Source organism: Acinetobacter sp. ANC 5600, from assembly GCF_002018395.1.
Classification (GTDB): domain Bacteria; phylum Pseudomonadota; class Gammaproteobacteria; order Pseudomonadales; family Moraxellaceae; genus Acinetobacter; species Acinetobacter amyesii.
The window spans coordinates 57672-115342 of record NZ_MVKW01000008.1; the positions used below are offsets into that span (position 1 = coordinate 57672).

Sequence of the window (57671 nt, forward strand, 5' to 3'; positions counted from 1 at the left end):
TGATTGTTTTTTCTGTCGTACAATGGTTGTTCATGCGCTACATTTTAGCCAATGAATTATTCAACTTAACCACTTATAACCGAATTGTTTTATTCTGTGTCAGCAGCCTTGCGGGTGCTTTATTAATCTTTGTCGGTTTGATTTATATGGTGTTGAAAGGTAATGCGGATCGCACTGAAGATTAATTCAGTGCTCTCTCGGTTGTTTCCAAACTGATCACATGCTGTGCTGTATTCCAAATTTCATTGCATTCTTGCCATTTCGCATGATTTACAAAGTGCGACTCATCTAAACGTATAAATGCCCCTGCTGCACCATAAAGCTGTGTCAGGGTGTCGATAGCAGTCGAACGTATCGAATAATAACGCTCAAAACACCAGCCCTGCTCATACTGAAAAAGCTCTAAAATCGTATCATATTTCAAAATTTCATAGCCCATGCTTTCAATCGCTTGAACGGTACTTTCACTCAGATATCGATGTGGTGCATAGTATAAATGTCGATCCGCCATTTGCTGTTTAAGCGATTTTAAAATACTTAAATATTCAGCTTCTGACTTAAGATACGTTCCCACAAGATTCGAACCAATGACTAAATCGCAACCATTTTTTGTCTCTAGCGTACGTGCGTTTTGTTTAAAGATCCGATAATCATTGATCGTCACCGGATGTGTAGTTTCTAAATCGTCATATAAGGTAAATAATTGGATTTTTTTTAAAACTTCAGGGTTTTGTCTAATCCCGAACAACCCTTGTGATCGATCTTTTGTGTAGTAAGTGCCCTGATTTAGATGTTCCACAATCATCCGAGTTTCATTACCATCATCGATTAACCAATAATTTTTTGCATTTAAACTATTCATGAGATGCAGTGGAATATGCTGAATCATCCCTGTAAAAATATCGTCATATTGACTATGATCTGGAAAATGCTTTTTCAACTGAAATGCATAAAACTTCTTTTTCCACCCCATAAAAGGTTGATATACAATACGATTCCAGCCCTGAAGTGTCTGTAACATCTGTTGCATCATGCGATGGTCTCGCAGTGAACCATAAACTACTAACAGTTCATTTTGCGTATCGGCTTGATGAAACCGTTGCATTGCCTCAAAGGCATTAAATAACTGTAATGGGGTCCGCACAATAAACAATCGTTTTATCATCACTATTACACTATATTAAGGGTTGAGGCAGAATGATTTGCCCACCAAAATTAAACGTTATGATTTCCAATGCCATTTTGATCTTGAACAATAGGTAACCTTTTTGAAACACTTTTTTATTCTCAATGATACCCGTACCAACCTACACCATGGTTGCGAAGTCGTAATGAATAATCTGTACAGTCTAATACAGAAAAATCATCCTGATGCGAAGTTTTCTCAACTTTGTACGGGGCAAACGATTTCTGAAGAAAAATGGCTTGAGTTATTAAAAGATATCGATATTGTCCTGATCAATGGAGAAGGTACACTGCATGATGCAGCGCCTTTTGGTGAGTTTCTCCTCAAACTTGGATCTATCGCCAAACAACAAGGCATACCTGTATTTCTGTTGAACAGTACTTGGGAAAATAACCCAACGTCATGGAATGAACTGATTCAAGATTTTGATGGGCTCTATGTACGCGATAAAAAAAGTTTAGCAACGTTGCAGCCACAGCATCCACATTGTGAATATGCCGCCGATTTAACCTTTTATTCGAGTCATAAGTTTAATCCAGCTCATACAACAGAATCAGCAACAACACGTCCTGCTCAAGTCATTGTGAATGATTCGGTGTATAGCCATGTCAGTGATGCCCTATTTTCCTATGCGGAAAAGCAACGCTTTGACTATCATCCGATCACCAAAAACTTGCCCTTAGATGCGCATACGATTGGCTACAATCCAAAAAAAATGAAGAAGTTAAAACAATATAATCTTCTTTCTAAACTCACCTTTGGGCTGTATAAACCGCGTCGTTATTATCAAGACTTTAATTATTGTATTGACGACACACAGGCGTTTAAGCAAAAAATGCTAGCAAGTGATTTGGTGATCACTGGTCGTTATCACTGCTTATGTTTTTGTTTACAGATGCAAATCCCAGTGCTGATCGTGGCATCAAATACCTCTAAAACGCATAACCTGCTCAGTGATGCACAGGTGACAGATCGCCATATTCGTTTGGAAGACTTAAAACAACTGAGTCTTGAACAACTTTATGCAAAGGCTAAATTTAGCGATGAAGAAAAGCTCAAACTTCAGTCCTTTGATCAGCAAACCAAGTTAAAACATGAACAGATTTTTAGCCAAATTTGTGCCTAAAAAAAGCCGCTCATTGAGCGGCTTTTTTTATTGCGCTTCAGCTTGTCGAATCGCAGCTAATGCAGCATCCGTCACAACTTGCTGACCTTGAGATGATAAATGGGTTGAATCATCATAGTTGTTAACTAAGTCTTGATTCAATATTTCATAATTAGGGACATACAGTACACGTTTACCATCACTCAAATCTTTCAGTGCTTGGTTGTATTTAAGAATACGTGGTTCACGTGATTTATCTTTGTTCGGATAAGTTTCTACTAAAAGAATATATTGAGCTTTGCTATGATCAATCATATAACGAATATTATCGATATACTCTTGATATGGCACAACATTGGTTTCGCCTACAACATTATGCCAATGAATTTTTCGTGCATATTTCTTGATTTTTTTGACGATTTTTCTCAGGAATTTACGCCATGGTGAATCTGGATAATACAGGACAAAAGGTGAACCTTTGAATGTCAACCAACTGTCTACCCCACCAAATTGAATGCTAATCACATCAGCTTCAGCGACATTTTTCAGATTAAAAAATTGAATGCCTTCACGTGTACTCGACATGGTATAACCATAGTTTTCAAGTGCCCAGCCTTGTGCCTGTGCAATACGTTCAGGATATGCATTACCGATGTTGTGTACTTCGCCAGCGGTATTACAACCACCTAAAGCAACATAACGAAGTGGATTGCCCATTCTTTTTTCCAATCTCAGCGAATACGACATTATACGCTACAAAATCAGCCATGTTACACTATCGTGAATCGTTCAAATTTATTTCATTTGATGTGAGTCCACATGCAAACAAATTTCGGCCTATCTTCAGAAACTTATCATGTTCATCCAGAAAGCTTAATCACTTTATCGCAGCGTGATTTTTCTTTTCAAGGTGATCATTTAGGTTGTGATGCGGTTGTTCTTTTAGCGTGTGAAGCAAACCAGCATCAAGATTGTATTATCTATTTAAAGTCAGTGACTTCATTGGAGCAAGATCGTGTACGTACTCGATTTGCATTCCAAACCGAAGGTTTTTTATTTAACTTTTTTGGTTCTTTTATTAAAAAAATTCGCTCTCGTCGCCAAAATTTTGGTTCTCATAGCTATCGTATTTTACTCAGTGACATTACACAAAATGCGTTAGAACGGAATATTAAAACGCCTGAAACGGCATACAACTGGACGAGCCGTCGTTGGAAGCTGGATGAAGATAAACGTCAGGAACGCTTCAGTAAACTGGAAAACTCTTTTAAAGATTCTGGTTATGACTTCAACTTTCCAATGCATATCATGTTATGCCGTTCTATGGGCGTAAAAGATAAGCTGAATCAAGGACATCATCGTATTATGTTCTGTAAAATTTACGGCATTACAGAAGTAAGCACCAAATTTATTAGTTCAGCCTACATGCCACCAGTATTTCAGCCTTTCTTTAAAAAGTTCATCGAAGTCACTAACTATAAACAAGTTTAAGCAGCCTGACTCGCAATCGCCTGCCTATATACTTGTTCTGTATTCAATAGCATATGCTCGATGGTTAAATGCTGTTGTGCCAAGTTAAATGCATCTTGAAAAACAGACTCAGGATGCTCCAAGGCGCAATAGCGTTTGATCAGTTGTTGTAAAGCATCGACATCATTCGTTTCACATAACCATGTTTCGGAAATAAACTCAGGCATCATCCCAACACAGGTTCCAAAAACAGGTCGATTTAATAATAAAGCTTCACCCAAAGTGTAAGGACCACCTTCACGTAAAGACGAGACGATAAGTGCTTCATGCTCACTGATCTGCTGTTGTATCTCTTCACAAAATCCGATGAGCTGAACCCGATCGGATAAATTTAAATCTTGAATAAGCTGCTCTAATAACGGACGCTGTTCCCCTTCGCCTGCAATCGTCAACCGATGAGGAATATCTTGCCAAGCTTGAAGTAAAACGTCGAAACCTTTCACCTCATTTAAGCGACCAACTGCAATGAACTTACGATTCTTTTGAAATTTTTGACGAACGATCTTCAGTTCAACGCCGTTATATACCACTGAAGTTTTGGATGGATTTTCCAATTGATGTTTTAACTGTTCACTCACTACAACAATATGATCAAATGATTGATTCATCTGATTCTTTTTCTTTTGACCATGAACCGTTACGACACAGGGGAAAGCAAATGATTTAACCATTCCATGCACAAATTGGGCTGTTTTTGCTGCATGTACATGTAATACATCTGGCTGAGTTTCAATAATTTTCTTTTTTAACTGATACTTTGTCCAAGGATTATGCCGACTTCCGCTCAAATCCATTTTTACAACATTCACTTTTGCATCGAGTAAATGAGCAAAACGCTCATGCGCAATCAAGCTGACCTGATTGTTTTGGCTTAACCCATTCGCCAATTCAATCACATGCTTTTCTAGACCACCATCTTCAGCACTGGCCATGACTAATGTAATACGCATGCTCAACCCTCTCGCTTACCTAATTTGAGTCTTAACTTCACTGCAAACATCGAGTCTTTACCACTAATTTTAATACGACGTAATTGCATAAAATCAGGACTGAAGTCATCAATGCCTTCTATGGTGGTCACAGCATTGGTATAGCCAGCTTGTTTTGCGAGTACGACATCACGTTCCGAATATATTCCAAATGGATAAGCAAAACTATGTACTGGTTTTCCTGTCATTTCTTCTAATTGCTGCTTCGATTGAGTTAACTCAGAAAGACACGCTTCATCACTCAATTTATCTAAATTTGCATGCGTCATGGTATGTGAGCCAATTTCGACTAAACCACTGGCTGCCAACTGTTTGACTTGCTCATCATTCAACTTAGGCTCACGTGCTAACTCACCACTGTTATGATGGGCTTTCTTATAGGTTGACCAATCCCGGTCATGTCGATCTACCACCACGTAAATCGTGGCTTTCGCTTGATATTTTTCTAAAATCGGAAAGGCATGTTCTAAATTATCTAGATATCCATCATCAAAGGTAATCGCAACGGTTTTTTCTGGGTGTTTTCCCCAGTCGTCTTGTAGTTCTTGCATGGTCACAAAATGAAAACCTTCGGACTTCATCCACGCCACTTGCTTTTCAAACTCTTCAGGATTCACTCGCAGCTTATTAAATTTTGCACCATCAATATGCTGACGAACCATGTGATACATCAATACACGCGGTTTCTTCCAATCGACTGCAGGTTTCCACCAAGCATATTTGTAGCTGAACGCAATCACCAATAACAGAAGAATAAGAACAATATAAATCACAGGGATAAGCCTTTAAGCACACTCAGGCTATGTTGCCACACGCTCTGAAGCTTTAAAAGTACACGCCTATAATTTCCTTGATTGTGAAAGATTTCGTTAGCAGTATTTAACCCCATATAAATAAGCTTGAGTCGATTACTACAGACCTTTTAAAGACTGATATGGCACATAATCATCCCAATCAAAAACGGTGACATTTTGATTGTCTTCGATATTCGCCAACGATTTTTTAGGATCTAATAATGGTGTTTTCACCCCCAATAAATCTGCATAAATATGCATATAATCATAGGCACTCACAGTCTTGTTATAGTAGTTTTTGGCCTGCGCATCGCTACGTAATACAAAAAATGGAACCTGATAATTATCTTTAAAATCATTATCTACATGATATGAATCTTCATCCACGGTCATACCATGATCAGAAAAATAGGTCACACTGAAATTACGCTGATCAGCCTTCAAAGTGGTATATATCTGTTCTATAAAGTGATCCAACTTATTGATCGAAGATAAATAACAATTAATCGTTTCAGGTTTATTCGCATACATACGTGGTGCATTAAACAGACGTTCACAGGCATCCGGATGTGAACCCATCATATGAATAAAAATCACATTTTTTTGATTGGCATATTTTTTTAACTGGGCCTGTAATATTTCGACCATTTTGTCGTCATCAATATTACTCGACATATAGTTACCACTTTTCAGGAAGAACTGATGATCGGCATGAATGGCAATTTTAGAAATCGCCGTATCATTTTTCCCCATAAATCCCTGATTTGAAATCCATATGGTGTTATAGCCCGCTTGTTTTGCTAGCGTCACAACATTTTTTGCAATCTGCGGTTCACGATTTTGATCAACAAAAGTCAGCGTTCGAGTCAGACTAGTTACCGTATTCGGTGCAGTTGCGATGTAATGATCTACAACATCCAGTGGCATCTCATTTAAAAAAGGTGTGGTATCGTCTTTCGAACCGTAGAGTGATAAATGATCTCGCTGAACACTCTCACCAATGATAATCACTTGATTGTCATAGCTAGCATTCACCTGCTGAATTTGCCAATCGATATCTTGCACATTATCCTCAAGGAGTTTGGCCTCTTCTTGTTTATATTTAACCGTCGCCATTGCAGTTTGAATACCAAACACACTAACGCCGTTAGCTATAAAGATAAGTGTCAAAATCAACTTGGGATAATTTCCTTGATTAGCTTGATTAAAAAATAAAATATAAAAACAAAGGCTTAAGAAAATAACAAAGGCAAAAACAATATATTTAGGATCGACTACAGATAAAAACTCAAAGGCTTCATTGGTATTACTTTGAAACATCGATGCCACGATTCCCAAAGACATATGCCCTTGTAAGAACCCTGTCCCACTTGCAATATACAGGCTAATGACAAAAAATAGCGCAAGGAAAATGTACTTAAAAATAGAACTATGTAGTTGTTTTACTGCAATGAAAAAAAAAGTACTCGAAAGAACCAAAACAAAGAATAAAGGAGCATCTTTGATTTCAGATAAATAGTCCCAAAAACCTAAGCCAACGCAAAACCCAATTGAAAGCAAAAATGGAAACAAATAGGTTTTTAGCATTGACCGGACAACCCTGTAATATTATTCAAACATTTCCAAGATAGACTGAAATGTTGGTAGAAATTTTTCGTCGGGTATTATCTATACTTTAGGGACCGAGTACAATCTTTTTGGCGATACGGTCAGTTTCTTTAAATTCGCTAGCGAGATTCAAGTCAGTTAAAGTCGTCTGTAATGACACCAAACCTTGTCTTAAAATTTCATCTACAGACTTTGTAATCCGATCTTCCTTCAACCGATCCACTTCAATCACCCCGACTTTACAACCCGCGGTGAGAGCCTCGTAAATCATTGAAACACTATCTTCAGTTACCCAAACCGCTTCAGCTTTTTGCATTTCTTCGAAAATCCAACCTTGCGGAGTGTCTTCAACTGGGAAAATCTGTACTTTTTCAATATTCTTTAACTGTTTTAATTCTGCTAAAAACGCTTTTGGTGTGCGCCGTGAAGTGGTCAAAATGATTTCTGAATTTGGATTCTGCTCGACTATCTGTTCAATTGCATGAAGTACTTTAGCTGCATTCCACTGATGGCGTTTTGAAGAGCCACCCAAAGCGATCAGGATTCGACCATGCTGATGCCGCTCCTCATTCACAATAGGATTTAACGCACCCTGTGTGGTCAGTACATTATTTGATGCCTGAATACCATCGTGCTGTGGAATTACTGCATAATCAAACCATGCAAACGGCAAGCTTGGCTTCATTAAAATAATGGTTTTGGCGTTGTTATACACTTTGCCCAACAGCCATACTCGAAAATGTGTATGGCTGCCGACGCCCAAAATATAGGTTGGCTCGTGTTCTACGGCATGAAGCCGATGGCTAAACAGTGCAGAAATAAGTGTCACTATAGGCAAATCATCAATTGAAATTTCTTGAAATGTGACTGCTTCCTGAGATTGGCGCTGCATGGCTTTAAATAAACCCAAAGCTTGTGAGCGATGTCCTGCTTTACCATCACTGACATAAACAATATGCATAGTCACGTTCCCAAAAATTAATATCTTCAAGCCAATAAAAAAGGCGAAACTTAGTTTCGCCTTTTCATCTTAACCGATCAGCTTATTTTACGTAAGTTAACCAGTGCGCATATTTAGGGTCTTTACCCTGAACCGCATTAAAGAATGCAGTTTGGATTTGCTCAGTGATTGGACCACGACAACCTTCACCAATTTGACGGTCATCATATTCACGGATTGGCGTCACTTCAGCAGCAGTACCTGTGAAGAATGCTTCATCAGCGATATAGAATTCGTCACGTGTAATACGACGTTCAACCACTTCAAAACCAAGGTCTTTCGCAATCGTAATAATGGTTTGACGGGTAATACCATCAAGTGCACCACCCGCGATGTCAGGAGTATGAATCACGCCATCACGAACTAAGAATACGTTTTCGCCTGAACCTTGACATACATAACCTTGTGGGTCGAGTAACATTGCTTCGTCATAACCAGCATGTGCCACTTCTTGGTGGGCAAGAATTGACAAAGTATAGTTACCAGATGCTTTTGCTTTACACATGGTCACGTTTGGATGATGGTGCGTAAATGAAGACGTTTTAACACGAATACCCTTCGCCATCGCTTCATCACCAAGGTAAGCACCCCAGCTCCATGCAGCAACAACGGCATGAATTGTATTGTCAGTTGCTGCAATACCTAATTTTTCTGAACCAATAAAAATAATTGGGCGTAAATAGCAAGAAGCCAATTTATTTTCACGAACCACATCAATTTGAGCTTGTTCTAATGCTGCATGATCAAATGGGACTTTCATTTGATAAATTTTTGCAGAATTTAATAAACGCTTAGTGTGTTCTTTTAAACGGAAAATAGCCGTTCCATTCGGAGTTTCATAAGCACGGACGCCTTCAAACACACCCATGCTGTAATGCAATGTATGTGTTAATACGTGAGTTTTCGCCTCACGCCAGTCAACTAATTGTCCATCTTGCCAAATAAAACCATCACGATCAGCCAAGTTCATGGCACACACTCCAAATTTTTATACACAGTCATTTTTATCCAATGCAAACGTTGCAGTTGGATCAATTAATCTTTGCCATAGCTTGCAAACGACCACTCGGGTATCGTGCCAATCGTCAGCTGAAACTTGCATGGATTGATTCGCAAGTGCTAAACGGTGGCTCTCGGCTCGTTCACGGAGATAAGCTTGAATCAATGCTGTCGCGTCGGCGCTGGATAAGCAATCCGTTCTTGCGGCATCCTCAAGGATTCGTACGTTGTCAGAGTAATGGGCGAGATCGGGATTCGACCCACTCCATGCTAATACTGCATACTGTGCCATAAATTCGATGTCAACGATACCACCTGCATCTTGTTTTAAATGAAAAATTCCATCTTTTTGCTGCTCTTTAGAAGAACCTAGATGGTCTTTCATTTTTTGGCGCATTTTTAGCACTTCTGCACGAACATTGTTCTCATCGCGTGGCTGTGTCAAAATATTGCAGCGCAAGTTTTCAATTTCAATCCGTAAACTGTGCTCACCTGCAATCGTTCTGGCACGTACTAAAGCTTGATGCTCCCAGACCCAAGCATTTTTATGTTGATATTGCTCAAAGGCTTTTAAGCTGGTCACCAATAACCCCGCTTCTCCCGAAGGTCGTAAACGTGTATCCACCTCATACACTCGACCATCTAGGGTTTGCGTGGTCATTAAGGACATAAATTTTTGTGCAACCCGCATGGCAAATTCAAAGCCACTAATTGGTTTCTGTCCATCGGTATCGGCTTGTTCGTCCATATAGTGAATAAACACCAAATCCAAGTCCGAACCATAACCTAGCTCAATGCCACCCACCTTGCCATAACCAATCACCGCAAAAGCCGTGTGATCAATCGAACAACGCTGCCCTTCTGCATCAATTGGATAGCCATGTTTTTTGGCAACAATTTGATATGCCAAATGCAAGGTTGCATTCACCGACACTTCAGCAATATCGGTCAATGCATCCGATACTTTCATCAATGGGCTTTCGGCCAAAACATCACTAGCAGCTACTGCTAAGACATTGGATTTTTTAAATAATCGAAGAACACGCATCTGATCTTCAACTTGATCAATTTCAATTCGAAGCAGTTGTTGACGTAGAGAGTCTTCTAAATCTTTACGCTTTGGCAGCTCAAAATCCATCGACAAAAACTCGTCCAACAGCACGGGATAATGCGTCAATTCTTCGCAGATCCACGGACTCACTGTTGCCATTTTCACTAATCGTTGTAATGCCCCTTTGCTCTCAATCAGCATCACCAAATAGACCGTACGGCGCAGCACCGACTCCACCAAAGGCATGAGACGTAGTAAGGCCACCTGAGGTTTATCTGACTGTAATATCGCCTCAATGAGATGTGGCCAAAAGGTTTTTAAGCGCTGTACAGCTTTGGCAGGTAATTTTTTCAGCGCATGTCCATACCAAAATTCGTGAATTAAATTTTTGGCATCATCATCTAGAACATCGTTCAACTGGGCTTCTAAATGACTAAAACTTTCCAATAACGGATCGGGTTCTTTTTCTTTAATAAGATGTTCAAACTGGTAAATGACTTTGGCACGTTTCTGATTGAGCACATTCAAAAAGTCATCCCAAGATGCAAAACCTAAAGTATCTAAAATACGTTGGCGTGGTTCAGGCTCATGTGGCAACGATTGGGTTTGCTGATCATTGAGCGCTTGTATCGCATGTTCAATACGACGTAAAAATAAATACGCATCTTCTAAATCAGCAACCGCGGTATTTTCTAATAATCCAACTTCACCTAAATGATGCAGACTCACTAAACATTGACGGTCTTGCAACTCGAGTTTTGAACCGCCATAGATGAGCTGAAAGACTTGAACAATAAACTCAACTTCACGAATTCCGCCTGCACCGAGTTTAATATCATCTTCGATATTACGACGTAGCACTTCACGTTCGATCATGGCTTTCATGTCACGCATAGCTTCGAAAGCGGTGTAATCGACATATTTGCGGAAGACGAAAGGTCGGGTCATTTCCAATAACTCGGCGCCTTCTTTACCGCCCGTGACGATACGTGCCTTAATCCAGGCATAGCGTTCCCATTCGCGTCCATGCTGGCTTAAATATTTTTCTAATGCCGCATGACTGATTGCCAAGGCAGAACCATCACCCCATGGGCGAAGGCGCATATCTACACGGAAGACAAAACCATCTGCGGTAATATGGTCAAGCAGGTAAATTAATTTTTGTCCCCACAAAATACAGAACTGCTGTACATCGATACATTTTCGACCATTGGTTTCGCCCTGTTCATCAAAGGCAAAAATAAGATCAATATCACTTGAAAGATTAAGTTCCTGTGCACCAAGTTTTCCCATGGCAACCACAATTAGGTCTTGAACTTTCCCCTTATAGCCTAGCGGTTCGCCATATTTCGCAATCAACGGATTCAGCGCAAAATCTTTTGCCGCACAGATGGACGCATCGGCAAAGTCTGAAAGCTCTCGCGTTAAGGTGACGACATCGGTGAGTTGATTGGCATCTTGCCAAATCCAACGAAACATGAGACGTGCGCGCAGCACACGAATTGCACGCATCCAACTATTTTCATCTTGGATATCGGCAAGGCTGCTTACGACAAAATGTTGAATTTGTGCTGTACTGAGCGAGGTTTGAAACTGATCAATTGCATAGTCTTGTTCTAAACTGGCCTGATGGATTCCGAGCACCTGTTCAGCATATTGACTGGCACGTAATGTTTTCTGCAATTGCTCCGTATTCATTTCACAAACCCTAGCGTGATTTTTTTCTAGTTATAACAGTTGATAACGCTTAGGGAAAAGTATTTTTAGGCTTTTATACCAATAGATGCGCATTAAAGTTCACTTAAGGTCGCATCTTTCTATGCACTGCTGCTCTCGGTACTTAGGGTTTGATGCAGGCTCGTCGCCTGTGGCAACCAGACTTTAAATTGTGTGCCTTCACCTTCTTTCGAATTCACCACAATTTCACCCTGATTTAAGTCCACAAAACGTTTACAAAGGACTAAACCCAACCCCGTACCACGTTCTCCTGCCGTACCTTTAATACTAACCGTCAGTTTTTGCTGAAATAAATCATCAATCTGAGCTTGGGTCATCCCCAATCCAGTATCTTGAATAGTGAATACAACCCGTTCTCCATCTCGATCGGCTGAAATCGTCACCACACCTCTACCATCGGTATGGGTAAATTTCAATGCGTTTGACACCAAGTTTTGCATCACTGATGTGATCATATTGATATCTGCATTGACTTTAATGCCTTCAGGCACGGCATTGATCAGTCGAATATTTTTCTTCACAGCCAAGCTATTTAAGACATCACTTACGATTTTTGCAGACTGATGTAAATCAAAATTAATCGGGTGATAAACAAAGCGACCACCTTCTGCCATGGCCCAGTTCAACAGGCTTTCTAAGAGGTTATACGTCGATTGTGTGGTGTCATATAAATAGTCTGCAATATTTTGCACACTCGAATCATCTAAGGTATGACGCTCCTGTGCCAAAACTTCAGAAAATCCAAGTAGACCATGAAAAGGTGCTCTTAAATCATGCGCAATAATTTGGAAAAATTTAGTCTTACTAAAATTCAGTGCCGACTGCTGTTCATAGGCTTCTTTTAATTCGGCATTTTCAACACGAAGTTGAATAATATTGACTAGACTTTGTACAAATTCTTCAACGATCTTTAATTGTTTGGCTTCAAATGCAGTGACTTGATCATCAAACAAAATCACTTTACCGATAGATTCTTGATCATATTTTAAATCGAAAGCGACTAAACGCTGATGCCCTAATCCAAGTTCTTGCATATAGTCGGAATAAGCTTGGTAATTTTCAGCGTCTCGGTCTATACGAGAATGTTTAGCAAAAAACTGATCTAGACGATCATCATCAGCTTCGGCCATAAAGGCCTTAAATATGTGCTCTGACGCATACCATATATAAGGTTCATTTTTAAATGCGAGGACAGCATTATCGACTTGCACAATACCACGCGCGAACTTTAAAAATTCTGCAATGCGGTTGTCGTCGGTATAAACCCCCATCAATAAAGACAAACGACAGGAAGTTAATAGTTCGGTTTGTGTACCAATATCCAGTAAACGTAAAGCCATCCCGTTGCTCTCCTCAGGGTTTATCTTAAAGATAAAAACCAACTGTTATGTTTAAGATTAATAGCAAAAATAGCCCAAACACTCAATAACAAAACCCAACAAAAAGACAAACATCATTTACGAATACGCTATTTAATCGAACTTTCATCCAATTAGAAAATAAAAATATCTATAAAGAACATAACATTAAAGGTAAAACAAAAATTAAAACAATAAAATTAGAAACTTAAATTAATTTAAATTTTATTGACTGTTTATTTTAAATCGTACTTTTCGCGTTTTATTCAAACTAAAAACATGACCAAAAGAAATATTCATTTACATAAGACCTAAAAAACTGGGTTTAATTTTCTTTAAATACATCACAAAAAATAGTGAGTTTTATGACTATTCTATGACCAGATTACTCATCAGGATGCTCGTTTCAGTCAGCTACACTAAATGAATCTATTTTTAAGTTTTTCTATTAGACTAATTTATTAGTTTTTATCAGTTGTGTGTGTCATTTGAGCATTAAACCATACTTGCTCGCTTTTACTTTATTAAACTGAGCTAAAGATTCGTTTCATGCTTCTAATGCACATGAACTCATTCACCCAAATGACTGAAGCTGAAAAAGTGCCATGCCTTATTCATCAGATATATAAGTTATCGCATAAACATTCCGCGACCATTCAAAGTCAAACGGGGCATCAAACTCACGTCGTTCTTTAATAAAGTCCCCAATCCTGACTAATTTTCGAACTTTCGCACCAAATCTACACCTAAAAGTTAAGGCATTCAGTTTGACCTATCAAACGCTTTGCTTTACAACTAAAACTCGAACGAGCCATAAAGAACAGATCAGCCCCAAAAAAATGATATAAATTTAATTGTTCAATAGCTTTAAGCTATGAATAACAAGCTTTCAATATTTCCCTTCTCGGTTTTGCGCTAAAATTGGGCGTCAAACTGCACTTCTTTTGTATCATTTTTCTACGAAATGACCACATCACAGGATCTTGCGTTGACTGAAAAGCAATGAACCCCGATACTTTCATAGTTTTATTTAAGCAAATCGGTTCATAGAGGCGAGCCACAAGCTCGGACCTCAAAGACACAATCTAAAGCAAGGGGCTATATATGGCTGGTGGAAAGTCAACTATCATCTACACACTGACCGACGAGGCGCCATTATTGGCGACTTACTCTCTGCTGCCGATCATTGAAACCTTTACTAAACCTGCTGGCGTTGAAATCGTTAAACGCGATATCTCAGTTGCAGCACGTGTACTCGCTGAATTTTCAGACTACCTAAGCGAAGAACAAAAGGTGCCAAATAACTTGGCAGAGCTTGGACAATTAACCCAAGATCCAAGCACAAACATTATCAAACTTCCGAACATCAGTGCTTCAGTTGGCCAATTAACTGCTTGCATTAAAGAATTACAGTCTAAAGGTTTTGCAGTTCCGAACTACCCAGAAAACCCAGCGACTGAGGAAGAAAAAGAAATCAAGGCGCGTTATAGCAAATGCCTAGGTTCTGCTGTAAACCCTGTACTTCGTGAAGGTAACTCTGACCGTCGTGCGCCTACTGCAGTAAAAAATTACGCGAAGAAACATCCGCACTCTATGAGCGAATGGAAACAGTGGTCACAAACTCACGTTTCTCACATGGACGAAGGTGACTTCTACCACGGCGAAAAGTCTATGACTTTAGACCGCGCTCGCAATGTAAAAATGGAATTGATCACTAAGTCTGGTGAAACTGTTGTTCTTAAGCCAAAAGTTGCGCTTCAAGAAGGCGAAATCATCGACTCAATGTTCATGAGCAAAAAAGCACTTTGCGACTTCTATGAAAAAGAATTAGATGATTGTAAAGAAGCAGGCATTTTGTTCTCTCTACACGTAAAAGCGACCATGATGAAGGTGTCTCACCCAATCGTTTTCGGTCACTGTGTGAAGATTTACTACAAAGATGCATTCGAAAAACACGGCAAATTGTTTGATGAGTTAGGTATTAACATCAACAACGGTATGTCTGGTCTTTACGAAAAAATTGAAACTCTTCCGACTTCTCTTCGTGAAGAAATCATTGCTGACTTACATGCTTGCCAAGAACACCGTCCTGCACTTGCAATGGTTGATTCTGCAAAAGGCATCACTAACTTCCACTCACCTAATGACGTAATTGTAGATGCATCTATGCCTGCAATGATCCGTGGTGGCGGTAAAATGTGGGGTGCTGACGGCAAACAGTACGACTGTAAAGCTGTAATGCCTGAATCTACTTTCGCGCGTATCTACCAAGAAATGATCAATTTCTGTAAATGGAATGGTAACTTTGACCCACGCACTATGGGTACAGTTCCTAACGTTGGTTTGATGGCGCAAAAAGCTGAAGAATACGGTTCACACGACAAGACTTTCGAAATTCCTGAAGCAGGTATTGCAAACATCACTGACCTTGAAACAGGTGAAGTGTTGATGTCTCAAAACGTGGAAGAAGGCGACATCTGGCGTATGTGTCAGGTGAAAGACGCTCCGATCCGCGACTGGGTGAAACTTGCAGTAACTCGTGCACGTAACTCAGGCATGCCTGCGATCTTCTGGCTTGACCCGTACCGTCCACACGAAAACGAACTCATCAAGAAAGTTCAAACTTACTTGAAAGAGCACGACACTACTGGTTTAGACATTCAAATCATGTCTCAAGTACGTGCTATGCGTTATACACTTGAACGTGTTGCTCGCGGCCTAGATACAATTTCTGTAACTGGTAACATCCTACGTGACTACCTCACAGACTTGTTCCCGATTATGGAATTGGGTACTTCTGCGAAAATGCTTTCTATCGTGCCTCTAATGGCTGGTGGCGGCATGTACGAAACTGGTGCGGGTGGTTCTGCGCCTAAACACGTACAACAACTTGTAGAAGAAAACCACTTACGTTGGGATTCTTTAGGTGAGTTCTTGGCACTTGCTGTTTCTCTTGAAGAAATGGGCATCAAAGAAGACAACGCGAAAGCGAAACTTCTGGCGAAGACTTTAGATGCTGCAACAGGCAAACTGCTGGATAACGACAAATCTCCATCACGTCGTACTGGCGAACTTGACAACCGTGGCAGCCACTTCTACCTTGCTAAATACTGGGCTGAAGAACTTGCTGCGCAAGACGAAGATGCAGAGCTTAAAGCGAAATTCGCTCCTCTTGCTCACGCTCTTGCTGACAACGAAGAAAAAATCGTTGCAGAACTTGCTGAAGTTCAAGGTAAAGCTGCGGACATCGGTGGTTACTACGCTGTAGATACAGCAAAAGTAAATGCTGTAATGCGTCCAAGCGCAACTTTGAATGCTGCTCTTGATGCTGCTCAATAAGTTGATGCAAAACTAACGTAAGTTAGTGATGTAAAAAAACCAGCGCGAAAGCGCTGGTTTTTTTTGACAAACTAATAATTTCAAAATTTCTTATCATTCCGACTCAATAGAATTATAGTTCTAGGTTTTTCCATTGCTTTATATTTTTCATCAGCTTCTTTTAATTCTTTAACAAAATCAGATGCACTTTGCAGTTTATCCTCCAATACCAAGCATAAAAGCGCCAATGCAATCAAAATAAAAGAAACAAAAATAAATACGATATTAACAATAAATTGAACACCTATAGAATTAATTACCACCCATAAAAGCATCCCTCCTATAAAGGCAAAAATAAAATATCCAGCTATAAACAAATAGCGCCTAGGAGTTGAACCAAGATTCAGGAAAGGTTTTATTAATAAATCTTTCGACAAATCCAAGGTTTGTCTTTTCTTATAAATAATGTATTGAACGCCATCGTCAAATAACAAAATCATACGATCAAAATTAATTAAATAATTCTGATGAAGCTCTATTAGCCTATTGACTAAGTTATGATCCACATTTGGGCTTTTAGTAAGATCCTGCGCCGCCCTATCCAAAACAAGCTGATTTGTTTGTCCACGCTCATAATACTTTTCAAAATATTGGACACTAGAAGCAAGCCTATCTGAAATTTTCTTATGTTTTAAACTTGTAATTTCATGTCTTTTTAAAAATAACGTAATAATAGTTATAAAAATACCTGCGATAGGAGCTATAAGCTTCCAATCAATTTCCATTTATGCATCTCAACATAATAAATTTAGATAGATACATGATTTAACATTAGTTTTAAACGATGAAAAGCCTTTCTCATTTATAATTTTTTAATTAACAGGCAATAAAAAACCCCAAGTCTTAATAAGCTTGGGGTCTTTTAGAATTTTTGGTCCCGAGGGTCGGACTCGAACCGACACATCATCTCTGATAGTGGATTTTGAATCCACCGCGTCTACCAATTTCACCACCTCGGGAAGGTGTTGAAACGTATAATAAACTGTTTCAAAAACTTGTCAACGCATGATGTTCTCATTTGATTAAAAATAAACCGTATAAGAATTTTTAGATGGATAATCCATCAATTTCAGCGTTAAAACCCAAAAAAGCTTATACTAAGCCAAATTTCATTATCCCCTTTTCAGATTTCTTAACATGCAACTTTCTGACTTTAACTTCAATCTCCCTGACGAACTCATTGCCCGTTATCCGCTTGAAACACGTAGTGCATCACGCCTACTCCATCTCGACCTCAATGGTGAATATCACGACCATCATTTCACTGACATTCTAGACTTGCTCAATGAAGGTGACTTGTTGGTACTGAACGATACCAAAGTGATGAAAGCCCGCTTGAAAGGCAAACGTGCAACTGGTGGTGCAGTTGAAGTCTTGGTTGAACGTATTCTTGACCCAAAAACCGCACATTGCCACATTAAAGCTAGCAATACGCCTAAAGAAGGTGCGGAATTATTTATTGGTCCAGACGAAGTTAAAGTGACCGTTCAAGGCCGTCATGAAAACTTATTTGTTGTGGAATTTTCACAGCCTATTTTACAAGTTTTAGATTTATACGGTGCTTTACCGATTCCGCCTTACTTTAACCGTGAAGCAGAAGCGATTGATACCGAACGTTATCAAACCGTGTTTAACGACCCAACCAAATTGGCGTCTGTCGCAGCACCAACAGCAAGCTTACATTTTGATGAAGCGCTACTCAAAAAATTGGCGGACAAAGGCGTAAATAAAACCTTTGTTACCTTGCATGTGGGTGCAGGTACATTCTTACCCGTACGTACCAATGACATTGAAAATCACATCATGCACAGTGAGTGGTGTGACGTGTCAGAAGAATCTATGGCTTTAATCCGTGAGACAAAAGCACGTGGCAATAAAGTTATTGCTGTCGGTACTACAGCGACTCGTGCGACTGAAAGTGCCGCTCAAGCCAATGGCGGCGAACTCAAGGGTTGGACTGGTGATACACAAATCTTTATCTACCCAGGTTATGAGTTCAAAGTAGTCGATCGTTTAATTACCAACTTCCATTTACCTGAATCTACCTTACTCATGTTAGTGTCAGCGTTGTCCAGTCGAGATAATATTTTGAATGCCTATCACCATGCCGTCGACAGCCAATATCGCTTCTTTAGTTATGGTGATGCGATGTTAATTGATAATATTAACCACAAATAAAATTACGCCGAAATCATCCCTATGCCGATAGATTCTGTAAAGCACTCCATCCATATTCGTCGAAAAAAGAATGCTGTGGTTTTTCAGAATATCGCTCGGCTCTGGGATATAGGCCGAAACGCCAAAACACACCAAGAGCTCCTCGATGGACTGCATCCATGGAATGCTCCCATTACACTCAAATTTGAAAATTTACTCCCCCTAGCTTTAGCTGCGTTGGGTATCGGCTTCATGCTGTTCATCGTGATTCAGCCCGATCATGGCTGGGCACAGCTTTGCTTTGCTGCGGGGTTGGCCATGGTGTTCTGGGCTTATATTAGCTATGAAAAAGATGACCCGCTCGAAGATGTTATTGCGTTTTTGGAAACCGAATGCATCGCAAAAAAATACCAATTGGCTTTTAACCGACAGCCTCAATACATTTCAATGCCACTGAATAATCTGCAATTTATTGGCAATCTTAAACGCATGTTCCCCGTATTTAAGCAAGGCAGCCTTTCGAATGATATTCAGACCTTCGCGAGCACCGTTTGGGAAGATGAAAATCAGCAACAGCATCAAGTCATGGTCTTTCATTATCACTATGTGAATGAACTGAAGGTACGTGACAAAGACGGTGATGAAGTCACGGTTAAAGAAATTCATAAAGACCTGTGGGGCGTATTTGTTTTTGATATTGGCATCCATGGACTAGCCGTATCTGCAACAGGCAAAAACTTTGGCTATCCCTATAGTTTTCCTTGGCACAGCAGCGACATTCAAACCAATCAAAAATTAAAGTTTTATGGCGAGAACCAAATGGAAATCGCTAAATTGCTCAGCCCGGGCTTTGTCCTGCGACTAGCGGATTTTTTTCAAAACCGTGAAGGTGATCTGCTATTTCATCCGAGCCACCGAATAATGTGCTATCTTGGCTCTACAGATTTATTTAAAGTCAGTAGTAAAGCAAAACGAATTCAAGATGTTTCGGCATTGCGTGGACATCTCAGAACCTTTAAATTAAATGCTTTAGAAAATTTGAAAAACGATTTAACGCAGTTTTTAAAATAGATTTCATACAATAATGTTTTAACTTACGACCTTTTATCTTGAGGATAAAATTTTATGGGGCTTTTGATCTTTGTTTTAATCATCATTGCATTGGTGATTGGTGCAATCATGATTCGCAACAACATTGTCCGACATCACAATGCAACCATTCGTGCATGGTCAGATGTAGCCAGCTATGAACGTCAAAAAATCAAAATTTTAGATGGATTACAGCCTTTGGTTGAGCAATATTCCAATTTTGAACAAGGGACTTTGGCAAAAGTCACTGAACTCCGTCAAAACATTATGAATTTGAACGTCAAAAGTACCGATGTCAGCCAATTACAGCGTATTGAAGCCTTAAATCAAGATCTAATGCGCAGCCTGAATGTTGTGGTTGAAAACTACCCAGAGCTCAAAGCCAATGATATTTATCTGAAAATGATGAATGAAATTGAAGAACAAAACGAAAATGTCGGTGCGGCAATTACTATTTTTAACCGCAACGTCGAGTTGTTCAACAACCACATTCAAGTGTTTCCTAACAATATTATTAATACGCTATTGCTGAGTAAAAAAGCGGTTCGCCCTTTCCGCGATCAAGCTGCCAGCCAAAATTTTGATTATCGTCCGAACTTTTAAGTTCGGGCTTTAATGCACAAAAGTAAAAAAAATAATGATGAGGTGCTCAAGTACCTCCAAAACTAGAAAGAAAAATAAAATATGCAAAATCAAATTAATGCACTGAAAAATGTGCTGATTCAGGAGTTTTTCAAACTCTATGAGCAGCACCAAGACGACCATATTTACGCATGTACGTTGGTGTTCAATCCCTATTTTTCCATGGACTATATCGCAGTCTCTACGCAGCGTAGTATTTTTGCAGAAGATGAAGATTCTGCTCAATATCTTGCAGCGCATGATCGATGGAATGTGTCGAAATGGCGCTCTCGTAGTGCCCTTTCCCTCGACCAAGACTTGGCGCAGTTTAAACTGACATCTGTAAATGAAGTGGGCCATTTAAACCTTGATCCATCTTCTATAAAAAGTACGATAAAGTCTGAGTCAACTAACCATCTTTCAATCTTGCTCAATGCCCTACAACAAACAAAAATCGACTTGGTTCAGTCCTACGGCATAGAACTGGACAATATTCTGTTTTTTATCACGGTGCCAACACAGCCCGAAATAGAGATTTATTCAGCTCAGCTTTTAAATCCTCCAAGTACACAACTTGACGATTTTCTCAAATCCAAACAACCCCTCAAGCTCGACAGTTTACCCAAGCGTATGAAGCTGTCTCAGTATGATAAAGACCTGCTGATTGATTTAGCACAAATCGTTGAAATACAACCTTATAACTATTTACATGTAGCTAATGAAGTCTATCTTTTAAGCTTAGAAAAAAGCTATGCAACCACGAATCCTTATATTCAAAAGCTTATTGACAGTATCGTGGCCATGACATCGGACCCGAAAGGCACATTTGCGATGGAAAAAGAAGAAATTTTGCAGCGAATTAACCAGTTTTATTTTAATGCCAAGAGTTCAGATGAAACCTTGGCACAAGATGCAATCTATAAATTTACAGACTTAACACCCGACAAAGCTAGCGTTTAACCGCAGAATCAAGGAAAATAGAGCACTTTTAGCACTCTTACCATCAGCGAACTGTTTTTTCGCCTTGATCTGGACCTTGTATGAAGTTTGAAAAATTGGCGCAATCGGGCCGTGCTCGTCGCGGCCGTTTAACCCTTGAACATGGTGTTGTTGAAACACCTATGTTCATGCCTGTCGGTACTTACGGTACTGTAAAAGGCATGCTCCCACGTGACATTAAAGAAATTAAATCCCAAGTTATTTTGGGCAATACCTTCCATTTATATCTTCGCCCAGGCCTAGATGTCATTCGTGAACATGGTGGTTTACACCAATTCATGAAATGGAATAACCCGATTTTGACAGATTCAGGCGGTTTCCAAGTCTTCAGTCTTGGCGCTATGCGCAAAATTAAAGAAGAGGGCGTGACTTTCCGCTCTCCGATTGATGGCTCTAAAGTCTTTTTATCTCCTGAAATTTCGATGGATATTCAGCACACACTGAATTCAGACATCGTGATGATTTTTGATGAATGTACGCCTTATCCTGCGACACATGAAGAAGCGCAAAAATCATTGCAGCTTTCATTGCGTTGGGCGAAACGTTGTAAGACTCAACATCATGACGTGCTGAAAAACCGTAATGCACTATTTGGTATTATCCAAGGCGGCATGTATGAAGATTTACGTGATGAATCTTTAAATGGTCTCAAAGAAATTGATTTTGATGGTTATGCCATTGGCGGCTTGTCTGTTGGCGAACCTAAAGAAGAAATGATCAAAGTATTGGATTATCTTCCAGAGAAAATGCCTGCGGATAAACCACGTTACTTGATGGGTGTCGGTAAACCAGAAGATATCGTAGAAGCTGTTCGTCGCGGTGTCGATATGTTTGACTGTGTGATGCCAACTCGAAATGCACGTAATGGTCATTATTTTGTGACCGACGGTTTAGTGCGTATTCGTAATGCCAAATATCGTCATGATCAAAGTCCGCTTGACCCACATTGCGACTGTTATACCTGTACAAACTTCACCAAATCTTATCTCTTCCATCTTGAGAAATGCGGCGAAATGCTCGGTTCGATGCTCGGTACTATTCATAACTTACGTTATTACCTACGTCTAACTGAAGCGATGCGTGATGCTCTCGATCATGGCACTTTTGATGAGTTTGTTGAAGACTTTTATCGTCGTCGCGGCATGGAAGTGCCACCTTGTCCTCAAGATTAATTCTTTCAGCATTTGCGCTGAAGAAAAAGACAAGGTAAATTGCTGAACAAGTCCAATTTATTTATCAAAGTATTGATAACCAGTTTTTTTAGTTTAGGAAAATGAAATGAGCCTTTTTATTTCTACTGCTCACGCGGCAGGTGAAGCTGCACAGCAACCAAGCATGATGGCAAACCTGTTGATGATTGCGGTATTTGTCGCAATCTTCTACTTCTTGATCTGGCGCCCTCAATCAAAACGTGCAAAAGAACATCGTGCACTAATTGAAAGCCTAGGTGTTGGTAGTGAAGTTGTTTTTGCGGGCGGTTTAATGGGTAAAATCACAAAAATCGAAGGTGATTTTGCAGTTGTTGAACTGAACCGTGGCGTAGAAGTAAAAGTACAACGCGCAAGTGTGATTTCAGTTCTGCCTGAAGGCACTCTAAATAACCTTTAATCAAAAAATAAGTCGTGCACCCGCACGGCTTTTTTCATTTTAAGAAGAAAACGAATGCGTTACCCAGCATGGAAATATCTACTGATTCTAGTGGTACTAGTCATCAGTACATTATATGCCCTGCCAAGTTTGTATCCTGATGAACCTGCTGTTCAAATTTCAGGTGCCAAAGCCGGTACCCAGATTGACCAAAGCATCGTACAAAAAGCAGAGCAGATTTTAAAATCTGAAAATATTGCCAGCCATGACAATAGCTTCACCAATAATGCCGCTTTATTACGTGTTGATTCGAGCGAACAACAATTAAAAGCGAAAGAAGCACTACGTCGTGGGCTCGGTGAAAATTATGTCGTCGCACTGAACCTTGCGCCTACTACCCCAGAATGGCTACAAAAAATTGGTGCTAAACCAATGAAGCTAGGTCTGGATTTACGTGGTGGTGTACATTTCCTACTTGAAGTGGATATGGATAAAGCCATTTCACAACGTATGGAAACGTCTGCGGCTGACTTACGTCGCCAACTTCGTGACAATAAATTAAAATTCAATAGCTTATCTTTGAACAACAACACCATTACGATGCAATTTGCAAATAATGATGACCGTTCTGCAGCTATGGATTTCCTTCGTCGTAACGGCAATGAATATACTCAACAAGCGGTTGCAACAACTGAAGGTTCGACTCTTCGTCTAAGCTACACAGATACACGTAAACAAGAAATTCAGTCTTATGCTGTCAACCAAAACTTAACAACTTTACGTAACCGTATTAACGAGTTAGGTGTAGCGGAAGCATTAGTACAAACTCAAGGTAGCAATCGTATTGTGGTTGAATTACCGGGTGTGCAAGATACTGCTGAAGCAAAACGTGTACTTGGTCGTACTGCGAACCTTGAGTTCCGCTTAGTTTCTGATTTAAACGATCAATATATCGATCCTTACACAGGTCAAGCAAAAGGCTCATTACCGCCAGGTACAGAAGCATTTGCTTATGAATCTTTGGACAGCGGTCGTCAATTATTGCTTAACCGTAACCGTATCTTAACAGGTGAACGTGTACAAAATGCGTCATCAGGCTTTAGCCAAGATACAGGTGGTGCTGAAGTAAATATTACTTTGGACACTGCGGGCGGTAAGTTGATGTCTGAAGCTACTCGTAATGCTGTAGGCAAACGAATGGCAGTTTTGTTCATCGAGAACAAACAAAAAATTAGTTATGTTGCAGACCCTACAACAGGCACACAAACTGAAGTTCGTACACCTTATACCGAATCTGTGGTCATCAATGCGGCAACGATTCAAGCCGTATTGGGTTCCCAGTTCCGTATTACTGGTCTAGATTCACCTCAAGAAGCGTCTGAACTTGCATTGATGTTACGTGCAGGTGCATTAGCAGCGCCAATGTACTTCGTTGAAGAACGTGTGATTGGTCCGAGTCTCGGTCAAGAAAACATCGACAAAGGCGTATTATCAACTCAAATCGGTTTCTTATTGGTTGCGATTTGGATGGTGGTCTTCTTCCGTGTGTTCGGCTTGATTGCCAACTTTGCACTCGTGGTTAACCTTGCCATGATTTTAACCATCATGTCTTGGATTGGCGCGTCCCTCACCCTTCCGGGTATTGCAGGTATCGTAATTACCATTGGTATGGCGGTCGACGCCAACGTACTGATCTGTGAGCGGATACGAGAAGAAATTAAATGGGGTGCCTCGCCGAAACAGGCGATTGTTGCAGGTTATGATCGTGCGTATAACACCATCTTTGACTCCAACTTAACCACATTCTTAGTGGCTTTCATTCTGTTCGCAATTGGTACTGGCCCAATTAAAGGCTTCGCGGTTACCCTAATGATTGGTATTGTCTGCTCAATGTTCACAGCAATTACTGTGACACGTGCAATCGTACAAATCATTTATGGTAAAAAACGTAACCTGAAGAAGTTGAGCATTTAGGAGATCGAAGATGACTGAAAATACTCAACCGAAACAATACGGCCGTCCGGACAACGAGCGCATTATTCCATTTATGAAGATTGCCAAACCGGCAGCCTTTATATCGATTATTTTAACGCTCGCAAGTATCTTTTTTATTTGCACCAAAGGTCTAAACCTCGGTTTGGACTTTACTGGCGGTGTGGCAGCAGAGTTGAACTATAGTCAACCAGTAAAATCTACCGATGTGAGCTCAGCGCTGACAAAAGCTGGTTTTAAAGATCCTGTAGTACAAACCTTAGGATCTGACCGCGACCTGATGGTTCGTATGCCAGTTCAAAAAGACATTGAAGCTGAAGACTTAACCAAAGCCATTACGACTGCCGCTCAATTGCCGAGCAATAAAGCAGAAGTGCATAAAGTCGATGTGGTGGGTGGTCAAGTCGGTAATGAACTTTACGTGCGTTCTGCGGGTGCTGTAGGTCTTGCCCTACTGCTCATGCTGGTTTATGTCACTATTCGCTTTGAGTTCAAACTTGCGATGGGTGCTGTACTGTCTTTATTCCACGATATCGTGGTGACCATTGGTATCTTTGCCATGATGCAGTGGCCGTTTGACTTAACAGTTTTGGCTGCGCTACTCGCGATTATTGGTTTCTCGCTCAACGATAACATCGTTGTATCTGACCGTATTCGTGAAAACTTCCGTAAGATTCGCGGTGCTGAACCTCTTGAAGTTGTGAACAGTGCTTTGACTGAAACACTTCGCCGTACCATTCATACCTCAATGACACTATTACTGGTTGTTGTAGCGATGATGGTACTGGGCGGTGATGGTCTGAAATGGTTCTCTGTTGCAATGTTTGTTGGTGTATTTGTGGGTACATATTCATCAATCTACATTGGTACAGCCTTCGCGTTATGGCGTGGCCTGAACCGTCAAGACTTCATTGTACAAGTGAAGCCTGAATTTGAAGAAGAAGAGATTCCTTAAGCTTTTCGACTTATAGTTCAGATCAAAACCCATCTTCGGATGGGTTTTTTTATGCGACTACCTTAAATAAATGAGCTAGGCAAAATCGCAATAATAGAATCTAATTTTTCAATATCGGATTGCAGGAATTCCACCTGTCGTTTTTGGTCTAGACTTGCAAATTGCCACGTATCATCTGTTTGCTGTATCACGTTTAAAATTAAATTTAAGCCATTTCGCAAATATACACAGGCTAGATCCGATCTCTCTACCCCTCGCCGTTCATCACAGACCACAAGCCAACCCTCTTGTAATACAGGGGCATAATACGATGCTGTGATGCGAATCAAATACAGGTCTTGAGTGTTTTTAAATAATGCTGAATATTGAGATGAATCATTTGAAATCGGTTTTAAAGAAAATGCCTGTGTCTCAACCACCTGCATTTCAAAAAGGACCAAGCTTGCTTGCTCCTCAGTGCACTTGTCTTGTTCTATAAACTGAACTTCATGATCTAAACTTCCCTTAATGAGTCCCAATTGTGACTCTAATTCACGTGCAAATTTCTCTCCAATCTGCCGATGACTATTTAATAATTGGGAAATTAAAGGAACTGATAAGCCAAAATGTTCACATACGGCTTTACCATTTTTAAAAGGGCCAATTGACACCCAATGATCGATAGCTCGTGTTAAATTCTGTCGACGCTTTTCAAAAAGCTCTGAAGGCAGCATAAGCACTCAATTTTATAATTTCTCTCTCCCAATATAATAAAAAAACCCGCGCGCAGCGGGTTTTTTATACAACTTTATTTTTAGCTACCTTGCACCAATCGACGGGCGCTGATAATGCCAGGTTGTTGCTCTAGACGTGCCAACAGTTTCGACAACTGCGCCAAGCCCTTCACTTCAATCAACAGCTTCATATTGGCAATACCATCACTCTCGGAAATGGTATTCACCTGACGAATATTGATTTGGTCTGAGAAAATCACTTGAGTCAGATCTTTAAGCAAACCACGACGGTCATAAGCTTCCACCACGATTTGCACACTTTGACCACGAGTTGGCTGCATTTCCCAATCCGCTTCAACCGCACGTTCAGGCTCTTGCCCAATCATACGGATATAATCCGGACATGCGACCTTATGGATACTTACGCCACGATTCAGGGTGATATAACCAGCAATCGATTCACCATGCACAGGCTGACAACACTGAGCAATGTGTAGTTCTACATTGTCCAAACCATCAATCAAAATACCATGCGCCGAAAGCGTATGACTTGCACGTGGGTTCAAGGTTGGTTTTAACACCAGTTCAGGCTCATCCTGATCGAGGTGCATATGACGGTTAACCTGATTGATTAAAGCATGCAAGCTAATGTCACCACTCACCAAGCCAATCAATATATCTTCACCCAATTTCACATTAAAATGATTGCAGTAATCATTCAAATCGATACTTTTCGGGTGAATCGCCAAACGTGACAATTCTTTATTAAGAATCTCACGTCCCACTTCCAAGTTTTTACTACGGTCTTGCTGACGGAACCAATGACGCAACTTATCACGTGCACGAGCCGTCTTGATATAACCCAGCGAGTTTACCAACCAATCTCGGTTAGGCTCACGATCTTTCTTGGTTAAAATCTCGACCTGTTCCCCAGTTTTTAGGGTATAGGTTAAAGGTACATAACGTTGGTTCACCCGTGCTGCATAGCACTTGTTGCCCACTTCAGTATGCACATGATAGGCAAAGTCAAGCACGGTCGAACCGCGTGGTAATTCTTTGATATCACCATCACGACTGAACACATAGATTTTCTCAAAATCTTCAAACTCTTGGATTTGTTCGAAGTTTTCAGAAGCCTCATCTTCTTTATGGGCGCTAGCATCATTTCGTTCTTGATAATGTTCAAGCACTGCACGTAAAGAATGTAAGCGATGATTAAATGAATAATCTGTGGTTTTAGAACCTTCTTTATAGTTAAAGTGCGAACACACCCCGAGCTCAGCTTCTTCGTGCATATTATGCGTACGAATTTGCACTTCTAAAGATTTGTTCTCTGCAATCACGGCCGTGTGCAGTGAGCGATAACCATTGGCTTTCGGGTTAGTAATATAATCATCGAACTGATGCGGAATATGACGCCAAATCTGATGAACGATCCCCAGTGTGTGATAACACTCAGGTACATTATCCACCAAAACGCGAACTGCTCGAATGTCATAAAGCTGATCAAAGCTCAGGTTCTTACTCTTCATTTTTCGATAAATCGAATAAATGTGTTTCACCCGACCATTAATCTCGGCCTCAATGCCATGATCTAATAGTTCTTTACGCAACTTTTCTGTCACGAACTGAATATATTGCTCACGCTCTAAACGTTTTTCATTCAGTAAAGAGGCAATTTCTTTATAGCGTTCAGGTGCAAGATAACGGAAAGCAAGATCTTCAAGCTCCCACTTAAGCTGTGCAATCCCTAAACGGTGCGCGAGCGGCGAGTAAATGGTTAAAATTTCTCGTGCGACACGCTCTTGACGTTCTTTGGTTGAATGCGCTAGCTCACGTAATGCATAGGTACGTTCAGAAAGTTTGATTAATACAACACGAACATCTTCGGTCACCGAAATCAGCATTTTATAAATGCCGGTCAAATGTTCACGCTGGTTATTATTAAAATGATCTTCTAGACGTTTATTTTGCTCAATCAGATCAGACAACTTACCCATAGCAAGCGTGCCTTTGACCAAAGCATGCACTTGATCGCCAAATTTGCTTTGGACTTCTTCTAAACTGGTTACGCCTTCACGAACACTTCGATACAGCATGGCTGCTGATAACGTATCTTCATCCGCATACAGATGAGCAAGAATATCCGCCATTTCAATACCCGTATAGAAGGTATTTGAGCGATGGTTGACCGTTGTTTCAAGTTCATTCTGTAAGGTCAGATGTGCAACTTCTTCGAGTTGCTTTAGAGGAGCCCCGTCAAACATGCCACTCACACGCTCTAGCCATTCAGCTAAATCATGCTGTGCTTGCTCGGCATGTTCTACAGTCGTTTCCTGAGACAGCTCATTGAGACGTCCAGGTAATTGTTCACGTACTGTGACCATACCCTACTCCTAGTTTTCTACGCTTCATAACTTTTAATCGTTTATCTGATTTTCTTTTTCGAACAAAGCAATCGATTCGACATGCCCTGTATGGGTAAACATGTCCATGACACCCGCTTTTTTCAAACGGTAGCCTTGTTGTACCAGCATTCCAGCATCGCGTGCTAGTGTTGCAGGATTACATGACACATAAACGATTCTTTTTGCACCAAATTTGGGCACATAACGCATTATTTCTTCTGCACCAGATCGTGGTGGGTCTATCAATAATGCATCAAATCCTTGTTTTGCCCAAGAATGATGCGAAAAATCTTTTGTTAAATCTTGTGAATAAAATTTCAGTTGCGAAAGGCCATTGTTTTGTGCATTTTCTGCACCACGCAGAACCATTTCTTCACTCCCTTCAACTGCAACGACTTGACCCGTTGAACCCACACATTGAGCAAGTGGTAAAGAAAAGTTTCCTAAGCCACAAAACAGATCTAGAACTCGCTCACCCTGTTGTAACTGAAGCAATTCACATGCCAGTTTCACCATTTGCGGATTAATCGTGGAATTCACTTGCGTGAAGTCTTGAGGATTAAAGCCAAATTCCACAGCAAAGTCACTTAGACCATAGTGCAGACGCATCGGTGCATCGGGATGATCCACACGATGTAAGCTGTCCGGTCCCTCAGGTTGTAAGTACAGTTGCCACTCTTTATGTAACGCAAATTTTACTAATTGGTTGACATCTTCCGCGCAAAGTTCCGCCGTATGACGAATCAGGAGAGCAATTTCTTGATCTCCCATGGCCAGTTCTATATGCCCAATATCTGCTTTACCTTGCAAACCTTGTAACAGTTGTTTGAGTGTGGTGATTGAGCCAAACTCACGATCCAACACCATACAACGGTCAATCGAAGTCAGTTTATTTGACTGGCTCTCACGAAAGCCGACCACGAGCTTATCTTTTGCAGGTAGGTAACGCACACCAATACGCGCTTTACGACGGTAATCTTCACGCAATGAACGTAAAGGAGCTAACCATTGATCAGGCTGAATGCCGGCAAAATGTTGCAAATGTGATTGTAAAACATCTTGTTTTAAACGAATTTGCTCGTCGGGATGGATATGTTGCATGCTACACCCACCACAGACCCCATAATGTGGGCAGGCCGGTTTAACCCGTAGAGCAGACTCTTCACTCAGCAATTCCAGACTGTCTGCTTCTTCAAGACGCTTAACGACATTGGTAATACGCGCACGCACTGTTTCACCCGGCAAGGCATAACGGATAAAGACTTTCTTACCGTGTTTTTCTGCAGGATGATCTGGATGCGTGCCAAAGTGCGCTATGCCTCGCCCCTCATGTGAAAGCGATTCAACCTGAAATGTATAAATGGGTTGTTGGGCTTTTTGGGGTTTGGCTTTGTGTTTCATGCGTACCTAATGTGTGGAAGATGGGAAATCAGATTGGGTGAATTCGGTACGTTGCGAGGTTTGCTGCCATACCAATAAAAAGTCAGCGTGTTGCGGCTGAGTTTGTAAATATTGAATCGTACTTTGAATCAAGTGCTGATGATCATTCAATAATAACTGTCCTTTCAGCAACAGCCAGCGTAAATAAATCAACCATGTATTGAGCACATCGCCTTCACAGTAGCTGGTCAGTTCTGTCCACTGTTGTTCACGTACATATTCAGGCACATGGTAGCCACCATCACCACGTTTACCGGGGAAACCGAGTAAATGTGCTGCATCGTCAAGTTTTTGAAAATGACGACCATGGAACATGGCCATGACATCCATCAAATCTACATGACGATGATGATAACGATTCTGGTAGTTATTATAGCGCTTTTGCGTATCAATCTCGCCCTGATCGAACAAACTTGGTGCAGATAGTCCGTGATACATGGCACGGAACAAAATCACAGGCAAATCAAACTGTGAACCGTTCCAACTGACCAAGGTCGGATGACGCTTTTCAAAAATAGAAACGAATTTTTTTAAAATTTCAGCTTCGCTATTGTCTTCACGGCTAAATGAAAACAACTTCATGCCCTTTTCATCAATCCATAGTCCAGAGATACAGACAATTTCATGCAAGGCCAAACGCTGAAAATCCGTGCCCGCCTCTTGGCGACGCAGTTTAGTCAGCGCAGCATCTAGATCCACCTCAGGCAGATCCAGTCCATACAAATGCGCACCTGACTTCAAATCTGTCAGTGTTTCGATATCAAAAATTAAAACAGGTAAACGCATAAGTACTCACCAGTGCCGATCGGCCACTGTAATTATTCAGGATCAACAACAGAGAATAGACCAGTCGACAAGTAACGGTCACCACGGTCACATACGATGCAAACAATCACGGCATCCGGATTTTCTTCAGCCAATTTAACTGAAGCCCATACCGCACCACCCGATGAGGTACCTGCACTGATACCTTCTGTACGTGCTAAACGACGAGCCGTTTTTTCCGCTTCAATTTGCGGAATATCCATAATGCGATCAACACGTGAAGGGTCAAAAATCGTAGGAAGATATTCTTGTGGCCAACGGCGAATACCAGCAATATTTGAGCCTTCAGACGGTTGTAAACCGACAATTTGAATATCCGGATTTTGTTCTTTTAAATATTTCGAAATCCCCATAATGGTCCCAGTGGTTCCCATTGAGCTGACGAAATGTGTAATTTTACCGCCTGTTTGTTTCCAAATCTCAGGCCCCGTAGTGAGGTAATGTGCTTCCACATTGTCCGGGTTACCAAACTGGTTTAGGACTAAACCTTTGCCGTCTTTTTCCATTTGAAGGGCAAGATCACGTGCTTCTTCCATGTTTTCAGATTCGATCAGTTCAGCACCGTAGGCACGCATGGCATCTTTACGCTCTTGGCTAGAACTTGCAGGCATGATCAAGGTCATTTTATAGCCACGCATTGCTGCAACCATAGCTAAAGCAATCCCTGTATTTCCGCTCGTCGCTTCAATCAACGTATCACCCGGTTTAATCTGACCACGCTTTTCCGCTTGCATAATCATGTTATATGCAGGGCGATCTTTGACCGAACCCGCTGGGTTATTGCCTTCTAACTTGGCTAATACTGTTGCTTGAGTATGACTTGCCAGACGCTGTAAACGCACTAACGGCGTGTTGCCGACGTAATGGTCTAATAAAAAATCGTCTGCTTGAAAATCAGGGGTTGTATTACTCATTATTCACACCTATATCGAGGTGCGCCTATTGTATGAAAAAATGCCTTTGCCTGCACCCATTTGCCTCGCTTTTTCGCGAAAGTGATTAAAGCACAATCAGTTTTAAATAATCCATGCTAATATTCGGGGCATAAGGAATAAACTGCTTAAACCATGTCAAATATCAACAAAAAGCTTTTTAAACGCCTACACTTAAATCATGCCTATGGTCAGTTGATTGCACTTATTTTCGTGCCGATCACCATTTTGGCTTGTGTCGGTGCGATGTTGGTAATAACAGAAACCTCCAATGCAGCCAAAGCACAACAAAAACAAATGGCTGTCGCGATTCTGACACGCTATCAACCCACGTCAGAATCTGCGATTGATTTGCTGAATCATTACCCTTGGCAGTTTGATCAAGCTCGTAATGCCATGCAAAGCATGTTGAACGAAAAACATTTGATTCGTGCCGCGATTTTAGATCTTAAAGGTAACAACCGCCTGAGCATTGGCTTTCAAGATCAAGATATTTGGCCTGCTTTTGACAGTAAAGCATCTTTTATCGGACCGATTGCACATCAGGGCAACCATATTTATGCCCTGAAAATTTCAGATTCAACCCAGACGCCGGCATGGTTAAGCATTGAACTGGACAATCAACCGCTGCAAATTGCCCGCTATCGCGTGTTAATCGTGTTGATTGCAACGGGTTTATTGACGCTCTTATTACTTTTGCTGTGTTTGAATTTTTATTCACGTCGTTGGATCGCACCAATGTACGAAATTCGCATGCAGTTACAACGTTTAAATGCCGACACTCTAGATCAGCACATGATCATTAACAGTACTGGAGAACTCCGGTTATTACAGCGTGATATAGCTAATGTGGTTAAACGCTTACATTTCAGTTTCTTAGAGCTACGTGAACATACCGAACAAACGGAAGATGACTTAAGACGCACGCTTGATACTTTAGAAGTGCAAAATATTACCTACCGTCAAGCACGTGACCAAGCAATTCAAGCCAACCAATCAAAATCGGTGTTTTTGGCCAATATTTCTCATGAACTGCGCACACCGCTGAACAGTATTGATGGCTTTATTCATCTTTTACTGCGCCAAGGCAACCTCAGTAATGAACAAAATTTATATCTACAAACGATTCGTAAATCTTCTGCGCATTTATTGGCTTTAATTAATGACGTGCTTGATTTCTCGAAAATCGATGCAGGCAAACTAGAACTCGAAACTGCGCAATTCGACTTAGAAGAAGCCGTCTTTGATGTGATGGATATGTTGTCGCCATTGGCAGCACAAAAACACATCGATATGACCTTCTACTATGCGGACAATGTGCCGAAATTTGTGGTTGGTGATGTCCTACGCTTCAAGCAAATTTTGACCAACTTAATTTCAAATGCAATTAAATTCACTCCAGATGGTGAAATTATTGTCCGTGTCCGTATGGAGCATGATGACATCGGTCAATGTCTGCTGCACTTTAGTGTGCAAGACAGTGGTATCGGCCTAAGCGGTACCGACCGTAAGAAACTGTTTGAATCCTTCTCGCAAGGTGATGCATCTGTGACCCGCCAATTTGGTGGTACAGGTTTAGGTCTTGCCATTTCCAAGCAATTGGTCAGCCTGATGCATGGACAAATTGGTTTTGAAGATAACCAAGAACGTGCCCCAACAGAAAAAGGCTCAACCTTCTGGTTTACTGCGCGCTTTATGGTCGATGATGAAATTGAAATTGTGCATCCACAATTTAGCAATCTCCAAGTCGTTTCCTACTTGGCACATCCAGCAACTGCCAATGTCCTACGTCATTATTTAGAAAATTATGATGTTGAACATATTGAAACGCAGTCAATCCTAGATTTATTTAGTCGCCTCAATCAGTTGCAAACCAATGAAAATACTTGGTTGATCGTCGATCATAGCGGCGACTCTGAAGCCTTACTCAAAGAAATTCGTCATCGTTATAGCGGTAACTTAGCGGTTTATGGCTACCAAATGATGCTCGATCCAAACATGTTGAACGAGTACCGTGCCCGTCCATTGCATCAACCACTCAGCCGTACAGCGCTGATTCAGTTGTTGAGTAATGAGCCGTGGTTTGATCAAGAGCAACATGAAGAATTTAATGGTCAAGGTCTGCATATTTTGGCAGTCGACGACCATTTACCAAACCTGATTGTGCTTGAAGCCCTGCTCTCTGAGTTAAATGTTAAAACCACTAAGGCTTTAAGTGGACAAGAAGCCATTGAAATCATTCAGGCTCGCCAAGAGCAAGGTTTGGCAGCTTTTGACCTCATCTTTATGGATATTCAAATGCCTGTGATGTCAGGTGTCGATACCACGCGTGCCATTCGTTCTCTTGAGTCGACTTTTGAAAATCATAAGCGCCTTCCAATTATCGCTTTGACGGCACATGCGCTCTCTGATGAAAAACAAAAGCTCCTACAAAGCGGTATGGATGACTATGTCACCAAGCCTATTCAAATGGATCAAATTATTCAAATCTTGACCCAATGGACTACCGATAACTTTAAGAAAGTGCCCGTTTTAGAGCGAAGTTCGGTGATTGAAGCCCTAGAGCCAAGTATTTTAGATTGGCAGCAAAGCTTGCAGTTGGCCGCGAATAAAGAAGACCTTGCGGTCGATTTACTGAAAATGCTCGTCGATAGCTTTGAACAAGAAATCCATGAAATGGCACAGCTCATCGAAGATGAAGATTTTCCACAATTAGAGCATGTGCTACATCGGCTTTATGGCGCAACCCGCTATGTGGGCGCTCCGACCCTCCAAGAGGTTTCAGGTCAATTTGAGCAATTTGTATCGACCTTACGTAAGGAACGCCGTAAAGCGGATGATGCTTTTGTTCAAGAAACCCTGAACCGTTTTGATGAGTTAAAAAATGTCATGGGGCAAGTTGAACACGCAGCTCAACAAATCTTAGCCAAACAAAATAATTAAGCGCAGTCCGACTAAAGTCAGTGCCGTCCAGCTTCTGTTGTGACTGCACTGTCATGTATCCTGTCAGGGTGCATGCTATGCTCGGGCGCAGTAACAACAAGAGTAATTACCATGACTTTATTACGTGTAGAAAAAAATAATGGCATTGCAACGGTTTACTTAAACCGTCCAGAAAAACGTAATGCAATGAGCTTTGCATTGCTCAAAGAATTGGTCAGCACCGCTGAAAAATTAAAAAAAGATCGTAGCTTACGCTGTGTCATTTTAACGGGTGAAGCCAATGTATTTAGTGCTGGCATTGATTTGGCTGACCTAAATGATCCGAAAAATCGTGCCTACGCCGCGTGGGAACTGTTAAAACCCGGTCAAAGTTTATTTCAAAAAGCCTTCCTGATTTGGCAGCAGCTTCCTGTGCCGGTGATTGCTGCACTTGAAGGCTTTTGCTTTGGTGCAGGCATGCAACTTGCCTTGGCTGCCGATATCCGTATTGCCCACCCGAAAACGCAAATGTCGATTATGGAAAGTCGTTGGGGCTTAGTCCCTGATATGGGTTTAACCCGCTCGCTCAAAGGTGTGATTGGACTGGATTTAGCCAAGGAATTAACCCTTACAGCACGTATTTTTGACGCAGAATATGCCAAGGATATTGGCTTAGTGACGCATTTAAATGAACAGCCTTTGCTTCAAGCGCAGCAGTTAGCCGAAGAATTATCACAACGTTCACCAGATGCCTTGGCAGCGGCAAAACAAGTGCTAGATGCCATGGAACATAGTCCAAAACGATCTTTACGCTTAGAAAAAATCTGGCAATTAAAATTACTGCTCGGCAAAAACAGCCAATTGGCACGTAAAAAAGACAAGAACCCAGAGGTTCAGTTTTTACCACGCCAATATAAGTAAAATAGTCACACAGGATAGATTGAGTACAGCACATGGCGTTTGATCGTAATACAAAAATTGCATTTCTAGGTATGGGGCTGATGGGTAGCCGTATGGCCACGCGTCTCATTCAGGCAGGATTTGAAGTTGCGGTGTGGAACAGAACTGCTGCTGCGTGTGATGAGTTGGTTGCGATTGGCGCGACGGCGCTTCAATTGGACAAGATTGCCCATTATCCTGTGGTTTTATCTTGTCTCGCAGACGATGCTGCTGTTGCTGCGGTATATGCAAGCATCGAAAATCATTTAGTGGCAGGACAAATTATTGTCGACTTCTCGAGTCTTTCTGTGAATCAAACCCATCAATTGGCTCATGCTGCAAAGTTGAAACAAGTCACTTGGATTGACTCTCCTGTTTCGGGGGGCACAGCAGGTGCTGAACAAGGCACTTTGGTCATCTTTGCCGGTGGTGATGCTGAAACGATTCAAGATTTGAGTCTGATCTACAATGTTTTATCTCAACGTGTTACTCGCATGGGCGACTCAGGTACAGGTCAAGCCACCAAAATTTGTAATCAGCTAATCGTCGCTGCCAATAGCACGTTAATCGCAGAAGCTGTCGCACTGGCCGAGAAATCAGGTGTAGACACCTCTTTATTAGCACCAGCACTTGCTGGTGGTTTTGCAGATTCAAAGCCTTTTCAGATTTTAACCCCACGCATGGCAACGCATCAGTTCGAGCCTGTGCAATGGAAAGTTCAAACTTTATCTAAAGACCTGAATAATGCAGTCCAACTGGCTGCCCAGTTTGAATTAAGCATCCCTGTTGCCAGCCTTGCTTTATCGCAACTCAAAGCCCATCAGGACAATGGTTTTGCAGAAAAAGATTTAGCCACCATCATTCAACATGTCGTACAAAACTAACAACTCCCACTTTAGAAGTAAATTGCTTCAAGGACGATATACATGACTCAGCTCGCGGTTAATTTATCTATGATTTTTACCGAAGTGCCGTTGTTAGAGCGTTTTGCTTTGGCTCGTGAACACGGTTTTAAGCATGTAGAAATTCAGTTTCCGTATGAGCTGAGTATTGAGCAAATCCAAACCCAACTCACCATCAATGATTTAAGCCTGTGTTTAATCAATGTCCCTGCGGGTGATTTGATGCAAGGCGGTGATGGTCTTGCGGGAGTTCCGGGGCGTGAAAATCAATTTCATCAGGCCTTAGAACAATGCATTCGCTATGCCACTGCGTTAAATGTACCGAGTGTCAATATTTTAGCCGGCAAACAGCCACAAGATGCTGACTTGCTGCCATGTTTAAATACCTTGTCGAGCAACCTCAAACTGGCGTGCCACATGTTGTCTGAACATCATATTCAACCGGTATTTGAAATGATTAATGGCACTGATATGCCGCGCTTTTTGGTCCAAAATATTGCCCAAGCTCAGGAAATGCTTGAAGCTGTACAACACTCTGCCCTCAAGATGCAATATGACTGCTACCACATGGCGATGATGGGTGAAGATATTCTCAGTACTTTGGCAGAAAATATTCAGAATATCGGTCATATACAGTTTGCTGACTGTCCGGGGAGACATGAACCTGATTCAGCGCAAATTCCATTTGCAGAGATTTTTAAATGGTTAGATCAAAGCCAATATACAGGTTACATCGCTGCTGAATACCGACCACGAAGCAACTCATCACATTCTTTTGCGTGGAAAGACAAATACTTCCCTCATTTAGCCAATGGTCAATGACGTGTTGATTTGAAATTCAGCAACAAAACCGCTATATTAGATCATGTATAATTTTCAGGAAATCATACCCTCTATGAATTTAGAACCATCGCCCAGCGCTTCTAATTCTCTCGATCTCGCAAAATCAACGCAAATCAAAGACGTACAAGCTTGTTTAGCTGTTGTACGTGAAGCACTTGAAGATGTAAAAGCCAAAGATATTGTTGAACTTGATATCAAAGCAATCAGCAATGTCGCAGATGCGATTGTAATTGCGAGCGGTACTTCAACTCGTCACATTAAGTCTCTTGCAGACAACGTGGCAGAAGAAGCACGTAAAGCTGGATTCCGCCCGATTGGCGTTGAAGGTGAACGTGATGCAGAATGGATCCTGATTGATCTCGGTTTTGTAGTGGTACATGTGATGTTACCTACAGCACGTAAATTCTATGATTTAGAAAGCTTATGGCGTACAGCTCCAGAAACTGTAGCTTAAGCTTCCAGAAAAAAGCGACCTAATTAGGTCGCTTTTTTTATCCCTTGATTTCATACACGGCCAATCAGCTTCATGGTGTTTTACCCCATACACTAAAGCAGTTGATGTAAATCCACCTCAGGATAATTGGCTTTAATTTTCAGCTTGGTTTGAGCATAAACTTGGTCTGCACGCATCGGGCCATAAAAGTCACAATACACTTCATAAATGCTCGTTAAAACTTTGGCATAACTGGTCAAGGGCAAAAACTCGACAAAACTCGCTGAATTAATTTGTGCATTTGCCGCAATTGCCAGCCCGATTTCTTCTAATTGCTCAATCACATCTTGGGTGAAATCAGCCTGATCTGTAGATTTCACCGTCAGCATGACTGACTCGATAAAGCCTAAAAAAGCTTCGCTAATGGTCTCTGCAATGAGCTCGTCTTCTTGCACCTGCTCCCGCGGTTTTTCAACCCTTAACAGTTCCTGCTTTTCTAAGGTAGATAACTCATACAAGACTTGCTTCAGCATATCTTTACGATAAAAGCGAAGCTCCTCTGTGGTACAGATATCATTTAAGAAGCGATTCAAGACAAATGACGGTTTCATGCTGTACTGCTGCTCCCAGTGCCGTAGCGCACTGTCGAGTAAAGTCCCATGAATAAATTGTTGTAAGCCTTTTTCTAAAGCTTCGCGGCGTTGTGCCAAATTCAACAGTTCGGTACTCATTGCTTTACTCCTGTTAATGACGCTTGGTCATATCATCCGTTTCAAAAGTCACATCTTTTTGAAACTCGGGATAAGACAATTCAGCATGTTCGGTATAGTCCAAACCACGTTGTTCATGTTGCTTACTCACACGTAAGCCACCCAACAATTTGTCCAAGACCTTAAATACAATGAACGCAACGCCAAAGCCCCATAAAAAGGCTGCAATCACTCCAAGCCCTTGTATCGCGATGACATCGCCATTAAACATGTTATTTTCAAGGAATATCCCTGCCGCCAATGTTCCCCATGCGCCACAGAAACCATGCACAGTCACCGCATCCACTACATCATCCAGTTTCATTTTTTCCATGAGCATTGGCAGGAAGGTCACCATGACACCTGCACATAAACCGGTGATGACTGCATAGAGTGGAGACATCGTTGCACAGCCTGCCGTAATGGCAACCAAACCACCCAATGAGGCATTGATCGTGCTGCGGATCAAAATGGCTTTAGATCGGATGAGGCAGAGCAACATATATGCAACCGCTGCCGCACACGCAGCAAGATGCGTATTTAAAGCAATACGTCCTACGCTGACATTGGCATTAATGGTCGAGCCTGCATTAAAACCAAACCATGCTAACCATAAAATAAAACCACCTAATGCCACTAATGGTAAGTTATGCCCCGGTAAATAATGGCTTTGCCCATTGCGTCCAAATCGCCCCAAACGTGGGCCCAGTACGATGATGCCAGCTAAAGCCACCCAGCCGCCCATAGAATGCACCACGGTCGAACCTGCAAAGTCGATAAACCCGAATGCTTTTAACCAACCGTCTCCGCCAAATAAACTGCCCCATGCCCAACTACCAAAGACAGGATAAATCAGACCTGACACAACGGCCGCACTCACCACATAAGCCACAAAATGAATCCGCTCCGCCATTGCACCACTGGCAATAGTGGTTGCCGTTGCAGCAAACATCATTTGGAAAAATAGAAGGTTCCAGTGCCAGTCACCCAGTTGATCGGGTGCAAAATGACTTAAGCCAAACCAGCCCGTGGTATTGACCCCAAACATCAGACCAAAACCCACCAGCCAAAACACCAGACCACCCAAGCAGGCATCCATGTAGTTTTTCATGAGTACGTTCACGGTATTTTTACTGCGAACTGAACCACTTTCGATCATGGCAAATCCGGCTTGCATAAAGAACACCAAGATACCGCCCAGTACCACCCAAATACTGTCGAGCGAAATACGAATGTCTTGAATATTACTGGCGATTTGCGGGTCAACTGCCCATGCAGTCGATGTCAGGACACTCAGAAACAGTGCCATCGAGTATGTTTTTTTCATGATTATTCCCCCAAGAATAACCATGCTGTGCAAAAAGAATACCAAATTTCAGACAATTAATTATTTTTCAATGCATTGCATCACAAAACCAGTTCGCGACAATATTTTGAATCACTGAGATCAAATTTAATGAAACAAAACAGCGCATCGATCTGCACCTTGTTTTCAAAACACGCATCAATTTGATTCAAGCACCTGATGCGCTAAATATTTGTGCACTTTTAGTGTGAAGCATCCATTAATCAAAAGCCAAGAAAATAAAAGCAAAGAAAACAAAAAACCACCCGAAGGTGGTTTTAAATCTTCCTCAATCCCGCTTTATCACAGCGGGACTTTGGCAATATGAATTAATGACCGCCGCCATTAATGGCTTTTGTCATATCTTCCACAACTTTCTTCGCATCACCGAAGATCATCATCGTTTTATCGTTATAGAACAAGTCATTATCTAGACCTGCGTAGCCTGTAGCCATAGAACGTTTGATCACCATAATGGTACGTGCTTTATGCGCTTCAAGGATTGGCATACCGTAAATTGGAGAACTTGGATCGTCTTTTGCCGCTGGGTTCACCACGTCGTTCGCACCAATCACCAGTACTACATCTGTTGCTGGGAAGTCTGAGTTGATCTCGTCCATTTCAAGAATGTCTTCGTATGCAACATCAGCTTCAGCTAAAAGTACGTTCATGTGACCCGGCATACGACCTGCCACTGGGTGAATCGCAAAACGAACTTTTACACCTTGTTCTTTTAAGATTTCACACAATTCTTTCACGGCATTTTGTGCACGACCTTGCGCCATACCATAACCCGGTACGATCACCACGCTATCCGCATTTGACATCAAGAAGCCAGCATCGTCGGCAGAGCCTGAACGGTGATTACGCTGTGCTTTTTCACCATTATCCGCCGCCGCTACTGCTGTACCACCCATTGCACCACCAAACAAAACGTTGATGATTGAACGGTTCATGGCTTTACACATGATGTAAGACAGAATTGCACCCGATGAACCAACCAGTGAACCTGCAACAATCAGCATGTTGTTTTCAAGTGTGAAACCAATCCCTGCTGCTGCCCAACCTGAGAACGAGTTTAGTAACGATACCACCACAGGCATATCACCACCGCCTACTGGCGCAATCCATACCCAACCAAATGCAAGTGCAAGAACAGTCATTGCCCAGAAAGCATTCATGTTGCCAGTAGTGAAGAAGTAGATACCACACGCCAACATCGCAAGGAAAATTAAGGCTTGAACAGGTTTTACCCATCCACCTGAAATGGTTTTTGCCCATTTCTTCGCAGCCAATTTACCGTAAGCAAATACCGACGCTGTGAATGTAATCGCACCAACGAAACAGCCTACAAACAATTCAAATAAATGAACTTTGCTCATGTGGGCATGTTCTACACCCGCTGCTGTTAATACCGCTTCATTCTCCGCGAATGCCGCAGTCAATTGGTTGTTATGTAGAATCGCAGCGATCGCAATCAGTACTGCAGCCAAACCGACCAATGAGTGCATCAGTGCCACAGTTTCAGGCATTTGCGTCATCGGAACTGTTTTTGCACGTGCAATACCAACGACCGCACCCAACACCATTGCACCCACAATCATCCAAATCACTGGATGATCTGCGACAAAGAATGTAGTAATTACAGCAATTGCCATTGCGATCATGCCATAACGGTTACCTTGAATCGCAGTTTTTGGACCAGACAAACCACGCAACGTTAAGATAAAAAGAACGGCACCAATCAGGTAGAACCAATCCGCATATTCTTTAATGAATTCCATGGATTAACCCTCTTTTTTCTTTTGCTTAGGTTTGAACATTTCAAGCATACGTGCAGTCACCGCAAAGCCACCAAAAATGTTGATACTTGCAAGGAAAACGGCAATCGCACCTAAAATACTCACCACGTTAATGCTTTGGAACTGTACGCTTGCATCCACAATACCTGGGATACCAACGGTTTGAATCATCGCACCAACGATAATGATCGATGACAAAGCATTGGTTACAGCCATTAATGGTGTATGTAGTGCAGGTGTTACCCCCCAAACCACGTAGTAACCAACAAAGATTGCCAAGACAAAAATAGTAATCGTTTCAACCATGATGATTCTCCTTAACCACGTTTCAGCAGCACTTGGCCGCCATGAGTGACAAGTAGTGCTTTTTGAATTTCTTCTTCAGGGTTAATTGCGAAGTTCTTTTCGCTATCAAACAGGGTTTCAATGAAATTCAAAACGTTACGTGCATACAGTGCCGACGCTTCAGTCGAAACTGTTGAAGGAATATTTGGAATACCGAGAATTTTCACGCCATTTGCAGTCACAACATTTTCGCCGCAAACAGAACCTTCAACGTTACCACCTGTTTCAACCGCCATATCTAAAATGATTGAGCCTGGTTTCATTTTGGCAACGGTTTCTGCTTTGATTAAACGAGGTGCATCACGACCCGGCAATAGTGCTGTCGTAATCACAATGTCAGCATTCGATACGGCTTTATCAACAATAATCGCTTGATCACGAATGTAGTCTTCACCCGGCATCCAACCATAACCATTTTTCGCAGCATCGGCTGCTTTTTGTTGCTCTTCTGGTGACATTGGTACGTCTAACCATTTACCACCCAAAGATTCAACTTGGTCACGTGCTGTAGGACGTAAGTCAGTTGCTTCAACTACGGCACCTAAACGTTTCGCTGTTGCAATGGCTTGTAAGCCTGCAACACCTACGCCCATGATCACCACACGTGCAGGTTTTACTGTACCTGCTGCTGTCATCAGCATTGGGAACATACGTTGATATTCTGCCGCAGCCAAAAGCACAGATCTATAACCTGAAAGGTTGGCTTGAGATGAAAGTACGTCCATGTTTTGCGCACGAGATAGGGTTCGTGGCAAAAGTTCCAATGCAAATGCAGACACGTTTTGTGACGCAAATTGGTCAAGTTCGGTGTTGCGGTAAGGGTCAAACATCCCCACAACGGTGGTACCCGCTGTGAGTTTTTGAATTTCGTCACCTTTAGGTGCACGAACTTTCAAAATCATTTGACTACCGGTATAGGCATCATCCGTAATTTTGGCACCAACTTGTTCATAGGCACTATCGATGTAAGCAGCTTTTACCCCTGCTCCACGTTCAATAACGACGCTATGACCAGCGCTGATCAACTTCTTTACTGTTTCAGGCGTCGCAGCGACGCGATTTTCACCGACAACAGTTTCGGCTGGAATTCCGATCTGCATGAGCGTTCCTCAAGCTAATTTTTCTTAAGTAAACATCGCAATCCGCGATGTCTCCCCTCAGGATGTGTTTTTGTACAATTTTTGGATTCTAATTGAACTTTTTTAAAATACTACCCAATATTTATTTAATAAATACCCATATTTTGAACTCATGATTCATGAAAAGAATAGTGCGATATTTCATTTATTCAGTTTTATTTGTCGATTTATTACTCATTTTTATCCTATTTATAACTTTTTAATATTACTTAAGACCAAAAACATAAATAATTTCGCTAGTTTTAGTGCAGATTGTTTCACTGTGTTGATCATTGTGACATTTTCATTCAACCCATAATGACCTGAACGTGTCGTGAAAAATCGACTTAAGTCAGGTAGAGTCACTCTTTCATGCAGACTGCATCAGCTCGTTGACTCATTTGACAGTTTTGACGTGTTGACCTGCATTAAAAACAGACTTTTTTCTGCCACGGTCTCGTCAAATCGGTCAGCTTGAATATCCGATGGATTTTTGCGCACGTTTCGGGTTTATTGAGATCTTGCCCTCCCCACTTGATGCTTCGCCTTAAGTCTTAGAATTGACTTTTTAGTTAAAAAAATAATTTTTTGAATATTTAGCATCATGATATCGCTACTGAGTTTCTATCCCTAAAAAACACTATTGCACCATTTGTGTGCAATTTTCACCTTAAATGTTTCAGCCTGATATATTTGACCTGCCGAGTCATGTTGAGATTAAAAAATTCAAAACCAAATTGGTCATTTCTTCCGCTGTTTTTCATGTTTGATGTAGCAATCCCTTATGTATAAAGGAATAAGTACTATTCTTTTTTTGCATTTTTACTCACACGATGCATTTTTTATAATCAAAATGACAGTTCAAATTTATCGGAACAATGCTGTCGAATTCGTTCAGTCGTCATGAGGCACACCTTAACTTATGTCAAGAAACCTTAGTCCGCACTTCATCGGTGCAATTTTTGCGCTGATTGCTGCCTTCTTGTTTAGTACCAAAGCAATTTTTATTAAGCAAGCCTATGCACTTTCTCCTCTTGTCGATGCCACTGTCCTCATGGCCTTACGCATGATGAGTGCATTGCCGTTTTTCTTGGTCATTACATGGCTGAGTCGACGTTCTTATCAAACGATTCAACGAAAAGATTGGGTGCTCTTACTCATTTCAGGATTAATCGGCTATTACTTTTCGAGCTGGCTCGACTTCCGTGGCTTGATGTATATCAGTGCTTCGCTTGAACGAATTATACTTTTCCTATATCCCACATTAACCGTGCTGGCTTCCGCTGTTTTATTCAAAAAGCCACTAAGTTTTAAAACAATTCTTGCCCTGATTTTAAGTTATGGCGGGACAGTTTTAGTGATGCTACAAGAACAAAATGCCACACCACATGATCAGTACTTTTGGCTCGGTTGTAGTTTGGTTTTTGCCAGTGCCGTGCTATTTGCAATTTACTTATTACTCACGCCAGGCCTCATGCAAAAGTTTGGTTCTTTACACTTTACCGGTCTAGCCCTGAGCATTGCCTGCGTTGGGACGATTATTCATTTTCTATTTGCAACACCACAGCCTATCGCCTTGCTCCAACAACTCCCGAGTCAAGTCTGGCTGTATGGTTTAGCGCTCGGACTATTGGTTACTGTGCTTCCAACCATTTTGATGATGCAAAGTATCGTCCGACTTGGGGCTGCACAATCGGCCATGATTGCCTCTATCGGGCCCATTTTAACGATTTTACTGGCTGTCGCGTTGTTGAATGAACATTTAAACCTATGGCAATGGGTCGGTTGCGGTCTTAATATGCTGGGTGTCTTGATGATCAGTCTCAGTAAGAAATCCTAATCGCGAGCTTGGATACTATTCACAGAGAAACACTTTAAGACCTGTTTGATTTTCCTTATAGTGACCACAACAGCGTGGCAGCAAATTCTTTGCATACGCTTCCGCCCAAAATCTGGACAATTTATGAAAGCCTCGATCGACATTAGCCATGATAAAACCCTGTTGTGGCTTATGGCTGCTGCATGTGGTTTATGTGCGGGTGCCAATTATTATTGCCAACCTTTAGTGGCTTCCATCCAACAAAGCTTTCAAATTTCACAATCAGAAGTGGCACTAACCGTCACTTTCGCGCAAATTTCTTATGCTTTGGGTCTACTCTTTATTGTGCCGATTGGCGATATTGTGAATAAAGCCAAATTTATTCCTCTGCTCATGCTTGGTGCAACTGTCGGTTTAGCCCTCTGTGCTTTTTCGACCAATCTATACATGCTTTGGGCTGGAACCATTATCACCGGGCTATTTTCAGTGGCTGCTCAGGTTCTTATCCCTTTGGTCACTGTTGCGATACGACCCGAAAAAATTGGTGCTGTTGTTGGCTTTTTAATGAGTGGGTTATTGGTCGGTATTCTGTTATCGACCAGTCTCTCTGGCTTATTGTCCTATCTGTTTCATTGGAAATCGATTTACATCCTCAGTGCTCTCTTGATGTTGGTGTTAGCCGTCTTACTGAAAAAGCGTCTGCCTGTGGTCAGCATCACACGGATGCCCTACAGCCAAGTTTTCCAATCCATGGGCGCATTACTCAAACATGAGCCACGGTTAATTTTCCGATCTCTGATTGGGGGCTGTGTCTTTGCCGCGATGAGTATGCTGTTTTCCACCATTGCCATGTTACTGACTGAGCCACCTTTTCAATTAGCCGATGTTTGGGTTGGTGTTGTGACTTTAGTTGGTGTGTTTGGTGCGCTATCGACACAGTGGATTGGGCGTTGGGCAGATTTGGGCTTTAATCGAAAATTAACTTGGCTCGGTTGCAGCATCTTAGCCCTCAGTTGGGGACTGCTGTACTTGGGTGGATCATCTCTTGCTTTTTATATTTTGGGCTATGGTTTAATCAATCTAGGTTTGGCAATGGTGCATAGCTGTAATCAAAATATTATTTTCCAACTCAACCCGATTGCACGCTCTCGAATTAATTCAATTTACATGACTTTTTATTTTGTCGGTGGTGCATGTGGCTCAGCTTTGGGCGTATTTTCATGGCATCATGGCGGCTGGACCACCACCTGCATGACAGGGATTGCCTTAGTCATTGTTGCTGGATTTTTTGTCTTGATCGATCAACTCTATACTGCGCGGCAACTAAAATATCCACAATGAAATGTATGGATCATTACTCTAAAGCCACATTACTGTGGCTTTATGTTTTTGAAAATTAACTGACCTGCACCACAGGATAAAAGGGTTTGCCTAAATCCAAGGTTTCTGCATTTTCCAAAAGAATCACCATAAACACCGGTAAGAGTGCCAACAGTATTGTGCAGCCGTCTTGAAGCTGTTTCCGATTGACCGAACTTTTATAGGTCGCGCCGCCATGAACCATTTGATTGCGTAGCGTATACATGCGATTAAACAGCACCATTAAAATATCAACGGAATCTTTTTCTTTAAGCGCGCGTAGTACTTTCTGTTTTTCATGCGCCAGGCCCTCTTTGCATGCGTCATGGCTAATTTTTTGATTTTGATAATCCCAAAAGCCCTGATAAACATAGGGATTATCCAAAAACAACCGTATCGGCTGGCTAAAACGCTCCCATAAAATATTATAGATTTTATGCTCTGCATCCTGTTGGCAAATCAGATATAAAAACTGCCTTAAGCTTTGCTTGTCCTGAGCAATCTGTAAGTCTTGCGCATATATTGCGTTGAAGGACACCCACAAACTGATAAATTGCAAATCGAGATCATCTTGAAGATCAATCGACTTTTTCAGCCAACTTAAACCTCGATGAATGCGTAAATTAAATTGGTCGGTATGTTCCGACTTTTTACTTTTGAATATTTCTTCAAGTAGCATCATGCCTGCTAAATTCCAATGGATAATTCGTTTATTTTTCTACCATTTGAACTTAGCGCAATTGTTTACCAGCATGCAATCAAAATATCTCTGTATTCAACTATTTGGTTTCATCTTGTGTGAGATAGGTATAACGTTCTAACAGATCATTTTCATCAAAAATCAATTCATAAGACATTTTCTTTCCATTAAAAACGGATTCGGCAGGTGTTCCTAAAAGTTCCCATAACCCCACGGTCGCCACATCTGCAGCACCATGCCAAAATGCACGTCCGACTTTACTGGCAGTCGAATAACCTTGGGTAAAGGTATAAATTTCATAGCGTTTGCCATTTTTATATTCAGAGGTGATTGGTGCGCCAAATTCAGCAATCACCAAGTTACGAGATAGCCCTTGTTGAATCATTTCGGTATTTTTCTTGTTTGGCTGCTTGCTTGCCATGACAACTGAACAGCCTGTTGTGCCTGACAATGTAAAAACTAAAGCTAATCCTAAGCAGGTTTGTTTCATCATGTGGTATTCCCCAAATTCTTCACATTTCTATTTTTAATTTTTGATTTTCATCTGCTGTTGATCTTAATTGTTTCTTTCATCTTTTTCATTTTTTTATACGACTATTCGTCTGATTTTTAGAATGATTAGCGCTTGAAAGATTCACCTGTATGAATGTTTCAGACTGAATAATGCTTTAAGTGAATTAATGTTCTGTTGGTGGCGATGTCGGTGGAACGAACCAGTTTTTCCAAGAACTACTGTGCCGAGTTTCAATTGCAACGGTAGGGATGAGCTCTTGCTTCAGCATTTTTTCTTGACCGACGGCTTTCGCCAACCGCGCTTTGACCGAGTGTATACACTCACGGTCTTCAAACTCACAGCGGTCAAGGTTGGAACCACCACAAGGTCCATTGGCTAATCCTTTAGGACAGGTTTCAGGACAAATATATAAGGTTTCACCTAAACGACATTGTCCGCAACTTTCACAACCCACGATGCCATGTTTACTAATAAATTCTGTTTTCAGCAAGGCCGCATCGGCTTTCGGTTTTTGCCATAATTTGGCCGAAAAAATATAAGATCCCGCTCCTTTGGCCAGTTTTGAACTAAAAAATAACTCATGCATGACATGCATACTTTTATATTTCAAAACCTGTTCAACTGGAGCCTTATGGTTATTTGCGCCCGTCGGCTGGAAGTTCACCTCAACACTAGAGCGCCAAAGCATTTTCCATTTTGCTAAACATTGTTCAAACGTTAATGTGGCAAATTGCAAAATTGCTTTTTGCAACTTCTCTTGTTCTTCCGCTTTATGACAGGCCGATAAATGAACCCCTGCATAGCCCAAATGCTGACACATTAATATTTGTAAAGCGCAGCGGGCATAGACATTTTGTTCAGCTTGTATTGCGTCAGTTTGCTGTTCTTGTTGCAAAAAATTTAATACATCTGCTGAAAGCACGATGCCTGCGACTTTTTGCTTGGCCATAAAGCGGGCACGGGTAAAGGTCAGCGGCATGACACAAGCCAATACAGGTACATGTGGATAGTATTGCTGCATATAGTGTTGGTAACTGCTCAACACATCCATGTCAAAGCCCAACTGTGTAATCACATAGTCAGCGCCAGCTTGAATTTTTTTATTCAGTTTAAAATACTGCGCATCCTTTTCTGCTTCTGCATATTTAAAAGGATTAAATGCTACCCCTAAATAAAACCCGCCAAAGTCTTTGGCTGCCATGACTTGATTGACCGACTCTAAATAGCGGCTCCGTAAGCTAGGATCATTTGCCCCATCCTGATGCTGCTTGAGTTTATCGCCACTGAGCAAGAGTAAATTCTCTACCCCGTGCTGCTGAGCATCTTTCAGAAAAGCTTGAAAATCTGAAATATCTCGGCCTTTCCCCGAATAATGCAGAATTTTTTCAATGCTTTGAGGGTAGTCTTGCATTGCTTCTAAAGGAGCAATATCCGTGTCACTTTGTACTCGGTCAGCCAATGTCATGCACACAGGAAAGCCTGCAAATGTCGTTGGGACACAATGCGGTTTTTGCGTCGTTAGATATTCAAACGAGATACAAAACTGGCGTTGCAATAGATATTGGGAAAATAAAGACATAAAGGCAGGCAGTTAAATCTGCTGAGAAACCATACAATAAAGTTTATAAAATTATAGATTAATCACATAAAAATTTAAATTACTTAAGCCATACTTCCGACTCTTTCTGGCCTGACCTTGAATATGACACGCTAGCAAGACCATGCCCCAAACCACAATTTATGCTAATATTGCGCGCGTCTTGAAATGCGGTTTTTTTCATCGTATTTCGGACTGCTTTTGTAATTTTTTCACCATTTTCCATTTCGTTCTTCCATCTTGTTCTTTTAAGGCGTGTTTTTTTGATGACTGATCTCCAACCCATTGAAAATAAACTTCAACCACGAATTAGTGTTGCGCCAATGATGGATTGGACGACTCGTGACTATCGTTTCTTTGCACGCTTATTTAATCCCAATGTGATTCTCTACACCGAGATGGTCACCACAGGTGCGATTTTATTTGGCGGTGCCAATCGTCATTTGGACTATAACAACGAAGAACACCCGATTGTGTTACAGCTTGGCGGTTCAAATCCTAAAGATTTAGCGACCTGTACCAAGATGGCACAGGACTGGGGCTATGATGAAGTAAACCTCAATGTCGGCTGTCCGAGTGACCGCGTTCAGAACAATAAAATTGGCGCATGCTTGATGGCAGAGCCTGATTTGGTTGCAGAATGTATTGCTGAAATGCGACATGCTGTTGATATTCCAGTGACCGTGAAACACCGCATCGGGATTGATGACATGCAGTCTTATGAAGAAATGCTGCATTTTGTTGATACCGTGGCAAAGACTGGCTGTGACAATTTTATCGTGCATGCCCGTATTGCCCTACTGCAAGGGTTGTCGCCAAAAGAAAACCGTGATGTGCCACCCTTACGTTATGAAGATGTTTATCGTCTGAAACAAGAACGTCCAAATTTATTGATCGAAATTAATGGCGGGGTGAAAACCTTTGCTGAAACACAGCAACATTTACAACATGTTGATGGCGTGATGATTGGCCGTGAGGCTTATCACAACCCGTACTTATTGGCTGAGATCGGTCAGCTTTGGGATCTCGAACTACCCAACCGTTTCGATATTATCGAGCAGATGCTGCCATATATTGCTAAACGCATGGAAGAAGGTGCGCCGCTTTCTATCATTACCCGTCATATTTTAGGTTTATTCCAAAATCTACCAGGTGCTCGAAAATGGCGTCAGGCTTTAAGTGGTGGCAATGCCAAAACCTTTGCCGATGTGGAAAATGCCATCCAAAATATTAAGGATGCAATGCAACGTACAGAAGACTATTTACGTGATCATCCTAAAGTCGTTTTAGAAGATTAATCCTATAAAGTAAAAGCCCGCTATTTTGCGGGCTTTTTTATTCGTCATGCCTCACAAAGTACGTGTTTAGCAACATCGTCACAACTCAGCTAAATCATCTAAACAGTCACATCATTGTTCAATGACTATTGACCGTAATGTTCCCTTTGGGAAAAGGTTCATCATCATAGCCAGTCCATTGATAATCGGATGGATCTTCTTCCTCACGCAAACCCACGTAACTCTCAGGCGTCGATGTAACAGGTTCAATTTCTTCGGTTGGTTGTTCCAATTCTTCAACCAAATGATTCAACTCTTGATCTAACTGCGCCTGATATTTTGCGATTTCAGCTTCGTCAATGAAGGCAAATTGTTCTTCATCTATTTTCCATGCATAACCTTGCAGATCTTTGTAAATATCGACCAAAACAGTATAAGGCTGACCATCGTATTGCAACGTCGCCTGAGCCTTAAAACTTAATCCCTTACGTTCTAATACTTTTATATTTTGAATCCGTAAATGGTACTGCCGATAATCTGGATTCTGATCAAACTCGTGCTGCATCTGCTGCTCAATCTGCCGAGATAATTCATCTGTCGAGACAAAATAACTACAACCAGCCAAACTTAACAGTAAAAAAATGGTGAGCCATCGAAACATATTGCATCCCCCATGATGCATTTATTCTTGATGAAAAAGTCAGACCGATCACAGATTCCGATCCAAACATTCCTCATTGTTTGCTTCATAATAGCCAATAAAACACACAGTACAAGCCAAATTATCAAGATTTCTCAATTTTATATTTAATTTTGATATCAATCACTTAAATTGCATTTTTGCTGTTTTAAAACACTGACAGCCTTGGTCTTTTGCTGACATATTTTTGTTGAAAATGACCATTTTGGTAGTGGTTTCCTAGCCTTCATATTTTCAATATGAAATCGATCCTATTGTGATTTATTCAATATAAATCCTGAAATAAAACATCTTAAATGCGCCATAAAAAATCCCCGAACAGTGCGGGGATTTTGAGGAATCAACTGAAATTATTCATCGTCCGTTTCAGGCTCATGATGTAGCGCATCATGTATAGCTTCCACCAATTGCTGTGCAATTTCTTGTTTTGACGCTTTCTCTAAATCACGCTTTTCCATTTGATATTGATCTGCGAAGAACACGGTCATGGCGTTTTCATCAGAAGCAAAACCAATGTCTTTCCGTGAGACATCATTGCACGCAATCATATCGAGTTTTTTTGCCACAAGTTTGCCTGCAGCATACTCTTCGACATTGCGTGTTTCAGCGGCAAATCCCACCATAAATGGACGTTTTGACTGCTGCGCAATCGTTGCAACGATATCTGGATTTTTAATTAAAGCCACATTGAGTTCATCGCCAGCTTTTTTGATTTTATGCTCTGCAACTTCTGCCACGCGATAATCGGCAACAGCTGCTGTTGCGATAAAAATATCACAGCCTTCATCTAACATTTGCAGACTAGTCTCTAACATTTTAATTGCAGACTGCACATTAATCCGTCGTACACCATTTGGTGTATCTAAACTGACGGGTCCTGCGATCAGCGTTACTTTAGCCCCAGCTGCATAACAAGCCGCTGCCAGTGCAAACCCCATTTTACCTGTACTGTGGTTGGAAATATAACGAACAGGATCTATCGACTCACGTGTTGGACCGGCTGTAATCGCCACATGTTTGCCGGCAAGCATGCCAAATTTTTCAGCAATGGCTCGCTGTGCTTGATGAAAATAAGCCGTTACTTGATCCGCCAAATCTTCTGGCTCAGGCATACGTCCTAAGCCCACATCTCCACATGCTTGAGAACCGGCATCGGGCATGATCACATGTACGCCATCTTCAACCAGTGTATTTAAATTACGCTGTGTCGCTTTGGCTGCCCACATTTGCTGATTCATCGCAGGGGCAACCCAGACGGGTGCTTTTGTAGCAAGATAAAGTGTCGAAAGAAGATCATCTGCTAAACCCGCCGCAAATTTTGCCAGCGTGTCGCAACTTGCAGGAGCAACCAATACCAAATCAGCCCAACGTGCCAATTCAATATGCCCCATGCCCGCTTCTGCTTCGGGATTGAGTAATTCGGTATGCACAGGATTGCCTGAAAGCGCCTGAAACGTTAGCGGGGTCACAAAGGCTTGCGCGCCTTGAGTCATCACCACGCGCACATCAAATCCGGCATCTTTTAATCGACGGACAAGAATGGCACTTTTATAGGCTGCGATACCACCAGTGACACCTAAAAGAATATTTTTTGTGGGCATTACACTTAAATCAAAGCTCACGAACAGGCTACCTATCTGTTGCAGTGGCGCTCACAATAGCATTAAATATGCACTGACCCAACAATCTGCTCCGAAAAAGCCGATTGACTGATAATAAAAAAGTCTAAGAATAATGAATAATTCAATTAAAAATTGGCCTGAACAAGAGCGTCCACGTGAGCGCCTGATTCAACAAGGCGCACAAAGTTTATCCGATGCTGAGCTACTGGCTATTTTCCTACGCTCTGGTTCCCAGCAGCACTCTGCTGTCGAACTCGCACGACTCCTGATCCAACATTTTGGTCAGTTGCAAGCGCTAATGGATGCGTCACTTGAGGATTTACGCCAGTTTCATGGCATCGGAAACAGTAAATATGCGCAGCTCATGGCGGTTAAAGAACTCGGAAAACGCTATGTGAGTCAGCATTTTCAAAATGAAGCCTTAGAATTGCAACATTCTGAACAATTACAAAATTTTCTTCGCTTTGAATTTTTAGCGGAACGTCAAGAAGTCTTTGGCGTGCTCTGTCTAGATGCGCATTTAAGAAAAATAAACTTTAAAAAACTTTTTTATGGCAGCCTCAATACCTGTGAAATTTCCATCAATCAACTGCTGCGTTATGCCATTTCTGAACACGCCAGCAGTATTGTCATTGCACATAATCATCCTTTCGGTCGTGCAGAACCCTCTGCTGCCGATCTGGAATTGACTCGACTCATTCAGCAGGCTTGTCAGCTGGTGGAAATTCGACTGATCGATCATTGCATTATCTCCACAGAAGGGAGTTTTTCCTTTGCTGAACATGGCTTGCTCCAAGCACACTTATCTGCATGAAACAGTTATTGACAAGTGCTTGAGCAAACCCGAAGATCATCATAATTTTTTAAAACTAGAAATTATCATTCGAACATGATCGTCCGTGACCAACCGAGTATTTTTAAACTGCTATTTTCTTGGCGAGGAACGATTTTACCTAAGGTTTTACCACCGCTCGGGATCGTTATGTTGCTGTCTGCCATTGTGGGCGGCTTATCCTATGTCGATATCTTCCATTTTACCGAATTTCCTTTGGTCGGCTTTACCCTAATTGGTGTCGTGCTGTCGATTTTTTTAGGCTTTAAAAATTCAGCTTGCTATGACCGTTGGTGGGAAGCTCGGCGTTTATGGGGCATTTTGATTGCCAATGCACGCCATTTTGACCGTGACTGCCGTTTACTCAGTCAAGGCCGTCGTGAACGTGTGATTCAACACGTGATCGTCTTTGCCAATGTTTTACGTGACCGACTCCGCCATCAAACCGCCAATCCCACTGAACTGGTTGAAACCAGCGGCATGAGCGCGAATGCCATCACCCAGTTATACCAACAAGCCAATGCACCGCAGTACACGTTGAGTTTGATTCAATGGGAGCTGATGCAGGCGCTTAAAGATGGTGAAATTTCAGATATTATTTATACCCAGATGAATCAGCATGTGATGGAACTCAGCACCGTACAAACAGGCTGTGACCGGATTGCCACCACGCCATTACCGTTTGCTTATTCGGTCTTGCTGAATCGAACCGTTTATTTTTTCTGTTTTGTCTTACCCTTTAGCTTGGGCTCTACTTTAGGTCTCGCAACCCCCCTTTTGGTCGGAATTTTAGCCTATACCTTTTTAGGCTTAGATGCGCTGAGTTCAGAGATTGAAGAGCCCTTCGGTACACAAAGCAATGACCTTCCATTGGACTCGATGGTGCGTACTATTGAAATTGAACTTCTTGGAACTTTAGGAAAACCCACCCCACCACCGATTCAAGCCAAAGATCATAATTTACTTTAATTAATCAATGCATATAGACCCTCGCTTACATAGCTTTGCCGTACACTTTTTTGGTATATCGAAGATATGTAAGTGAGAGCATTTAAGCAAAGCTCTCCCAGATTCCAACTTGCCCTTCTTTCACTCGAGGGATGTTGCCGAGTTTAATCCATGGCATATTGTCACCATGAAAATCACTCCCAACAGAAACTTTCAAGTTAAAGGCAGCAATCATACGATCCACCATTTGACGAGTCGATAATGGCTCAATTGCCGGTGGTAATTCCACTGCATCACCGCCCGCTTCAGCAAAGATTTCAATCAAATAACGAATATTGGTCGCAGATAAATCATAACGCGTTGGATGCGCCAACACCGCAAAGCCACCACTGGCATGAATCACCTCAATGGTTTCAGCAAGACTCGGACCTTCAAATTTTACAAAGGCTTTTTTGCCTTCTTTAATATATTTATCAAAAGCTTGTTGTGGACGCGCAACCACACCCTTTTCCACCAAAGTTTTGGCAATATGGGTACGTGTAACCCGATCTGGAATATGGTCGACTTTGGCAACCACATCGCTATAAATATCTTGACCAATTAACGGTATCAGTAAGTCACAAATCTGCCGAGCACGTTCCGCTCGAATACGCTTTTGATCCATCAATAAGGCTTGTAAGGGCGCAGGATTTTGCATATTTAAAGCGACGATATGCACACCATAACTTTTTTTGGTCGCAGGTCTCGACCACTGGCTAGAAATCTCCACACCAGAGATTAATTGCAGCTTTAATTCATGCGCAACCTGCTCTGCAGCCAACAATCCGTCCATCGTATCGTGATCAGTCAAAGCCAGCGTATGAATTCCAATAGCACTTGCGGCCTGCACCAGAGCCTCTGGTGACAAAGTACCATCAGAAATATTACTGTGTGTATGTAAATCTACGCCTTGCATCTCTATACTATGTCATTTATTTGATCAGATTTAGATACTCTAACATGAAAGCACTTTTAGACTTTGTGCCACTCATTATTTTCTTTTATTTATATAAAACTGTAGATCCAAAAGATACGCAGCACCCATTATTACAATTGATTGGTTCTGCTGGGGGTGTCGATAACAATAACATTCTTGTGGCAACATCAGGTCTCATCATTTCCATGCTTGTGGTTTATGGTGCATTGTTTGTCATGCAAAAATTCCGTCTAGATAAACAACAATGGATTGTGTTGTTCATGACCGTGATTTTTGGTGGTATTACCCTGATGCTAAGCGATGATTTTTATATTCGTTTAAAAGCCGTTTTACTGAACTTAGTGTTCGCAGGGGCATTTTTACTTTCTCCACTATTTAGTAAAGATAAGAAACCACTCATCGAACGTTTATTTGGTCCAGTCTTAAATTTAACCGCTGTCGGTTGGAAACGATTGAACTATGCTTGGGCTGCAATGTTCGTGGTGATGTCATGTTTACACACCTTTTTCGCTTATTTGTTTGCAGACGGAAAATATTGGGGTGAATTCACTGCTTTTGGTGACATGATCGTGATGTTTTCCTTTATCATTATTCAGTTTATTGTATTACGTAAATACTTTAAGACCTCAGAATAATCCATTCGGTCAAAAATCAGGAAAAGTCATGCCATTATTCGTCGTAAGCTGTACAGATAATGAAGGTACAGTGGAAAAGCGCCTTGCGGTTCGTCCTCAACATCTTGAACGTCTACAAAAACTTGATGATGAAGGTCGTCTGATTGTTGCAGGTGCAATGCCTAAAGATCCGGCAAACCCGCAAGCTGGTTTTTATGGCAGTACGATCATTGTCGATTTTGATAGTCGTGAAGCCCTAGACCAATGGTTGGCAGATGAACCTTTCCTCAAAGAAGGGGTTTATGGCCAAATTGATGTCAAACCATTTAACAAAGCATTTCCTAAAGGATAAGGTTCATGCGCGTCGTTGTTTCTAGTTTACTGGGCTTATCTTTAATTTGTTCAACTGCATGGGCTGAAGAACCGGCTCCTGCACCTGCTGTAGCCCCTGCTGCTCAAGCAACGACTGCAACACCTCCTCCAAATCCTGTGCCGCATACCATTCCTGCCAATAAACCGGGCATCATTAAAGTGGCGGCAACCGTCAATCCTAATGGTCAACCTCAAGATGCAAATCCATTGACCATTGAGCAATTGGCAAAAAATAAAGCGCTACAAGATGCCAAAGTCAAAGCGATGGTCAAAGACCAATCTGTACGCTTACAACAGCTAGAAAAAGCTAACCTTGAAGCCTTGGCGCAAAACCAAGAATTACAACTTAAAAATGATAGCTTGGGCGTACAAGTACAAGTGCTACAAAGTGAACGTAGTGCGCAGATGTTTTTATATGGTGGGACCACGCTAGGTGTTGGCGTGATTTTAGGTTTCTTATTGGCCAGTTACGTCTATACCAAACGTCGTC

51 protein-coding genes and 1 tRNA gene (2 of these 52 cut by a window edge) are annotated in these 57671 nt (G+C 41.5%); 25 read left to right on the forward strand and 27 right to left on the reverse strand.

The window, feature by feature from the left end; all coding sequences use genetic code 11:
• Positions 1 to 185, forward strand: the 3' portion of a protein-coding gene (locus tag B1201_RS14525; protein ID WP_067767767.1) for a hypothetical protein. 40 nt of this gene lie to the left of the window's left edge; the window shows 185 of its 225 coding nt (coding positions 41-225); the start codon falls outside the window, past its left edge; its stop codon occupies positions 183 to 185.
• Here the strand turns inward: B1201_RS14525 and B1201_RS14530 are convergent.
• Positions 182 to 1144 (reverse strand): hypothetical protein, encoded by a 963-nt coding sequence (locus B1201_RS14530; RefSeq protein WP_143221709.1) that lies wholly within the window; start codon positions 1142 to 1144, stop codon positions 182 to 184. The two genes, B1201_RS14525 and B1201_RS14530, sit on opposite strands and share 4 nt — an antisense overlap.
• Positions 1145 to 1268: 124 nt before the next feature.
• Between B1201_RS14530 and B1201_RS14535 the strand changes: the two genes are divergently transcribed.
• Positions 1269 to 2312, forward strand: coding sequence for a polysaccharide pyruvyl transferase family protein (locus B1201_RS14535; RefSeq protein ID WP_078194164.1), 1044 nt, complete (start codon positions 1269 to 1271; stop codon positions 2310 to 2312).
• A gap of 27 nt (positions 2313 to 2339) precedes the next feature.
• Here B1201_RS14535 and B1201_RS14540 read toward each other — a convergent pair whose 3' ends face one another.
• Positions 2340 to 3008, reverse strand: a complete 669-nt coding sequence (locus tag B1201_RS14540; protein ID WP_078194165.1) for an SGNH/GDSL hydrolase family protein — start codon at positions 3006 to 3008, stop codon at positions 2340 to 2342.
• A gap of 102 nt (positions 3009 to 3110) precedes the next feature.
• On the opposite strand from B1201_RS14540, the gene B1201_RS14545 reads away from it, so the two are divergent.
• On the forward strand, positions 3111 to 3782 hold the full coding sequence (locus tag B1201_RS14545) for a hypothetical protein (RefSeq protein WP_078194166.1): 672 nt from the start codon (positions 3111 to 3113) through the stop codon (positions 3780 to 3782).
• Here the strand turns inward: B1201_RS14545 and B1201_RS14550 are convergent.
• The 7 genes from B1201_RS14550 to B1201_RS14580 all read right to left on the reverse strand — a co-directional run bounded on the left by B1201_RS14550 (position 3779) and on the right by B1201_RS14580 (position 13339).
• Complete coding sequence (locus B1201_RS14550) at positions 3779 to 4771, reverse strand: glycosyltransferase (protein WP_078194167.1); 993 nt, start codon at positions 4769 to 4771, stop codon at positions 3779 to 3781. The two genes, B1201_RS14545 and B1201_RS14550, sit on opposite strands and share 4 nt — an antisense overlap.
• Before the next feature lie 2 nt (positions 4772 to 4773).
• Positions 4774 to 5583, reverse strand: coding sequence for a polysaccharide deacetylase family protein (locus B1201_RS14555; RefSeq protein WP_078194168.1), 810 nt, complete (start codon positions 5581 to 5583; stop codon positions 4774 to 4776).
• Between the two features lie 138 nt (positions 5584 to 5721).
• Positions 5722 to 7191: a phosphoethanolamine transferase gene (locus B1201_RS14560; RefSeq protein ID WP_078194169.1), complete on the reverse strand. Its 1470-nt coding sequence runs from the start codon at positions 7189 to 7191 to the stop codon at positions 5722 to 5724.
• Between the two features lie 88 nt (positions 7192 to 7279).
• Positions 7280 to 8173: a mitochondrial fission ELM1 family protein gene (locus B1201_RS14565; protein ID WP_078194170.1), complete on the reverse strand. Its 894-nt coding sequence runs from the start codon at positions 8171 to 8173 to the stop codon at positions 7280 to 7282.
• An 82-nt stretch (positions 8174 to 8255) separates the two neighbouring features.
• The gene (locus B1201_RS14570) at positions 8256 to 9182 is read right to left on the reverse strand and encodes a branched-chain amino acid transaminase (RefSeq protein WP_078191262.1); all 927 of its coding nucleotides are present in this window, start codon (positions 9180 to 9182) and stop codon (positions 8256 to 8258) included.
• Positions 9183 to 9200: 18 nt separating this feature from the next.
• On the reverse strand, positions 9201 to 11960 hold the full coding sequence (gene glnE, locus B1201_RS14575) for a bifunctional [glutamate--ammonia ligase]-adenylyl-L-tyrosine phosphorylase/[glutamate--ammonia-ligase] adenylyltransferase (protein ID WP_078194171.1): 2760 nt from the start codon (positions 11958 to 11960) through the stop codon (positions 9201 to 9203).
• A 119-nt stretch (positions 11961 to 12079) separates the two neighbouring features.
• Positions 12080 to 13339 (reverse strand): sensor histidine kinase, encoded by a 1260-nt coding sequence (locus tag B1201_RS14580; RefSeq protein WP_078194172.1) that lies wholly within the window; start codon positions 13337 to 13339, stop codon positions 12080 to 12082.
• Positions 13340 to 14461: 1122 nt separating this feature from the next.
• Between B1201_RS14580 and B1201_RS14585 the strand changes: the two genes are divergently transcribed.
• Positions 14462 to 16696, forward strand: coding sequence for an NADP-dependent isocitrate dehydrogenase (locus B1201_RS14585; protein WP_078194173.1), 2235 nt, complete (start codon positions 14462 to 14464; stop codon positions 16694 to 16696).
• An 80-nt stretch (positions 16697 to 16776) separates the two neighbouring features.
• On the opposite strand, the gene B1201_RS14590 is transcribed toward B1201_RS14585, so the two are convergent.
• Both B1201_RS14590 and B1201_RS14595 read right to left on the reverse strand, forming a co-directional pair.
• Positions 16777 to 17460: a hypothetical protein gene (locus tag B1201_RS14590; protein WP_078194174.1), complete on the reverse strand. Its 684-nt coding sequence runs from the start codon at positions 17458 to 17460 to the stop codon at positions 16777 to 16779.
• A 147-nt stretch (positions 17461 to 17607) separates the two neighbouring features.
• Positions 17608 to 17694, reverse strand: a tRNA-Leu gene (locus tag B1201_RS14595).
• A 178-nt stretch (positions 17695 to 17872) separates the two neighbouring features.
• Here B1201_RS14595 and queA point away from each other — a divergent pair.
• The 8 genes from queA (at position 17873) to secF (ending at position 26135) form a co-directional block, all read left to right on the forward strand.
• Complete coding sequence (gene queA / locus B1201_RS14600) at positions 17873 to 18913, forward strand: tRNA preQ1(34) S-adenosylmethionine ribosyltransferase-isomerase QueA (RefSeq protein ID WP_078194175.1); 1041 nt, start codon at positions 17873 to 17875, stop codon at positions 18911 to 18913.
• A 21-nt stretch (positions 18914 to 18934) separates the two neighbouring features.
• Positions 18935 to 19963, forward strand: a complete 1029-nt coding sequence (locus B1201_RS14605) for a hypothetical protein (protein WP_078194176.1) — start codon at positions 18935 to 18937, stop codon at positions 19961 to 19963.
• A 54-nt stretch (positions 19964 to 20017) separates the two neighbouring features.
• The gene (locus B1201_RS14610; protein ID WP_078194177.1) at positions 20018 to 20584 is read left to right on the forward strand and encodes a LemA family protein; all 567 of its coding nucleotides are present in this window, start codon (positions 20018 to 20020) and stop codon (positions 20582 to 20584) included.
• Positions 20585 to 20665: 81 nt separating this feature from the next.
• A complete protein-coding gene (locus tag B1201_RS14615) occupies positions 20666 to 21562 on the forward strand; it encodes a DUF4303 domain-containing protein (RefSeq protein ID WP_078194178.1) in 897 nt (298 codons plus the stop codon).
• Between the two features lie 80 nt (positions 21563 to 21642).
• Entirely contained in the window at positions 21643 to 22773 is a 1131-nt protein-coding gene (tgt, locus tag B1201_RS14620; RefSeq protein WP_078194179.1) for a tRNA guanosine(34) transglycosylase Tgt, read from the forward strand.
• A gap of 106 nt (positions 22774 to 22879) precedes the next feature.
• Positions 22880 to 23209 (forward strand): preprotein translocase subunit YajC, encoded by a 330-nt coding sequence (gene yajC, locus B1201_RS14625; protein ID WP_078191271.1) that lies wholly within the window; start codon positions 22880 to 22882, stop codon positions 23207 to 23209.
• A 54-nt stretch (positions 23210 to 23263) separates the two neighbouring features.
• Complete coding sequence (secD, locus tag B1201_RS14630) at positions 23264 to 25162, forward strand: protein translocase subunit SecD (RefSeq protein ID WP_078194180.1); 1899 nt, start codon at positions 23264 to 23266, stop codon at positions 25160 to 25162.
• Between the two features lie 10 nt (positions 25163 to 25172).
• Positions 25173 to 26135, forward strand: coding sequence for a protein translocase subunit SecF (gene secF, locus B1201_RS14635; RefSeq protein WP_078194181.1), 963 nt, complete (start codon positions 25173 to 25175; stop codon positions 26133 to 26135).
• Positions 26136 to 26197: 62 nt separating this feature from the next.
• Here secF and B1201_RS14640 read toward each other — a convergent pair whose 3' ends face one another.
• From B1201_RS14640 to cysM, 5 genes are all read right to left on the reverse strand, one after another.
• Positions 26198 to 26848 (reverse strand): hypothetical protein, encoded by a 651-nt coding sequence (locus tag B1201_RS14640; RefSeq protein WP_078194182.1) that lies wholly within the window; start codon positions 26846 to 26848, stop codon positions 26198 to 26200.
• Positions 26849 to 26928: 80 nt separating this feature from the next.
• Positions 26929 to 29235 carry a RelA/SpoT family protein gene (locus tag B1201_RS14645; protein ID WP_078194183.1) on the reverse strand — a complete coding sequence of 769 codons (2307 nt, stop codon included), beginning with the start codon at positions 29233 to 29235 and terminating at the stop codon, positions 26929 to 26931.
• A 33-nt stretch (positions 29236 to 29268) separates the two neighbouring features.
• Positions 29269 to 30657, reverse strand: coding sequence for a 23S rRNA (uracil(1939)-C(5))-methyltransferase RlmD (gene rlmD, locus B1201_RS14650; protein ID WP_078194184.1), 1389 nt, complete (start codon positions 30655 to 30657; stop codon positions 29269 to 29271).
• A 6-nt stretch (positions 30658 to 30663) separates the two neighbouring features.
• The gene (locus B1201_RS14655; RefSeq protein ID WP_078194185.1) at positions 30664 to 31482 is read right to left on the reverse strand and encodes a 3'-5' exonuclease; all 819 of its coding nucleotides are present in this window, start codon (positions 31480 to 31482) and stop codon (positions 30664 to 30666) included.
• Between the two features lie 32 nt (positions 31483 to 31514).
• On the reverse strand, positions 31515 to 32435 hold the full coding sequence (cysM, locus tag B1201_RS14660) for a cysteine synthase CysM (RefSeq protein ID WP_078191278.1): 921 nt from the start codon (positions 32433 to 32435) through the stop codon (positions 31515 to 31517).
• Positions 32436 to 32588: 153 nt separating this feature from the next.
• On the opposite strand from cysM, the gene B1201_RS14665 reads away from it, so the two are divergent.
• From B1201_RS14665 to rsfS, 5 genes are all read left to right on the forward strand, one after another.
• On the forward strand, positions 32589 to 35396 hold the full coding sequence (locus tag B1201_RS14665; protein ID WP_078194186.1) for an ATP-binding protein: 2808 nt from the start codon (positions 32589 to 32591) through the stop codon (positions 35394 to 35396).
• 111 nt (positions 35397 to 35507) lie between these two features.
• Positions 35508 to 36296 carry a crotonase/enoyl-CoA hydratase family protein gene (locus B1201_RS14670; protein ID WP_078194187.1) on the forward strand — a complete coding sequence of 263 codons (789 nt, stop codon included), beginning with the start codon at positions 35508 to 35510 and terminating at the stop codon, positions 36294 to 36296.
• 32 nt (positions 36297 to 36328) lie between these two features.
• Positions 36329 to 37198, forward strand: coding sequence for an NAD(P)-dependent oxidoreductase (locus B1201_RS14675; protein ID WP_078194188.1), 870 nt, complete (start codon positions 36329 to 36331; stop codon positions 37196 to 37198).
• Between the two features lie 42 nt (positions 37199 to 37240).
• Positions 37241 to 38038 carry a hydroxypyruvate isomerase family protein gene (locus tag B1201_RS14680; protein ID WP_078194189.1) on the forward strand — a complete coding sequence of 266 codons (798 nt, stop codon included), beginning with the start codon at positions 37241 to 37243 and terminating at the stop codon, positions 38036 to 38038.
• Positions 38039 to 38111: 73 nt separating this feature from the next.
• A complete protein-coding gene (gene rsfS / locus B1201_RS14685; protein WP_078194190.1) occupies positions 38112 to 38513 on the forward strand; it encodes a ribosome silencing factor in 402 nt (133 codons plus the stop codon).
• 92 nt (positions 38514 to 38605) lie between these two features.
• On the opposite strand, the gene B1201_RS14690 is transcribed toward rsfS, so the two are convergent.
• The 5 genes from B1201_RS14690 to B1201_RS14710 form a co-directional block, all read right to left on the reverse strand.
• Positions 38606 to 39223, reverse strand: a complete 618-nt coding sequence (locus B1201_RS14690) for a hypothetical protein (RefSeq protein WP_078194191.1) — start codon at positions 39221 to 39223, stop codon at positions 38606 to 38608.
• A 13-nt stretch (positions 39224 to 39236) separates the two neighbouring features.
• Complete coding sequence (locus B1201_RS14695) at positions 39237 to 40550, reverse strand: ammonium transporter (protein WP_143221712.1); 1314 nt, start codon at positions 40548 to 40550, stop codon at positions 39237 to 39239.
• Between the two features lie 365 nt (positions 40551 to 40915).
• Complete coding sequence (locus tag B1201_RS14700; protein WP_078191286.1) at positions 40916 to 42370, reverse strand: NAD(P)(+) transhydrogenase (Re/Si-specific) subunit beta; 1455 nt, start codon at positions 42368 to 42370, stop codon at positions 40916 to 40918.
• A 3-nt stretch (positions 42371 to 42373) separates the two neighbouring features.
• Positions 42374 to 42694 carry a proton-translocating transhydrogenase family protein gene (locus B1201_RS14705; protein ID WP_078191287.1) on the reverse strand — a complete coding sequence of 107 codons (321 nt, stop codon included), beginning with the start codon at positions 42692 to 42694 and terminating at the stop codon, positions 42374 to 42376.
• Between the two features lie 11 nt (positions 42695 to 42705).
• A complete protein-coding gene (locus B1201_RS14710; protein WP_078194193.1) occupies positions 42706 to 43833 on the reverse strand; it encodes a Re/Si-specific NAD(P)(+) transhydrogenase subunit alpha in 1128 nt (375 codons plus the stop codon).
• A gap of 940 nt (positions 43834 to 44773) precedes the next feature.
• Between B1201_RS14710 and B1201_RS14720 the strand changes: the two genes are divergently transcribed.
• Together B1201_RS14720 and B1201_RS14725 are read left to right on the forward strand one after the other, a co-directional pair.
• The gene (locus B1201_RS14720; RefSeq protein WP_078194194.1) at positions 44774 to 45691 is read left to right on the forward strand and encodes a DMT family transporter; all 918 of its coding nucleotides are present in this window, start codon (positions 44774 to 44776) and stop codon (positions 45689 to 45691) included.
• 123 nt (positions 45692 to 45814) lie between these two features.
• The gene (locus B1201_RS14725; protein WP_078194195.1) at positions 45815 to 47011 is read left to right on the forward strand and encodes an MFS transporter; all 1197 of its coding nucleotides are present in this window, start codon (positions 45815 to 45817) and stop codon (positions 47009 to 47011) included.
• A 55-nt stretch (positions 47012 to 47066) separates the two neighbouring features.
• Here B1201_RS14725 and B1201_RS14730 read toward each other — a convergent pair whose 3' ends face one another.
• The 3 genes from B1201_RS14730 to B1201_RS14740 all read right to left on the reverse strand — a co-directional run bounded on the left by B1201_RS14730 (position 47067) and on the right by B1201_RS14740 (position 49822).
• Complete coding sequence (locus tag B1201_RS14730) at positions 47067 to 47711, reverse strand: HEPN domain-containing protein (protein WP_078194196.1); 645 nt, start codon at positions 47709 to 47711, stop codon at positions 47067 to 47069.
• A gap of 97 nt (positions 47712 to 47808) precedes the next feature.
• Entirely contained in the window at positions 47809 to 48219 is a 411-nt protein-coding gene (locus B1201_RS14735) for a hypothetical protein (protein WP_078194214.1), read from the reverse strand.
• A gap of 187 nt (positions 48220 to 48406) precedes the next feature.
• Complete coding sequence (locus B1201_RS14740; protein WP_078194197.1) at positions 48407 to 49822, reverse strand: methylenetetrahydrofolate reductase C-terminal domain-containing protein; 1416 nt, start codon at positions 49820 to 49822, stop codon at positions 48407 to 48409.
• Between the two features lie 284 nt (positions 49823 to 50106).
• Here B1201_RS14740 and dusA point away from each other — a divergent pair, with 284 nt between their 5' ends.
• Complete coding sequence (gene dusA, locus B1201_RS14745; protein WP_078194198.1) at positions 50107 to 51138, forward strand: tRNA dihydrouridine(20/20a) synthase DusA; 1032 nt, start codon at positions 50107 to 50109, stop codon at positions 51136 to 51138.
• A gap of 118 nt (positions 51139 to 51256) precedes the next feature.
• Here dusA and B1201_RS14750 read toward each other — a convergent pair whose 3' ends face one another.
• On the reverse strand, positions 51257 to 51778 hold the full coding sequence (locus tag B1201_RS14750) for a hypothetical protein (protein ID WP_078194199.1): 522 nt from the start codon (positions 51776 to 51778) through the stop codon (positions 51257 to 51259).
• Positions 51779 to 52167: 389 nt separating this feature from the next.
• Entirely contained in the window at positions 52168 to 53439 is a 1272-nt protein-coding gene (gene coaBC, locus B1201_RS14755; protein ID WP_078191307.1) for a bifunctional phosphopantothenoylcysteine decarboxylase/phosphopantothenate--cysteine ligase CoaBC, read from the reverse strand.
• A gap of 112 nt (positions 53440 to 53551) precedes the next feature.
• Here coaBC and radC point away from each other — a divergent pair, with 112 nt between their 5' ends.
• Together radC and B1201_RS14765 are read left to right on the forward strand one after the other, a co-directional pair.
• On the forward strand, positions 53552 to 54253 hold the full coding sequence (radC, locus tag B1201_RS14760; RefSeq protein ID WP_078194200.1) for a RadC family protein: 702 nt from the start codon (positions 53552 to 53554) through the stop codon (positions 54251 to 54253).
• 75 nt (positions 54254 to 54328) lie between these two features.
• The gene (locus B1201_RS14765) at positions 54329 to 55240 is read left to right on the forward strand and encodes a bestrophin family protein (RefSeq protein WP_078191309.1); all 912 of its coding nucleotides are present in this window, start codon (positions 54329 to 54331) and stop codon (positions 55238 to 55240) included.
• Positions 55241 to 55322: 82 nt separating this feature from the next.
• Here B1201_RS14765 and B1201_RS14770 read toward each other — a convergent pair whose 3' ends face one another.
• Entirely contained in the window at positions 55323 to 56174 is an 852-nt protein-coding gene (locus tag B1201_RS14770; protein WP_078194201.1) for a PHP domain-containing protein, read from the reverse strand.
• A gap of 44 nt (positions 56175 to 56218) precedes the next feature.
• On the opposite strand from B1201_RS14770, the gene B1201_RS14775 reads away from it, so the two are divergent.
• The 3 genes in view from B1201_RS14775 to B1201_RS14785 are tightly spaced (at most 28 nt apart) and all read left to right on the forward strand, a layout consistent with a single transcriptional unit that may run on beyond the window.
• Positions 56219 to 56830: an inner membrane-spanning protein YciB gene (locus B1201_RS14775; protein ID WP_078191311.1), complete on the forward strand. Its 612-nt coding sequence runs from the start codon at positions 56219 to 56221 to the stop codon at positions 56828 to 56830.
• 28 nt (positions 56831 to 56858) lie between these two features.
• Positions 56859 to 57161, forward strand: a complete 303-nt coding sequence (locus tag B1201_RS14780; RefSeq protein ID WP_078191312.1) for a YciI family protein — start codon at positions 56859 to 56861, stop codon at positions 57159 to 57161.
• A gap of 5 nt (positions 57162 to 57166) precedes the next feature.
• Positions 57167 to 57671: the 5' portion of a hypothetical protein gene (locus B1201_RS14785; RefSeq protein ID WP_078191313.1), read on the forward strand. The gene runs 11 nt beyond the window's last position; the window shows 505 of its 516 coding nt (coding positions 1-505); its start codon is at positions 57167 to 57169; its stop codon lies off the right edge, out of view.

Bases quoted from the DNA above. Each gene is read 5' to 3' on its own strand.
- B1201_RS14580 (WP_078194172.1), bottom strand. From the start codon at position 13,339: ATGGCTTTACGTTTACTGGATATTGGTACACAAACCGAACTATTAACT.
- B1201_RS14690 (WP_078194191.1), bottom strand. From the start codon at position 39,223: ATGAGTACCGAACTGTTGAATTTGGCACAACGCCGCGAAGCTTTAGAA.
- B1201_RS14780 (WP_078191312.1), top strand. From the start codon at position 56,859: ATGCCATTATTCGTCGTAAGCTGTACAGATAATGAAGGTACAGTGGAA.
- B1201_RS14730 (WP_078194196.1), bottom strand. From the start codon at position 47,711: ATGATGCTACTTGAAGAAATATTCAAAAGTAAAAAGTCGGAACATACC.
- B1201_RS14750 (WP_078194199.1), bottom strand. From the start codon at position 51,778: ATGTTTCGATGGCTCACCATTTTTTTACTGTTAAGTTTGGCTGGTTGT.
- B1201_RS14705 (WP_078191287.1), bottom strand. From the start codon at position 42,694: ATGGTTGAAACGATTACTATTTTTGTCTTGGCAATCTTTGTTGGTTAC.
- secF (WP_078194181.1), top strand. From the start codon at position 25,173: ATGACTGAAAATACTCAACCGAAACAATACGGCCGTCCGGACAACGAG.
- rsfS (WP_078194190.1), top strand. From the start codon at position 38,112: ATGAATTTAGAACCATCGCCCAGCGCTTCTAATTCTCTCGATCTCGCA.
- radC (WP_078194200.1), top strand. From the start codon at position 53,552: ATGAATAATTCAATTAAAAATTGGCCTGAACAAGAGCGTCCACGTGAG.
- B1201_RS14640 (WP_078194182.1), bottom strand. From the start codon at position 26,848: ATGCTGCCTTCAGAGCTTTTTGAAAAGCGTCGACAGAATTTAACACGA.
- cysM (WP_078191278.1), bottom strand. From the start codon at position 32,435: ATGAGTAATACAACCCCTGATTTTCAAGCAGACGATTTTTTATTAGAC.
- B1201_RS14540 (WP_078194165.1), bottom strand. From the start codon at position 3,008: ATGGGCAATCCACTTCGTTATGTTGCTTTAGGTGGTTGTAATACCGCT.
- B1201_RS14655 (WP_078194185.1), bottom strand. From the start codon at position 31,482: ATGCGTTTACCTGTTTTAATTTTTGATATCGAAACACTGACAGATTTG.
- B1201_RS14585 (WP_078194173.1), top strand. From the start codon at position 14,462: ATGGCTGGTGGAAAGTCAACTATCATCTACACACTGACCGACGAGGCG.
- B1201_RS14665 (WP_078194186.1), top strand. From the start codon at position 32,589: ATGTCAAATATCAACAAAAAGCTTTTTAAACGCCTACACTTAAATCAT.
- dusA (WP_078194198.1), top strand. From the start codon at position 50,107: ATGACTGATCTCCAACCCATTGAAAATAAACTTCAACCACGAATTAGT.
- B1201_RS14605 (WP_078194176.1), top strand. From the start codon at position 18,935: ATGCCGATAGATTCTGTAAAGCACTCCATCCATATTCGTCGAAAAAAG.
- B1201_RS14610 (WP_078194177.1), top strand. From the start codon at position 20,018: ATGGGGCTTTTGATCTTTGTTTTAATCATCATTGCATTGGTGATTGGT.
- secD (WP_078194180.1), top strand. From the start codon at position 23,264: ATGCGTTACCCAGCATGGAAATATCTACTGATTCTAGTGGTACTAGTC.
- glnE (WP_078194171.1), bottom strand. From the start codon at position 11,960: ATGAATACGGAGCAATTGCAGAAAACATTACGTGCCAGTCAATATGCT.
- B1201_RS14770 (WP_078194201.1), bottom strand. From the start codon at position 56,174: ATGCAAGGCGTAGATTTACATACACACAGTAATATTTCTGATGGTACT.
- B1201_RS14550 (WP_078194167.1), bottom strand. From the start codon at position 4,771: ATGCGTATTACATTAGTCATGGCCAGTGCTGAAGATGGTGGTCTAGAA.
- B1201_RS14765 (WP_078191309.1), top strand. From the start codon at position 54,329: ATGATCGTCCGTGACCAACCGAGTATTTTTAAACTGCTATTTTCTTGG.
- B1201_RS14725 (WP_078194195.1), top strand. From the start codon at position 45,815: ATGAAAGCCTCGATCGACATTAGCCATGATAAAACCCTGTTGTGGCTT.
- B1201_RS14615 (WP_078194178.1), top strand. From the start codon at position 20,666: ATGCAAAATCAAATTAATGCACTGAAAAATGTGCTGATTCAGGAGTTT.
- B1201_RS14545 (WP_078194166.1), top strand. From the start codon at position 3,111: ATGCAAACAAATTTCGGCCTATCTTCAGAAACTTATCATGTTCATCCA.
- B1201_RS14590 (WP_078194174.1), bottom strand. From the start codon at position 17,460: ATGGAAATTGATTGGAAGCTTATAGCTCCTATCGCAGGTATTTTTATA.
- tgt (WP_078194179.1), top strand. From the start codon at position 21,643: ATGAAGTTTGAAAAATTGGCGCAATCGGGCCGTGCTCGTCGCGGCCGT.
- B1201_RS14700 (WP_078191286.1), bottom strand. From the start codon at position 42,370: ATGGAATTCATTAAAGAATATGCGGATTGGTTCTACCTGATTGGTGCC.
- B1201_RS14645 (WP_078194183.1), bottom strand. From the start codon at position 29,235: ATGGTCACAGTACGTGAACAATTACCTGGACGTCTCAATGAGCTGTCT.
- queA (WP_078194175.1), top strand. From the start codon at position 17,873: ATGCAACTTTCTGACTTTAACTTCAATCTCCCTGACGAACTCATTGCC.
- B1201_RS14670 (WP_078194187.1), top strand. From the start codon at position 35,508: ATGACTTTATTACGTGTAGAAAAAAATAATGGCATTGCAACGGTTTAC.
- B1201_RS14720 (WP_078194194.1), top strand. From the start codon at position 44,774: ATGTCAAGAAACCTTAGTCCGCACTTCATCGGTGCAATTTTTGCGCTG.
- B1201_RS14735 (WP_078194214.1), bottom strand. From the start codon at position 48,219: ATGAAACAAACCTGCTTAGGATTAGCTTTAGTTTTTACATTGTCAGGC.
- B1201_RS14680 (WP_078194189.1), top strand. From the start codon at position 37,241: ATGACTCAGCTCGCGGTTAATTTATCTATGATTTTTACCGAAGTGCCG.
- B1201_RS14775 (WP_078191311.1), top strand. From the start codon at position 56,219: ATGAAAGCACTTTTAGACTTTGTGCCACTCATTATTTTCTTTTATTTA.
- yajC (WP_078191271.1), top strand. From the start codon at position 22,880: ATGAGCCTTTTTATTTCTACTGCTCACGCGGCAGGTGAAGCTGCACAG.
- B1201_RS14560 (WP_078194169.1), bottom strand. From the start codon at position 7,191: ATGCTAAAAACCTATTTGTTTCCATTTTTGCTTTCAATTGGGTTTTGC.
- B1201_RS14740 (WP_078194197.1), bottom strand. From the start codon at position 49,822: ATGTCTTTATTTTCCCAATATCTATTGCAACGCCAGTTTTGTATCTCG.
- B1201_RS14710 (WP_078194193.1), bottom strand. From the start codon at position 43,833: ATGCAGATCGGAATTCCAGCCGAAACTGTTGTCGGTGAAAATCGCGTC.
- B1201_RS14570 (WP_078191262.1), bottom strand. From the start codon at position 9,182: ATGAACTTGGCTGATCGTGATGGTTTTATTTGGCAAGATGGACAATTA.
- B1201_RS14565 (WP_078194170.1), bottom strand. From the start codon at position 8,173: ATGCATATTGTTTATGTCAGTGATGGTAAAGCAGGACATCGCTCACAA.
- B1201_RS14675 (WP_078194188.1), top strand. From the start codon at position 36,329: ATGGCGTTTGATCGTAATACAAAAATTGCATTTCTAGGTATGGGGCTG.
- B1201_RS14695 (WP_143221712.1), bottom strand. From the start codon at position 40,550: ATGGCACTGTTTCTGAGTGTCCTGACATCGACTGCATGGGCAGTTGAC.
- rlmD (WP_078194184.1), bottom strand. From the start codon at position 30,657: ATGAAACACAAAGCCAAACCCCAAAAAGCCCAACAACCCATTTATACA.